We start from the raw sequence: 57671 nt of genomic DNA, 5'->3' as shown, positions 1-57671 counted from the left end.
GACCTCCGAACTTTACGGCCTGGTCCAGGAAATCCCGCAAAAGGAAACCACGCCCTTCTATCCGCGGTCGCCTTACGCGGTGGCCAAGCTTTATTCCTACTGGATCACGGTCAACTATCGCGAAGCCTATGGCATGTATGCCTGCAACGGCATCCTGTTCAATCACGAAAGCCCGCGCCGCGGCGAAACCTTCGTGACCCGCAAGATCACCCGCGGGCTGGCCAATATCGCCCAGGGGCTCGAGACCTGCCTTTACATGGGCAACATGGATGCGCTGCGTGACTGGGGGCATGCCAAGGACTATGTGCGCATGCAGTGGATGATGCTGCAGCAGGACGTGGCCGAGGATTTCGTCATCGCCACCGGCGTGCAGTATTCGGTGCGCGAGTTCATCACCTGGTCGGCGGCCGAGCTGGGCATGACGCTGGAATTTTCGGGCGAAGGCGTGGACGAGATAGCCACCGTTGCCGCCATCGAGGGCGACAAGGCCCCGGCGCTGAAGGTGGGCGATGTGATCGTACGCGTCGATCCGCGGTATTTCCGTCCTGCCGAGGTGGAAACCCTGCTGGGAGATCCGGCCAAGGCCAAGGCCAAGCTGGGCTGGGTGCCCGAAATCACCACCCAGGAAATGTGTGCCGAAATGGTCGCCGAGGATCTGAAAGTGGCCCAGCGTCACGCCCTGCTCAAATTGCATGGCTATGACTTGCCGGTCTCGCTCGAAAACGGCTGAGTGAAAGGCGCCTCCCATGCAGAAAATCTATATCGCAGGTCATCGCGGCATGGTGGGAGGCGCGATCCTGCGCCGCCTGCAGGCCCGCAAGGAAGCCGGTGAAGCGCTGGAGCTGCTCACCCGCACCCATGCCGAGCTGGACCTGACCAACCAGGCCGCCGTGCGCGACTTCATGCAGGCCGAAAAGCCGGATGTGGTGATCCTGGCGGCGGCCAAGGTGGGCGGCATCCACGCCAACAACACCTATCCGGCGGATTTCATCTATGAAAACCTGATGATCGAATGCAACGTGATCCATCAGGCCTTTGCCGCCGGCGTGCAGCGTCTGCTGCAACTGGGGTCCTCCTGCATCTATCCCCGCGCCGTGGCGCAGCCGATGAAGGAAGACGCGCTGCTGACCGGCGTGCTGGAGCCCACCAACGAACCCTATGCGGTGGCCAAGATCGCCGGCATCAAGCTCTGTGAAAGCTACAACCGGCAGCATGGCACCGATTACCGCTCGGTCATGCCGACCAACCTTTATGGCCCCGGAGACAATTTCCACCCCGAGAATTCCCACGTCCTGCCCGCGCTGATCCGCCGCTTCCACGAGGCCGCGCGCGACGGGCTGGAAGAGGTGGTGATCTGGGGCTCGGGCAAGCCGATGCGCGAGTTCCTGCATGTCGACGACATGGCCGAGGCGAGCCTCTTCGTGCTGGAACTGGACAAGGCGACCTACGAGGCCAACACCGAACCGATGCTGAGCCATATCAACGTGGGCACCGGCACCGATATCTCGATCCTGGACCTGGCGCATATGGTGGCGAAGGTGACGGGATTTCAGGGCAAGATCAGCAACGACCCGTCCAAACCCGACGGCACGATGAAGAAGCTGATGGATGTCTCGCGTCTGGCCGACATGGGCTGGAAGGCCCGCGTGGGCCTGCGCGAAGGGATCGAGGAAACCTATGAGTGGTTCAAGAAGTCTGAAGATTTGCGGATGTAACCAATATCCAGGCACCCGCGGGAGAGATGTCGAACGAATTAATTCCGCTTCGTATGGGTTGTGATCTCTGACTGCGCCCAACCTTATAACGAAGCTCTGGAATAAGGTCGGAGTAAACGATTGTGAAGAAAGAAAAATTCAATAACTCCAGCGGCAAGGTATCTGGAGAGAGCATAAAGAATCTACAGCGGCAAACGGTTTCGTCAGCCACAGCCATACGCTCATCCGGGCTTTATACGGTGGATGTTGATGGTATCGATTTTGACTTGGCATTTTTCAAGAAAGATCAAGTCCCGGCCGGAACGCCGCTCTTTGTCTTCTTCTCAGGTTTCGTACATCGGGCGCAAACACCGTTGCCAGCGTTTCAGCGCTGGAGTTGGCACAATAATTTTCCGGGACATACATTATATATCTCTGATCCCCTGTTGAAGAAAACAGAAGACCTTGGGCTTGGCTGGTACATTGGAACCAGGGCCCGAGACATCAACCATGACATCGCCAATATCGTAAGACGTGTCGCGCAAAATCTTGAAACCTCAGTCGAGGATATCGTTTTTTACGGCAGTTCTGGCGGAGGGTTCGCCACCTTGCGCGCCTTGGTAGAGATACCAGAAGCGCAGGCGGTAACGATCAATCCCCAAATTCTTCTGACCAGCTTTGAAGGCAATGCCCTCAAGCGATATCTGGATGTTTTCTTCGACGGAATGACGAAAAAGGAATTTGCCGTCAAGCATTCGTACCGCAACTCCGTTATCGCAAGAAGCAATATCATGAGCGAATCCCGTATCGTTTATGTTCAAAACACATGCGATCCTCATCATATGGATGAACACTTTTCGAAGATTTTCGAGAAGAAAAACGGGAAATGGGAATCTCCATATTTGAAAAATAGCACCCTTATCTTCTTTGAGGATGATCGTGGGCACGCGGTCGGCGAGCCGCCCGAACTGGTGCCGGAAATTCTCGAAAAGCTGACCTTGCTCAAAAATTCTAGAATTGCGCAATGAACACTCCAGTGCCTTTGAAGAAAGTTTTGGTGGTTGGCTTTAGCGTTACCGCTGAAACACCCGGCTTTGTCGGGGCGGCCCAGCATAATCTTGAAAATATCTTTGATATACAAAAGGCTGCAATCGGCGGCATTCACCCGCACGATCTCAGGCATCTCTTCGACTCAATAATGGAGACATATCGGCCTGATATTGTCATTCTGGAGCTGTCAACGGCGGGTTTTCGTCAATTGAAATTCGGAGCCGGCGATCATCTGAAATCCCTCAATGCGCTCCTGGGGTGCTGTGCGCGGCTGAAAGCCAAGGTCGCTTTTTTGGATTTGCCACGGAACGATGTAGATTACAGCAATGATTGGCTGTACGATATGCATGAAAAAATATGCCATGAGCACGATTTCCCAATCGTACAAATCAAGAAAGTAACAGGGCTTCTGCGTGATTTTGTACATCCGTCAGAAGAGGGGATAAAAGTTTACAGCCTTGCCTTGCAAGAGCTGCTCTCCCGCGATTTGCGCGTGCCTTCGCCGAACTTTGAAACTGCAAACCATCATCAGTATGGTGCCCTGTTGGCCCATGACCTCCTGTGTGCTGGAGCTGCGTCCCGACTGTTTCGGCGTTCTGGATACGAAGTCAACTGTGTTGAACTCACCCCCGGCAAACCACTGGAACTAAAACTCGAAACCCCGGAGATCATATCCGGCGCAACTTTTCTGATGGGCCCCCGTTCCGGAATGATCCGTTTGACATATGACGGTGGGGAGCGGATCGCCAATTGCTATGATCAGTTTTGTTACTATGAACGATTTGGTCTGAACAAATTTGAACCATTCACTGCCACGTCCATTTTGCTAGAGCAGCTGCCCGACATACCACAAACGGCACTCCTCAAGGGAGATGTGGACACATCTGAACGCCGTGGATACCTTGCCCATCTTCTCACGACAAAGACATAAATTCCAATGACGGCTCCAATCAAGAAAGTTCTCCGGAAATGATCACCCCCATCCTTCTCTGCGGCGGTTCCGGCACCCGGCTTTGGCCGCTGTCGCGCAAATCCTACCCCAAGCAGTTCGCCAGGCTGATGGGCGAGGAAAGTCTGTTCCAGGCCTCGGCCAAACGGCTCTCGGGCGAGGGCTTCGCGGCCCCCGTGGTGCTGACCGGCGAGCCGTTCCGCTTCATCGTCACCGAACAGCTGGCGCAGGTCGAACAGGCGCCCCAAGGCATCCTGATCGAACCCGAAGGGCGCAATACGGCCCCCGCTGTCCTGGCTGCCGCGCTGTGGCTGGCCGAGCGCGATGCGCAGGCGCTGATGCTGGTCGCGCCGTCAGATCACGTCATCCCCGACCCGGAGGCCTTCCGCGCCGCGGTTGTCGCAGCCGCGCCGCGCGCGCAGGCGGGTGATCTGGTGACCTTCGGCATCACCCCGACGCGGGCCGAAACCGGCTATGGCTATCTGGAACTGGCCGCCGGGGCCGATGCCCAGGCCAACGCCCCGCAAAGCCTGGCCCGGTTCGTCGAAAAACCCGATGCGGCCCGCGCTGCCGAAATGCTCGCCGCCGGCACCTATCTCTGGAACGCCGGCATCTTCCTGTTCACGGCTGAAGCCATCCTGGCCGCCTACCGCGCCCATGCGCCCGCCCTGGTCGAGGCCGTGTCCGCGGCGCTGGAAGGCGCCGGTACGGATCTCGGCTTTACCCGGCTTGCCGCCGCGCCCTGGTCCGGAGCCGAAGACATCTCGATCGACTATGCGATCATGGAAAAGGCCGACAACCTGGCCGTCATGCCCTTTGGCGCCGGCTGGTCCGATCTGGGCGGCTGGGACGCGGTCTGGGCGGTAAGCGGCCCCGACGCGGCGGGCAATGTCTGTTCCGACGAGGCCACCGCGATCGACTGCCGCGATACGCTGCTGCGCTCGGAAACGCCGGGTCAGCAGCTGGTGGGCATCGGCCTCGAGGACATGATGGTCGTATCCATGTCCGACGCCGTGCTGGTGGCGCCGAAGTCCCAGGCGCAGCGCGTCAAGGAAGCCGTGGCCGCGCTCAAGGCCAAGGGCGTCAGCCAGGCGGTGCAGCTGCCGCGCGATTACCGCCCCTGGGGCTGGTACGAAAGCCTGATCATCGGCGGGCGCTTCCAGGTCAAGCGCATCGTCGTGCATCCCGGCGCCTCGCTCAGCCTGCAGAGCCACCACCACCGTTCGGAACACTGGATCGTGGTCGAGGGCACCGCGAAGGTGACGGTGGATGACGAGGTCAGGCTGCTCACCGAAAACCAGTCGGTCTATATCCCGCTGGGCGCGGTGCACCGGATGGAAAACCCCGGCAAGGTGCCGATGGTGCTCATCGAGGTGCAGACCGGCAGTTACCTGGGCGAGGATGACATCATCCGCTACGAAGACATCTACGCCCGCAGCTGAGCCCCCTGTCCCACGACCATCCCCATAGCCGGGGTGACTGTCTTTTCCCGATGATCGCGAAAGCCCGTTTGCCATGTCTGAAATCAAAATCGCCGTTGCCGGTATCGGTTATGTCGGCCTGTCCAACGCCGTGCTTCTGGCCCAGAAGAACCCGGTTGTTGCCCTGGACATCGACCAGGCCCGGGTCGACATGCTCAATGATCGCAAATGTCCCATCGTCGATGCGGATATCGAAAGCTACCTGATCGAAAAGCCGTTGAACCTGACCGCCACCACCGATGCGGCCACCGCGTTCGGCGGGGCGGATTTCGTGATCGTGGCCACACCGACCAATTACGACCCGAACACCAATTTCTTTGACACCTCCTCGGTCGAGGCGGTGGTCAAGACCGTGCTGGCGCTGAACGACACCGCCACCATCATCATCAAGTCGACCATCCCGGTGGGGTATACCGCCAGTCTCCGCGCGGAACTGGGGACCGACCGGATCGTGTTCAGCCCCGAGTTCCTGCGCGAAGGCAAGGCGCTTCACGACAACCTCTACCCCTCGCGGATCATCGTCGGCGCGAAATCCGAACGCGCCCGCCTCTTTGCCGACCTGTTGCGCGATGCCTCGCTCAAGCCGGATGTGCCGGTGCTGTTCACAGACTCGTCCGAGGCCGAGGCGATCAAGCTTTTTGCCAATACCTACCTCGCCATGCGCGTGGCCTATTTCAACGAGCTTGACAGCTATGCGCTGAGCCATGGGCTCGATACCCGCCAGATAATCGAGGGCGTCGCTCTGGATCCGCGGATCGGCACCCATTACAACAACCCGTCCTTCGGCTATGGCGGCTATTGCCTGCCCAAGGATTCCAAACAGCTTCTGGCCAACTATTCCGAGGTGCCCCAGAACCTGATCCGCGCCATCGTCGATGCCAACCGGACCCGCAAGGATTTCATCAGCGACAGCATCCTGGCGCTGCAACCGCGCTGCGTGGGGGTTTACCGCCTGGTGATGAAGGCCGGGTCGGACAATTTCCGCCAAAGCGCCACGCAGGGCATCATGAAGCGGATCAAGGCCAAGGGTATCGAGGTGATCGTCTTTGAACCCCGCTTCGAAGAAGAGCAATTCTTCGGGTCCCGGGTCGTGCGCGACCTGGAAGAGTTCAAGCGCAGCGCCGATGTGATCATCGCGAACCGCCGCACCGAGGATCTGGCGGATGTCTCGGACAAGATCTTCACCCGCGATCTCTTCGGCTCCGACTGAGGCGCTGCGCAAAAGGCTCCCGAGCGTTTCGGACGATACAAGGGGGCCATCCGGCACCGCCTGGCGCGTCGAAATCCCCGATTTCCGGCCGCGGCGGCGGGTCAGGTTTTTCCTGACGGCATTCGGATGTTTCAGAAATCGATGCCGCTGCGTTCGACCGGGACTCTTCCCGCGATCAGCCGGCTTGCGATATCGGAGTATGAACTCCAGGTGCTCGCCAGGAACCGGTCGGAGGCCGTCAGCAACAGCATGTCGGCCAGCGCATATTGCAACTGCCGCTCTGAACGGTCGTAGAGCGCGCGCGGCAATGTCCGCAAGCGCGATCCATAGCGCCCGGCAAACAGCGTGTAGGTTTCGGCAAGGTCCGCCGCGAGGAAAATCGAGGACACTCCACCCTCTTCGATGAGGGCATCGATCCGGGCAATGAAGCGGCTGGAATGGCTCTTGGCGCGCCAATGTGCAATTTCCCGGTGCCGATGCTCGGGCCAATTGTCCGAGGCCTCGTGCGCCAGATGGTCATATCCCGGCCCCGTGGCCATACGGATGTGGGCCGACACGCTATTTGGGTGGGGAACCTCTGCAACCAGTTCCAGAACCGGTTGCGACGGTTTCAGGTCGAACAGGAACCCCTGTTCGACATCCAAACGCCGCCGCGGACTGTTCAATGTATATGCGGAGCGGATATAGACGTCGCCGGATCGGGCCGAACCCGGATCGATCAGGATCGGTTCCTGAAAGCAGGCCCCGGGCTCGACCTCCATATAGTTGAAGACCCGCGCGGCATGGCGCCGGCACAGGTCCGCAAGCCTGTCATCGCCGATCACCGGGCCGGCATAGTCGAACAGATCCGACATCAGGCATCCGCAATGATGATCCGCGCGCCAGATGACCACCAACTCGTACCCGGCCGACATCGCGACAGAGGCCGCCGAGGCAATTGCCCGCAACCGGTTCGCCAGCCCATGCTGCGCATCGATGAAAAGCCGTGGCCTGGCCGCGGCGTTCGGCAGCGCAGGAAACATCATTGCTTTTTAAAGCCATGCCGTGCGGCGCGCATCGCGTTGACCGCCTTCCAGGATTTGGAGTTGTAGATGCGGGTCAGCTCGTCCCGCGCCTGTTCCAGAGAGGCCTGCAGATTTTCCAGCTGCTCGACCAACCTGCCCCGGTCCACGCTCATCTCTTTCACGGAGTTCCGCTCAGCCCTGTTTTGCCGTCCCAGAGCAAGGATCTCGCATCCCAGAACCGCCTCGCGCTGGCGGCCCAGGGCTTTGACATGCTCCAGCGCGCGTTCATGGGCCTGCGCGGCATTTCGCGCCAGATGATGCTCCAGAACATCCCGTTCAACCTGGTTGCGCAATTCCGAAACGCTGGTGCGCAGGCGTTCGCAATCCTCCTCGGCCGCGGCCTGCCCGGCCCGGAATGCGTCTGCCTGCGCAAGGGCCTCTTCAAGCTTCCGGCGCAACGCCGCCCGGTCGGCCTCCAGGCGGGACACTTCCCCGGCGAGGGTCTCTTGCGCCTCGGCCACGGCCTTGCCGGTGTCGGCGGTCTCCGCAACCTGGTTGCGCAATTCCGAAACGCTGGTGCGCAGGCGTTCGCAATCCTCTTCGGCCGCGGCCTGCCCGGCCTGAGCCGTCTCCAACTGTTCCCGCAGCTCCGCAATGGCCCTGTCCCGGGCGGTCAGGGCCTCGCAAATCCGCTCTACCGCCGCAGTATCGGGCCGCGCGAGCCATTCGTGGCCCAGGGTCAGGGAAGCCAACTGTTCCGCGCGCGCGCGCGCGGCGGGATCTTCTTCCAGGACATATCTTGCGAGAATGACGAACAGGCTGTCCCCGGAACCGGGCTTCTCCTCTTTGACCGCGTCTCCCGTGCAGAGGATGCCAAGCCGGGATCCAAGCTCCTGGGCAACCAGATCCGGCGCCTGTCTCAGGGCCTCCTGGTCGATCAGCAGGATCTCCCGCCAGACCGGTTTCAATTCCTCCAGAAAGGCGTCGGTGGTATCGATCCAGTCCGCAATGGCCTGCGTCGCGGGTGTGCCGCCGCCAAGCCCCTGGGCCAGGGTGTCGACAAAGGACGGCACGATCACCAGGGCAGGCCGGTCGGCACGGGCCGCGATTGCGGCGGCGACCGTGTCGGATTTCCCGATCTGCAGCGCGGGCGATCCACTGCGCAAAATGGTCTCCAGGATGCGAAGAGCCGCTTCGTCCCCAAGGGTGACAGCCGACACCGTATCTTTCATTCCTTCACACACCTTTCCCGTATGGGCGATCTTCCGAATTGGCATTCCGATCTTGCCAGGGTCTCAAGCGGCCGCGCTTCTCCCGGGCGCCTGGGACGCGCGTTTTCCTTCGAAAGATCCACCGAACCAAACAGCGACCCTGCACTTGTCCGCCGGATATCACAGCATCCACGCCCCTTGTCAGGTGAAATTTCCAAGTGTCGTCGGCATCACCCCAAGTGCTTTTCCGGATTGCAGAACAAACAGATGCATGTCGTGCAGAACCAGGTCGAAATCATGAAAGGGCAGATCCACGACCAACGTGTGAAAGCCCGGCGCGCCGACAAGCCCTTCGGACGCCGTCAACCGGTGCATGGTGACCTGCACGGTTGCTTCGCGGGAACCGGCAATTTCCTCGCTCAGCGGAGTATCGGTGGTCTCGCCCTCCCGGGACGTTCGAACGAACATCCGAAGGGTCTCGCCCGCACATCCCTGCAAGCCTGCAACCACGCCGAAAACCGCGCCCGGTTCGAATGCGGTCTCGCCAAGCGCGATATTCAGGCACAACCAGCGCGGCTGACCCCCGACCCGGGCGCTGATATGCAACAGGTCGTCCCCGGAAGGCGGCAGCGAAACCTGCACATCTCCTTCCTCCTGATCCCAGCTCAAATAGATGCCATCCACGAGAGGCGCATCGTTCACCGCCATTTCGGGAAGAACAGATTGTGCGAGATTGGCAAAGCCTCGAGAGGAAACTTCTTCGATGATGTGTGGCACGTTTTCCAAAGGCGCTTAGTAACTTGCGATTTTCATCACAAGCTATGCCCAAGAAACTTCTTATTGTCGAGCCTTTCAGGCCCGCCTTTCTTGCGCGTGTCCAGGGATTGTTCGGTGTCGTGACACGTTCCGGGCGCATCCGTCATCGGTCCCGGTGCCCCGGAACCCCGACGATCGGCGGTTGCCGGCCGCCCGAGATGTATCTTGCGCAGCACGCTTTGGTGCCGGCCTGATGCGGGATTGCCTGACAGGGGCCGCTTCGGATGCTAGAACCCGAAGAAACAGTCAGGCACAAAGAGCAGAAGCCATGCAACTAGAGACAACCCCGCTTTCCGGAGTGCTGATCCTCACCCCCGCCCGGTTCGGCGATGAGCGCGGGTTTTTCAGCGAAAGCTGGAACAAGGCGCGGCTGGCCGGGCTCGGGCTGGAGATCGATTTCGTCCAGGACAATCATTCCGTGTCGGCCCGTGCCGGCACGCTGCGCGGGCTGCATTTCCAGGCCCCGCCTCATGCCCAGGGCAAGCTGGTGCGCTGCGGGCGGGGGCGGCTTTTCGACGTGGCGGTCGACATCCGCAAGGGCAGCCCCACCTATGGCCAGTGGTTCGGCACCGAGCTGAGCGCCGGGAATGGCCGCCAGCTCTGGATTCCGGCCGGGTTCCTGCACGGGTTCGTCACCCGCGAGGCGGATACCGAGATCTGCTATAAATGCACGGATTACTACGCGCCCGACTGTGACGGCGCGGTGCGCTGGGACAGCTGCGGCATCGACTGGGGGCTTGCCGGCGATCCGGTGCTGAGCGACAAGGACGCCGCTGCCCCGGCGCTGGCCGAGTTCGACAGCCCCTTCGTCTGCGAGGGCGCGGCATGAAGATCCTTGTCACCGGGGGCGCGGGCTTCATCGGTTCGGCGGTGGTGCGCCGGGCCATTGCCGACGGGCACGCGGTGGTCAATCTCGATGCGCTCACCTATGCCGCCTGTCTCGACAACGTGGCCAGCGTCGCCGACCACCCCGATTATGCCTTTGTAGAGGCTGATATCCGCGACCGGGCGGCGCTGGATGCGGTGTTTGCGGCCCATCAGCCGGATGCGGTGATGCACCTGGCCGCCGAAAGCCATGTGGACCGCTCGATCGACGGGCCGGGCACTTTCATCGAAACCAATGTGACCGGCACGTTCAACATGCTGGAGGCGGCGCGGAAATACTGGGTGCAGGCGGGCAGGCCGGCGGCGTTCCGGTTCCACCATATCTCGACCGACGAGGTCTATGGCAGCCTGCCCGCCGATCCGGAGGCCAGGTTCACCGAAGACACGCCTTACGATCCGCGCTCGCCCTATTCGGCCTCCAAGGCCAGCTCGGACCATCTGGTGCGGGCCTGGCACGAGACCTATGGCCTGCCGGTGGTGCTGAGCAATTGCTCGAACAATTACGGCCCCTATCATTTCCCCGAGAAGCTGATCCCGGTCATCATCCTCAACGCGCTGGCGGGCAGGCCGCTGCCGATCTACGGCGACGGCTCGAACATCCGCGACTGGCTCTATGTCGAGGATCATGCGGAGGCGCTTTTGCTGGTGGTGCAAAAGGGGCGGGTGGGGCGCAGCTACAATATCGGCGGCGAAAACGAACGCAGCAATCTGGAGCTGGTGAAAACCCTCTGCGGCATTCTCGACGCTCTGCATCCGCGCGCCGACGGGGCGCCCCATGCCGATCGGATCACCTTTGTCGCCGACCGTCCGGGGCATGACGCGCGCTATGCCATCGACCCCGGCCGCATCCGCGGGGAACTGGGCTGGCGGCCGAGCGTCACGGTCGAGGAAGGGTTGCGGCGCACCGTGCAATGGTATCTGGACAACGAGAGCTGGTGGCGCGCCCTGCAGGGCCGCGACGGCGTGGGCCAGCGGTTGGGGGTCGGGGCATGAGAGATTTTTCGTCGAAAAATCTCGCCTCCGGCGGGAGTATTTCGGACCAGAAAGAAGCGGGAGGCGCGGCATGAGCGTGCTGGTGTTCGGAGAGACAGGCCAGCTGGGCCGGGAACTGGCGCGGCATCCCGGCACGGTTTGCCTGGGCCGCGACCGGGCCGATTTCACCGATCCCCGTGATCCGGTCACGCGGGTGGAGGATACCGGCGCCCAGGCGGTGATCATCGCGGCCGCCTATACCGCCGTGGACCGGGCAGAAAGCGAGGAGGAGCTTGCCACCACCGTCAATGCGCACACGCCCGGCGCCATCGCGCGGGCCTGTGCGGCGCGCGGGCTGCCGCTGGTCTATCTGTCCACCGACTACGTCTTTGACGGCCGTGGCACGGCGCCCTGGCGGCCGCAGGATCCGGCGGGGCCGGTGAACGCCTATGGCCGCTCCAAGCTGGCCGGCGAGCAGGCGGTGCGGGCGGCGGGCGGGCCGCATGTGATCCTGCGCACCTCCTGGGTGGTTTCCGCGCATGGGTCGAATTTCGTGAAGACCATGTTGCGGCTGGGGCGGGAACGGGACCGGCTCTCGATCGTGGCCGATCAGCTGGGCGGGCCGACCCCGGCCCGCGCCCTCGCGGCGGCCTGCCTGGAGATCGCGCGGCAGCTGGCGGCGGATCCGGGCAAGTCCGGCACCTATCATTTCGCGGGCGCCCCGGATGTCAGCTGGGCCGATTTCGCGCGCGAAACATTCGCGCAGGCGGGGATCGCCTGCGAGGTGGCCGATATTCCCGGCAGCGCATATCCGACGCCCGCGCGCCGGCCGCTCAATTCCCGCCTCGATTGCGCCGCACTGGAGGCGGCTTTCGGCATTAGGCGTCCCGACTGGCGGCAGGGGCTGCACGAGATACTGGACGATCTGGGAGCATTGGCATGAGCGGGCGCAAGGGCATCATTCTGGCGGGCGGCAGCGGCACCCGGCTCTATCCGATCACCATGGCCGTCTCGAAACAGCTGCTGCCGCTTTATGACAAGCCGATGATCTATTACCCGCTCAGCGTGCTGATGCTGGCGGGCATCCGCGAGATCTGCGTCATCACCACGCCGCAGGACCGGGAGCAGTTCATCCGCACCCTGGGCGATGGCAGCCAGTGGGGCATCGCGCTGAGCTACGTGGTCCAGCCCAGCCCCGACGGGCTGGCGCAGGCCTATATCCTGGCCGAGGAATTCCTGGCCGGCGCCCCGAGCGCGCTGGTGCTGGGCGACAATATCTTCTTCGGCCATGGCCTGCCGAAACTGCTGGCGCAGGCCGGTGCGCAAACGGTCGGCGGGACCGTCTTCGGCTATCACGTGGCCGATCCCGAGCGCTATGGCGTGGTGGAATTCGAGGCGGGCATCGCCCGCCGGATCGTCGAGAAACCGAAGGTGCCGCCATCGAATTATGCGGTGACCGGGCTCTATTTCCTCGATGGCAGCGCGCCCGAGAAGGCGCGGGAGGTGCGGCCCTCGGCGCGGGGCGAGCTCGAGATCACCGACCTGTTGCAGATGTATCTCGAACAGGGTCGGCTCAGGGTCGAGACCATGGGCCGCGGCTATGCCTGGCTCGACACCGGCACCCATGCCAGCCTGCTCGATGCCGGCAATTTCGTGCGCACCCTGGAAGAGCGGCAGGGGTTGCAGACCGGCTGTCTCGAAGAGATCGCCTATGAGGCGGGCTGGATCGACGCGGCCCAGGTGCGCGCCCGCGCGGCGCTGTTTGCCAAGAACGCCTATGGCGCCTATCTGGAAAGGCTGATCCGTTGAAAATTCTCTTTGTCCATCAGAACATGCCGGGCCAGTACCGTGAACTGGTGCAATGGCTGGCGGCGCGGGGCGGCAACGAACTGGTGTTCCTGACCCAGCGCAACCCGGCCCCCAGGATCCCCGGGGTCAAGTCGGTGGTCTACAAGCCCCATCACAAACCCGCCGAGAACGCCTATGGCCTGTCCAAGACCTGGGAAGAGGCGGCCGGCGCCGGATTCGGCGCCGCGATGGCCATCCGCCAGCTCGACCGCGAGGAAGGGTTCCGCCCCGACCTCGTCGTCGGTCATACCGGCTGGGGCGAATTGCTGTTCATCAAGGACGTGCTGCCCGATGTGCCGGTGCTGGGGTTCTTCGAATATTTCTATCTCAACCGGGGCGGGCCGGTGGGGTTCGACCCCGAGGACCCGCCCAGCGAACACAGCCCCTTTCTGCTCAGGGCGCGCAACACGGTGCCCTTTTCCAGCATCGAGGAGGTGGATCTGGGCCATGTGCCCACCGCCTGGCAGCGCGATACCTTTCCGGCGCGGTTTCACGAGAAATTCTATACCTGCCACGACGGTATCCGCACCGACCGGCTGCGCGCGGATCCCGGCATCAGCCTCGGCCTCGGCCGGCTGGAGCGGCCGCTGACCCGCGACGACGAGGTGTTCACCTACCTGGCGCGCAATCTCGAACATACGCGCGGCTTTCACATCTTCATGCGGGCGCTGCCCAAGATCCTGCGCGAACGCCCCAGGGCGCGGGTGATCGTGCTGGGGGGCAACTCGGTCTCCTACGGGCGCAAGAGCAAGCACCCCGGCGGTCTCAGGGCCGAGATGGAGGCCGAGGTCGGCGCCGAGGTGGACTGGAGCCGCACCCATTTCCTTGGCCAGGTGCCCTATCCGAAATTCTGCGAGATCGTGCAGCTGTCGCGCTGCCACATCTACCTGACCATGCCCTTCGTGCTCAGCTGGTCGCTGCTCGAGGCGATGTCGATGCAGGCCACGGTGGTGGCCTCGGACGTGGCCCCCGTGCGCGAGGCCATCGCCCATGGCGAAACCGGGCTGCTGGTCGATTTCTTCGACCCGGGCGCCCTGGCCGACCAGGTGATCGACGTGCTGGCCAACCCCGGCGCCTATGCCCATCTGGGTCCGGCCGCGCGGGCGCATGTGGTGGAGAAATACGATTTCCTCACCCGCTGCCTGCCCGAGCACATCCGGCAGATGAACGGGCTGGTGCCGGCAGCCAGGCGGATCCCGCTGCCGGGCTGATCCGGGATCTCCCGGATCAGTTGCCGATTCTTGCGGTGGCGTTGAAGACACCGACGAAGTTGCCGATGATGTTCGACACGGTCAGCACGTCGTTGATCGGCGATTCAGTGGCCATCACCAGGTCGTCGGGGTTGATCTGGAACCTGCGGGCCGAGAACAGCCCGTCCGCGGTCGTCAGGTCCAGCGAGAAGACGACGCGGGGGTGGCGCGGGCCGCGGTTGCCGGCCGCCACGGCCTCGGCCGGGTATTCGCGCAGCACCAGGATGCCCTTGGGGTCGGCCTTGTTGTCCTGCAACCCGCCCGAGATCGACACCGCGTCCATGGCCGAGAGCCGGTCCTTGGTGAAGATGTGCAGCGCCTCGCGGCCGGTGGCGCCGAAGGACAGGAAATAGCGTTCGTCCTCTTCGACGAAGACCCGGTCGCCGCCCCGGAGCAGGGTGTCGTAACCGGGGTTGTTCAGCAGCGCATCGACCGAGGTGCCATAGATGGCGCCGCCGCGCACCAGCCGGATCTGCGGGTTGTTCAGCGTCGGGCTGAGGCCGCCGCCGGCCGAGATCAGCCCCATCACAGTATAGTTGCGGTCGGGCATCGGATAGGTGCCGGGCTGGGCCACGCCGCTGACCAGGTCGACCGAGTTGTTGCGCCCTTCCAGCATCGACAGCTGCACCTGCGCCGAGGGCACGATGGTCTCGAGCATGGCCTGCAATTCCTCGCGGGCCAGGTCCGGGGTCAGGCCGATGACACTGATATTGCCCACATAGGGCATGAAGATCGTCCCGTTGGCGGCGACGGTGACATCCTGCAGCTGGACGCTTTTCTCTTCGAGCCCGGTCAGCAGCGAATTGGCGTTGCTGTCCCAGATCCGCAGCGTCAGCTTGTCGCCGGGCTGGATGATCTGGGTCTTGGCCCCCTGGCTGGAGCCGATCCAGTGCAGGCTTTCCTGCGTTCCTGTCGCGGGCCATTGCGCGACGGTGGGCAGGAAGGCGCGGGTGACCCGGTAGAGGGCGAATTCGGCGTTTTCCGCATCGGCCTGCTTCAGGATCTCCTCGCTGACCGGAGCGCCGCCGGGAAGGCGGCTGCGGGAACAGGCGGCGGGCAGCAGGCCGATGCTGGCCAGCAGGAGAAATATCAGAATGTGCCGCATGAAGACCGCCTGTGGGAAAACGCCTTGATTTTTGGTGCCCGCAAGATACTGGCGTAGGACTACCCGTCAACCTGAACAAAGAGCGTCATGCCATTTCCCGCCCTTCTGGTCCTCGGAGCGACCGGCCGCATCGGCCGCGTGCTGCGCCATTTCTGGGCCGGGCAGGGGGACAGGGTGCTGTGGCAGGGCCGGTCCCGTCCGCCCGGGGCCGAGGGAGACTGGGCGGTCTTCGACCCGCTGCGCGATATCGCCGCAGCCGCGTCGGCCGCGCGGGACCGGGCGGCGATCCTGTGCCTTGCGGGCGTGACCCATGCGCAGGCGGCGCGCGGGGCCGATCTCGCGGACAATCTGCGGCTGGCCGAGGCGGCGATTCGTCTCGGCGCGGTCTCGGGCGCGCGGGTTCTGCTGGCCTCCTCGGCGGCGGTCTACGGCAACCGGCCCGGCCTTCTCGAGGAGGACCGGCCGTCCGCGCCGCAATCGGCCTATGGCGCGGCCAAGGCCCGGATGGAGGCGCAGGGCGCCGAACTCGGGGCCCGGCTGGGGGTCGCGGTCACCTCGCTGCGCATCGGCAATATCGCCGGGCTCGACGCCATCCTGGGCGGCTGGCGGCCCGGGTTCGAGCTGGACCGGTTCGCGGATGGCAGCACCCCCCGGCGCAGCTATATCGGGCCCGCGACACTGGCGCGGGTGCTGGCGGAACTGATGCAGGCGCCCGGCCTGCCGCCGGTTCTGAACCTGGCCGCGCCCGGCACCGTCGAAATGGGGGCGCTGCTGGATGCGGCGGGCTTGGCCTGGACCCCGCGCCCGGCGCAGGACGGCACCATCCCCGAGGTGCATCTGGCGACGGCGCGGCTGGCGGCCTTCACCTCGTTCGACGCGGCGGATAGCCTGCCGCAGACCCTGGTGCGGCAATGGCGGGAGAGTTCTGCATGACCTGGAGCAAACGGCTGTTCGACCTGTTCTTCGCGTCCCTGCTCGTGGTGGTGCTGGGCCCGGTCCTGCTGGGCCTGCTGCTCTGGCTGCTGCTGCGCGAGGGGCGCCCGGTCTTCTACGTGGCCGAGCGGATGAAGGGGGTGGACCGCCCCTTCATGCTGTGGAAGCTCCGGACCATGAGCGTGGTCGGGGAAGACAGCGGCGTTTCGGGCGGCGACAAGCGCGCCCGCATCACCCCCACCGGCGCCTGGCTGCGGTCGAAGCGGCTCGACGAGTTTCCGCAGCTGTGGAACATCCTCAGGGGCGACCTGAGCTTCGTCGGTCCGCGCCCGCCGCTCCGGGAATATGTCGAACGCTACCCCGAGATCTATGGCAAGGTGCTGCAATCGCGGCCCGGCGTCACCGGACTCGCCTCGATCGTCTATCACAGGCACGAGGCGGCGCTCCTGGCGCGCTGCGCCACGCCCGAGGAGACGGACGCGGTCTATTCCCGCATCTGCGTGCCGGCCAAGGCGCGGCTCGACCTCATCTACCAGCGTCGTCGCAACATGTGCTACGATTTCGACCTCGTGTTCCAGACAATCGGAAACCTGTTTCGCCGGGGTCGCGGATAGCCGCGCGGTTTGGCCGCCGGGCGGCCATTGACATTGCGCTGGTACGGCTTTCGGGATTAAGAAGGGGCAAGCGACCCCTCGGGGGTAAACAGCTGATTTTTATGTTTTGAGGATAGATCATGACGCGCAAGGTCACCAAAGCGATTTTCCCGGTTGCCGGGCTGGGGACCCGTTTCCTGCCGGCCACCAAATCGGTTCCCAAGGAAATCATGACCCTGGTCGACCGGCCGCTGGTGCAATATGCCATCGACGAGGCGCGGGCCGCCGGGATCAAGGAATTCATCTTCGTCACCTCGCGCGGGAAATCCGCGCTCGAGGACTATTTCGACCACAACCCGATTCTCGAGCAGGAATTGCGCAAGAAGGGCAAGACCGACCTGCTCGACATCCTCAAGACCACCAACATGGACAGCGGCGCCATCGCCTATATCCGCCAGCACAAGGCGCTGGGGCTGGGCCACGCGGTCTGGTGCGCGCGCCGGCTGATCGGCAACGAACCCTTCGCGGTGATGCTGCCCGATGACGTGATCGCCGCCGAACGGCCCTGTCTGCAGCAGATGGTCGAGGCCTATGCCGAGACCGGCGGCAACATGGTCGCCGCGATGGAGGTGCCGCCGGAGAAGGCCAGCGCCTATGGCGTGCTCGACGTGGCCGAGGACATGGGCTCGGTCGTCTCCGCCCGCGGCATGGTGGAAAAGCCCGCGCCCGGCACCGCGCCGTCGAACCTGGCGGTGATCGGCCGCTATATCCTCGGCCCTTCGGTGCTGCGGAACCTCAACAAGATGAAACAGGGCGCCGGCGGCGAGATCCAGCTGACCGACGCCATCGCCGAGGATATCGAGGCCGGCACCCCGGTCTATGGCTACCGGTTCCGCGGCCAGCGCTTCGATTGCGGGTCCAAGGCGGGATTCCTGCAGGCGACGGTGGCCTTCGCGCTGGCGCGCGACGATCTGCGCGACGACCTCAGCCGGTATCTGGGCGAGGTGATGCAGACCTCGAAAGCGGCGGAATAAGCGGGGTCCAGAGACAATGGCCCATGTACTGGTGACCGGCGGTGCCGGTTATATCGGTTCGCATGCCTGCAAGGTCCTGGCCGGCGCGGGCTATGTCCCGGTCACCTACGACAGCCTTGTCACCGGCTGGCGCGACGCGGTGAAATTCGGCCCCTTCGAACAGGGTGACCTGATGGACCGGGCGCGGCTGGACGAGGTCTTTGCCGCCTACCGGCCCGTTGCCGTGATGCATTTCGCGGCCCTGAGCCAGGTGGGCGAGGCGATGACCGAGCCGGGCCGCTACTGGTCGAACAACGTGACCGGCTCGCTCAACCTGATCCAGGCGGCGGTGGATGCGGGCTGTTCCGACTTCGTCTTCTCCTCGACCTGCGCCACCTATGGCGAGCATGACAACGTGGTGCTGGACGAGAACACGCCGCAGCTGCCGCTCAATGCCTATGGCGCCAGCAAGCGCGCGATCGAGGACATGCTGCGCGATTTCGAGGCCGCGCACGGGCTGCGCCACGTGATCTTCCGCTATTTCAACGTGGCCGGCGCCGACCCCGAGGGCGAGGTCGGCGAGTTCCACCGCCCCGAGACGCACCTGATCCCGCTGATCCTCGACGCGATCGACGGCAAGCGCGACGCGCTGACCATCCACGGCACCGATTACGATACGCCCGACGGCACCTGCATCCGCGACTACGTGCATGTGATGGATCTGGTCGACGCCCATGTGCTGGGGCTGAAATGGCTGGAGAGCGGCAAGCCCAGCCGGGCGTTCAACCTCGGCACCGGCACCGGCTTCTCTGTGCGCGAGGTGCTGGACCATGCCGGGGTGGTGACGAATCGCCCGGTGCCGATGCGCGAGGGGCCCCGGCGGGCGGGGGACGCCACCAAGCTGGTGTCGGGCTCGGTGCGCGCCCTGACCGAACTGGGCTGGAGGCCCGCGCGCTCGGACATGGCCAGCATGATCGCCGACGCCTGGCGCTGGCATCAGAACGGCGCATACCAGAGCTGAGGACAGGTTCGCGGCGCCGCCGACGCGGCAGAGTGGCGCATCTATCGGCGAAATCCCGCAAGCCGGCGGCGCAAGACGGTTTTTCGCCATTCGGCGTTTTGCAAATCCGAACAATTGGGATAGGGATGAGGACAGGGTTTCTGAGGCAGCGTTCCGGCCGCACGGTTTTTACGCCTTTTACACTGCGCCCGGGCAGGGCCGGCACCGGTGATTTGGGTTGCGCCCCGCGCGGCCCGGGAAATGCATTTGAGCAAGGGGGTTGGCCCGGATGTTCAGACTGATCAGCGCGCTGACCCGCAAGCAGAAAGCCTATGTGTTCCTGGCCATCGACCTGGCGCTGATCCCGGTTGCCCTGCTGTTCACCTATACCGTGCAGGCCCTGCCGACCATGCCGCTCGAAACGCTGGTCCTGACCCTGCCGGTGCTGCCCTATCTGATGGCGATCGCCGCCGGGCTGGCGCTCTGGCTGGGCCTGCCGCATATCCAGCTCAATGCCTATGAGGGGCATGCGGTCGGGTTGACCGCGGTGCTGGCGTTGCTGGTGGCGGGCGCCTCGGCGCTGCTGACCGGGGTCAGTGGGCTGGACCTGCCGCCGGGCACCCATGTGATGTTCGGGATCAGCTATTTCCTGTTCCTGGTCGCGGCCCGGGTGGTGCTCTACCAGATCGTGGTGGCGATCTACCGGCGGGCGCAGCCGCGGCGCCGGGTGCTGATCTACGGGGCCGGCACCACCGGCACCCAGCTGGCGCAGGCGCTGAAATCGCACGAACGCATCGACCCGGTCGCTTTCGTCGACGACAATACCTCGCTGCAGGGGGTGATGCTGATGGGCCTGCCGGTGTTCCCGCCGGCCCGCATCGCCGAGATCGTCAAGGCCCGCGGCATTGGCCGGGTGCTGCTGGCGATGCCCTCGCAGAGCCAGCCGAAACAGGCCCAGATCATCAAGCGGCTGCAGCAGATGGGGCTCGAGGTGCAGGCGCTGCCCTCCTTCGCGCAGCTGATCGGTGAAGAGGCGCTGGTGGACAAGCTGACCCCGGTGGCGCCGCAGAATTTCCTGGGCCGGGCGGCGCACCAGGTCGCCCTGGAGGCGGATTGCGACAGCTATGCCGGGCGCGTGGTGCTGGTTTCGGGGGCGGGCGGCTCGATCGGGTCGGAACTCTGCCGGCAGGTGCTGACCTGCCGTCCGGCCAAGCTGGTGCTCTACGAGCTGAGCGAACTGGCGCTTTATACCGTGCATCAGGAGCTTGAACAGCTGGCCGAGGACAGCGGCATCGAGGTGGTGCCGGTGCTGGGCTCGGTCACCGACCCGCGCCAGGTGCGCAAGGTGCTGACCGAGCATGGCGTGCAGGTGGTGCTGCACGCGGCGGCCTACAAGCATGTGCCGCTGGTCGAGGCCAATCCGCTGGCGGGGCTGGCCAACAACGTGTTCGGCACCCAGACGCTGGCGCGCGAGGCGGCGGCGCTGGGGGTGGAGCGGTTCATCCTGATCTCGTCCGACAAGGCGGTGCGCCCGACCAACGTGATGGGGGCCAGCAAGCGGCTGGCCGAGCTGGTGGTGCAGGACCTCGCCACCCGCCACACGGGCACGATCTTTGCCATGGTGCGCTTCGGCAACGTGCTGGGCTCGTCGGGCTCGGTGGTGCCGCTGTTCCAGGACCAGATCAGCCGCGGCGGGCCGGTCACCGTGACCGATCCGCGGGTGAAGCGCTTTTTCATGACCATCCAGGAAGCGGTGCAACTGGTGCTCAGGGCCGGGGCCGAGGCCCGCGGCGGCGAGGTCTTCGTGCTCGACATGGGCGCGCCGGTGCCGATCATGCAACTGGCCCGCCAGGTGATCCAGCGCGCCGGTTACACGGTGCGCGACGCGGACAATCCCGAGGGCGATATCGAGATCGAGATCATCGGCCTGCGCCCCGGCGAGAAGCTGGAGGAAGAGCTGACGCTGAGCCGGAACCTGATAGGCACCCGGCACCAGAAGATCTTCTGCGCGCAGGAGGAGAGGCTGTCGGAAATCGAGGTGGCCGCGGTGATGCGCGGACTGCGCGAGGCGCTGGCGGCCAGCGATGCGGTGGCGGCCAGGCAGGTGATCCTGCGCTGGGTCGAGGGCTACAGAATCTGGGAAGACAGCCGCAAGACCTCCTGAACCCGGGGCTTTCGGGTCACGCATGGCGGCCCGGTCAGCCGCGACCATTGCCAATACGATTGATCGCCGCCCCGGCTTCGTGATCTAAGGGCGGCAAGGAACGACAGGCAGGGGCGCCGGGGTGAAGAACAGGATGACAGGCAGGATGCTGGCGGCGGCAGCCGCGATCTGCATGGCCGCGCTGCCGGGGACAGCCCAGGATGCCCCGCAGGGGCAGGACGGGCCCACGACCCCGCATTTCCGGACCCTGCCGCAGCCCAGCCTGAACTTCTACGGGGTGCCGGGGGTGATCGACATGCCCTCGGGCGAGATGCTGCCCGACGGGCAGTTCACCACCACGGTCAGCTATTTCGGCGGCCAGGGGCGCTATACGCTGACCTTCCAGCCGACGCCCTGGATGTCGGCGAGCTTCCGCTACAACTCGATCAGCAACTGGAACCTGAACGGTTTTCCCACCTATTACGACCGCGGTTTCGACGTGCGCTTCCGGCTGGCGCAGGAAGGCCGCTACCGGCCGCAGATCACCCTTGGCCTGCAGGATTTCGCCGGCACCGGCATCTATGCGGCCGAATATCTGGTCGCGACAAAGACATTCCAGACCCCGCCCATGGGGGCCTCGCGCCTGCCCGGACGGCTGAAGCTCAGCGCCGGCCTGGGATGGGGGCGGCTGGGGTCCTTCGGGTCCTTCGGCGGTTTCGGCAACCGGCCGCCCTATGACCCGGCCAATACAGGCGGCCAGCTGTCCTATGACCAGTGGTTCCGCGGTCCGATGGCGCTGTTCGGCGGTCTCGAATGGCAGGTGGACGAGAAATGGGCGCTGAAGCTGGAATATTCCTCGGACGATTACGTGACCGAGACCCGGACCACCTCGGTGTTCCGGAAGAAATCGCCGGTGAACTTCGGTGTCGAGTGGCAGGCCAGCCCGCGGACCCGGCTGGGCGCCTATTACCTTTACGGCTCCGAGTTCGGCCTCAGCGCCCAGATCCAGCTGAACCCGAAACAGCCGCCGATGCCGATGACGGTGCCCGCGCCGCAGCCGGTCGCGGTGCGGCCCGACCGGGCCACCAACCCCGAGGCCTGGAACACCAGCTGGGCGGAGGCGAAACCGGCGCCGCTCTTGCGCTCGCTGCTGGGACCGATCCTGAAGGATGACGGGCTGGTGCTGGAAAGCCTCGATGTCAGCGCCGCCCGGGCCGAGCTGCGGTTCCGCAACACGCGCTACATGTCGAATGCGATTGCCATCGGCCGGGCGGCGCGCGCCCTGGCGCGGGTGATGCCGCCCTCGGTCGAGACCTTCGACCTGGTGCTGGTGTCGCGCGGGCTGAGCCTGTCGCGGGTCACCCTCCGGCGCTCGGATCTGGAGGCGCTGGAGTTCGACCCCGAGGCGCCGGAGGCGATCCTGGCCGTGGCCGGCATCGGGGCGGCGGGACCGCCCGCGGAGACGGCCGTGTTCGGGCGTGAGCTCTATCCCGATTTCAGCTGGTCGGTGGCGCCCTATTTCGCGCCGGCCTATTTCGACCCGCAGCAGCCGGTGCGCATCGACGTCGGTCTCGATTTCGGCGCCACCTACCAGCCGGCGCCGGGCTGGGTGATCTCGGGAAGGGTCTTCCAGCGTCTCGCCGGCAATCTCAAGGACGGGCGGGTGTCGACCTCGGCACTGCCGCCGGTGCGCACCGATCAGGCGCTTTACGCACAATACGGCACCACGCTGAACAATCTCTACGTGGCGCGCTACTGGCAGCCGGGCGAGGATCTCTATGCGCGGGTGACGGCGGGCTATTTCGAATATGGCTACGGCGGGCTTTCCACCGAGCTCCTGTGGAAGCCGGTGAACAGCCTGCTGGGGCTGGGGGTCGAGCTGAACTATGCGCTCAAGCGCGATTACAACCAGCGGCTGGGCTTCCGGGATTACCGGGTCTTCACCGGCCATGCCTCGGCCTACATGGATTTCGGCAACGGGCTGCACGGGCAGGTCGACGTGGGCCGTTACCTTGCCGGCGATGTGGGGGCGACCTTTGCGATGGACCGGATCTTTGCCAACGGCTGGTCGGTGGGGGCCTTCTTTACCCTGACCAATGTCTCGGCCGCCGAATTCGGCGAGGGCTCCTTTGACAAGGGCATCCGCTTCTCGATGCCGCTCGGCTGGTTCCTGGGCAAGCCGAGCCGCAAGAGCATGGGCACGGTGATCCGTCCGATCCAGCGCGACGGCGGCGCGCGGCTAACGGTGCCGGGGCGGCTTTACGGCGAGGTGCGCAAGGCGCATCAAAAGGCGCTGACCGATCAATGGGCGGGGTTCTGGGAATGAAGCGGCTGGCCTCTTTCGGATTGCTCCTATTGCTGGCGGCCTGCTCCAGCGGCACCGAGGAAGCGCCGCTGCAGGTGCAGGTGCTGAACAACACGGCCGGGCTGATCCGGCAGCGGCTCGGGCCTCCCGATGCCGGCCTGCCGCCGGTGACCCGGGCCCAGCTCGACGCGCTGGAGGGTGCGGCGCTGGAGGTGACGGTCGAGGCGCGCGACGCGGCGGCCTATCTCTATGTCAACGCCGAACGCGACGACGGCGCGGCCGGACAGGTTACCGTCTGGCGCACCGGAGACAATTCCACCATCGCCCTGCGCAACGGGGTGCTGGTGGCCACCCGGGGCCTGGGCGGCGATGTCCTGTCGAGCGAGGTGCGCGTCGGCGGCGGGCCGGGTCCCTCGGGGGGCGGCGCGCATGTGATGCTGATTCGCGGTGGCGACGAAGAGGCGCAGCGCATGGCGCTGGTCTGCGAGCTGGCCGACCTGGGGACCGAGACGATCGAAATCGTCGAACGCCGCTATCCGACTCGCCACCTGCAGCAGACCTGCAGCGGTTCGGGAGGCGAAGCAATCAACGATTATTGGGTCGACGAACGCGCCGGCCTGGTGCGGCAATCCCGGCAATGGGCGGGCCCCTATCTGGGGTATCTGCGGCTGAGACAGCTTGCGCCATAGGCAATTCGGAAACAACCCGGGGACAAAGCGCGAAAAAGTGCCGCTTTTCAGTGGACAGGCGCGCAGGGCGCGTTGAAAAGGTACATGATCTGGTCTACAACGAGGCCAAGTTCAGCCAAAAGGGGTTTGATTATGAAAAAGATGATTGTCGCTCTTGCCGCTTGCGCAATGACGATTCCCGCAATGGTCTCGGCCGATGCACTTTCCGATGCGCGCGCTGCCAATATCTGCGACGTCACTCGCGCGGAATATCTGGAAGATGGCCGCCTGAAGGTCTGGTGCACTCCGGGAACCGTGAACCCGGCCTATGCCGGCGCCGTGCAGGGTGGAGCCACTGGCGGCGGCCTGGTCGGCGGTACGCTGGGCGCAGGCGCTGCGGCAGGCATCATCGCCGGTGTGGTCATCATCGCGGCGGTTGCCAGCGACGACGAGACCACCACGACCACGACCACCACCAGCGGGTCCTGATCTCCATCGGTTCCGATGGATTGAAACACCAGGGAACAGGCCGTTTCGGCCTGTTCTTTTTTTGTGCATTTCTTGCGGCAAGGAACACCGCCCCCGGGCTGGTACGAAAGCCTGATCATCGGCGCGGTGCACCGGATGGAAAACCCCGGCAAGGTGCCGATGGTTCCGATCGAAGTGCAGACCGGCCGCTATCTGGGCGAGGATGTCTGCGCCCGCGCCTGAGCGGGCAGCCGGCGGCAGGCGGGGCCGCGCAGGCCCCAACCGCCGCCGTCGCGGTTACTGGAACAGGAAATCCTCGGCCCCGAGGGCGGCGGCGGCGATCCCGTCCAGCCTCAGCGCATTGCCCAGCCCGTCGGTGATCACCGCGCTGCCGTTGACCTCGGCCAGGTGGTTGGCGGTCAGGTCGGCGAAACCGGTGATCGCGGCCACGCCGGACAGGTCCACCCGGTCCTCGGTGGCGGAAAAGAAGAATACCGTGTCCTGCCCGGCCGAGAAGATGATCCGGTCGGTGCCCGGCCCGGCATACATCTCGTCGCTGCCCAGCCCCCCGTCGATCACGTCGTCGCCCGCCGCACCGTACAACGTGTCGTTGCCGTCATTGCCGAACACCGTGTCATTGCCCAGCCCGCCAAACACCTGGTCGTTGCCGGCGCCGCCCGAAACGCGGTCGTCATCGACCCCCGCGCCGACGCGGTCGTCGTCGTCGCCGCCGTCGAGCGTGTCGTTGCCTCCCGCGCCCCAGAGCTCATCATTGCCGGCGCCGCCGCTCAGCGAATCCGTGCCCCAGAAGCCGCCCAGCGTGTCCGCCCCGGCGCCGCCTTCGATGGTGTCGTCCCCGAACGAGCCCCAGAGCCCGTCGTTGCCGTCGTCGCCATGGATCTGGTCATTGCCGGCCGAGCCGCCCAGGGTGTCGCTGCCGCCACCGCCCCGGATCGTGTCGTCGCCCGCCGCGCCATAGGCCTGGTCGTTGCCCCAGCCGCCCAGCAGCAGGTCGTTTTCCGTGGTCCCGCCAAGCAGGTCGTTGCCCGCGCCACCGTCGAGCGTGTCCCCCCCCGGACCACCATAGAGCGTGTCGTTGCCGCCCAGCCCCAGGATCGAATCATTGCCCGCAAACCCCGAGATCAGATCGTCGCCTTCGGTGCCGGTCAGGGTGTCGTTGCCGCCGGTGGGTTCGGTGGTGCTGCCGATGAGCGCCAGGGTCTGATCGGAGAAAACCAGGTATTCGATGCCGGTCAGCGTGTCGGTCCCCAGCGCCGAGGACACGACGGTCGCGTCGCCCTGCCGGGTGACCGTGGCCTGGGCCATGGCCAGGGCATAGACCGCCCGGTCGCCGGTTCCGCCACCGCCCTGGATCAGGTCGTTGCCCGCCCCGCCGGTCAGCCGGTTGTCGGCGGCATTGCCGGTCAGCGTATCGTTGCCGGACCCGCCCACCGCGTTCTCGATCACGGTGCCGAAGGCGATGCCCATGTTGCCGATCAGCCCGTCCACATCCGAGAAATGCCCCGCGCGCAGGTCGATGCGCTGCGCCGCGGTGACAAAGCTCATATCCACGGTGTCGGTGCCGCCGCTGTCGACCAGGGTAAAGGCGAAGGGATTGTCGCGGAACAGCGCCGGGTCGGCCGCCGCCTCGCCCGACCAGAGCCGGAACAGATCGCCGAGATAGCCGGTCAGGTTGGTGCCCGCCCCATAGACGGTATCGCCGCTGCGCAGGGTCGTCGGGGTGCCATAGATCTGCTGGATGGCCAGGACATCGGCCAGCATCGGGGTGACCGCCACCGCCCGGCTGGCAATGATCGAGGTGTTTTCGGTCTGGTTGAAATAGGACATCGCCGACATCTGCCAGCTGTCATTGGCAAAGACCTCGTCCTGCCCATAGACGGCGTCGGCGTTGTAGAGACCCGGATGCCCCAGACCCAGTGCATGACCGATCTCGTGGATATAGGTCATGAAGGTGTAGTTGTCGTAGCTCAGGATGCCGTTGCCCCAGTTCTGGGTGATGTTCACCTCGGCCGACAGCTGGGTCTGGCCGGAGACGCTGGCATTGGTGATCGAGCCGGGCATGTCGGAGCGGAAAGTGATCTGCGCGCCACTACCGCCGGTGCCGCTGACCACGTCCAGCGCATAACTGCCGCCACCGCCATCCGCGGCCTGCACGTCGAGCAAGAAATACCCGTCGCCGGTGGCGGTGAAGCTCATCACCGGATCCGGATTGCCGGGGGCCACGTCATCGACGGTGAGCAAGGCAGCACCGTTGACGTCCCGCAGCACCAGCAGCGGGTCGGACAGGCTGATGCCGGTCAGGGTGATGGTATAGTTCGTGCCATTCGTCACGTCGAGGCGCACCCAGTCGCTGTTGTCCGCCCCGCCCAGCGTGCCGTTGAACCGCTCTCCCGGCGCGACCTGCGCGGTGGTGGAGACCCCGGCGGCGGCATCCCCGTTCTCGCTCACCTGCGCCAGCGGCTGGGGAACGAAATCCACGAAGGTGATGCCGGTCACATCCGACCAGGCCTCGAGCGCGGCCCGGGCAACCGCCTGCCGGGCGGCATCGAGCCCGCCGAGATCGACGGTCAGGCTGTTGCCGCTTCCCAGCTCCGGCGCGCGCGGCCCCTGACCGAGACCTGCCCAGTACCCGTTCACCATGTAATCGGCGATCTCCGCCGGGGTCCCCTCCACGCTCTGGCTGATCGAGACCGACACCGCGGGCACGGCGTTCAGCGGCTCGGCGGACAGCGCGGCATAGCCGCATGCGGGATCGAATGGTCGGAACGAAGTACAGATCTGGCACATGGAACGAGGCTCCCGGTCTTTGATATTCCGCAGACGGCTATCACAGAGACCTGTAAAATCCCCTTACGACCATCCCTTGTTTCGAAAGGGCTGACCCGCACCCGCTTCTGCTTGAGTCTTTTCGACGCCTATCTTTCCCGATGAATCCGACATGGGCAAGACCGCGGCGGGCGACATGGGAGCGCAAGGCGGGGGCGCAGGGTTTGACATGCGAGGGCATTTATGTGTTTTGCCTCTCATGCAGTCCACCGTTCCAGCCGCCCCCTCTTCCGCTCTCCCGCCGCGCCGTCTTGTCGCGGTGGTGGTCACCTACAACCGGCTCGAGAAGCTGCGCGCAACCGTGGCCCGGCTGCTGGAGGCCGCGCCCGGACATCTGGCGGCGCTGGTGGTGGTCGACAATGCCTCGACCGATGGCACCGCCGACTGGCTGGCAGGGCAGGACGACCCCCGGCTCGACGTGCTGCGGAACGAGATCAATACCGGCGGGGCCGGCGGGTTCGAACGGGGCATGCGCCACGCGGTCGCAGCCCATGCGCCCGACTGGCTGTTGCTGACCGATGACGACGGCCGTCCCGCGCCCGGCGGGCTGGCGGCCTTTCACGCCCTGCCCGGGGACCGCTGGGATGCGGTGGCGGCGGCGGTCTATTTTCCCGGCGGCGAGATCTGCGAGATGAACCGCCCGTCGCGCAACCCGTTCTGGCACCGGCGCGAGTTCCTGCGCACGCTGCTGGGCGGCGGCCGGTCGGGGTTTCACGTCCAGCCCGCCGATTACGACGGGCCCGGGATGCAGATCGACGTGACCTCGTTTGTCGGCTTCTTCATCTCGCGCCAGGCGATCGCGCGGATCGGCTATCCCGATCCGCAGCTTTTCATCTATGGCGATGACGGGCTCTATACGCTGGGGCTGACCCGGGCCGGCGGGCGGATCGGGTTCGAGCCTTCGGTGCGGTTCGAACACGATCTGAGCACGTTCGAAGGTCAGCGCGGGCGCTTCCTGCCGCTGTGGAAGGCCTATTACTATCACCGCAACCTGCTGATGCTCTACCGGATGGCGGCGGGCTGGCTGTTCCTGCCCGCCTGTCTTGCCATCCTGCCGAAATGGCTGCTCAAGACGCGCCATCACAGGGGCGAGCGCCGCGCCTTCCTGCGGCTGATGGGCCGGGCGATCGCCGACGGGATGCGCCGGCGCACCGATCTGCCGCATGCGGCGGTGCTGGCGCTGGCGGGCCCGGCGGGGCCGGTCAGGCGTTCAGGATATCCCGGTGATAGCGGCTCAGAAGCAGAAGCCCCAGGACCAGGGGTATCAGGCTGAAGAAGAGCACATAGGGCACCGAAACATACTGCGGTGAATACATCGGGTAGAAGCCGGACCGCGACAGCGCGGAGATGTGGATCAACGGATTGAACCACAGGATATCCTGGGCAAACTGCGGCAGGTCCTCGTAGAGGAAGAAGATGCCCGAGGCCAGGAACAGCGGCCGGGTGGCCATCGACCAGACCAGATCCCAGACATGGATCATGCCGATCAGCAGGCAGTTGAGAACCCCAAGCCCCAGCCCCAGCAGGGCCGCCAGCGCCATCGCCTCGACAACGGGGCCCAGTTCGATCACGGTCCGGGTGTCGCTGACCGCCAGGATTCCGGTCAGCAGCAGATAGGTCACCAGCACCCCGGTCAGCAGGTTCAGCAGGAACCGGGCCAGGATCGCGTCAACCCAGGTGACGGCAGGATATTTCAGCAGCGGCTTGGAAAAGGTGATCGAGCGCGCCACCAGCAGCGACAGGCTCTGGTACAGGTTGAAGGGCAGATAGGCCGTTGCATAGAACAGGATGAAACTGTTGCCCAGCTGCGGGGTGCGCATGATCAGGGAAAAGGCCAGCCCCAGGATCAGGATCGCGCCCAGCGGCTCCAGCACCGCCCAGAGATAGCCGCCGGGCGAGCGGCCGTAGCGGGTCGACATCTCGCGCAGCATCAACGCCATCACCGTCCGCACCGTGGCAAAGCGGCGGTTGGGCCGGACCCGGCCCCGGGGAAGGTCCGAGGGCAGATCGGGCGTCATGGACGGGGCCTTGTCATGCTGTTATTACCCTTCGCAATTCTGTACGAGTTCCAACAAGATTTATGACGGCCTTATACCGAGACGGGTTTCCATGACAAAGACTATTCAGGCTGTACCTTCCGCGGAGCCGGGTGCCACCGGGCAGAAGGACGCCCCGGCACAGGCGGCCCAGGCAGCACAACCGAAGCCGGATCAGAAACCCGCGGCCGCCCCCGGCGCGCAAGCGCCAAATAGTCCAGCCGCGCAAGCGCCAAAGCCCCAGGGCGCGCAAACGCCAAATCCGCAAGGCCCCGGCGCGCAAGCGCCAAATAATCCAGCCGCGCAAGCGCCAAAGCCTCAAGGCGCACAAGCACCGAAGCCCCAGGGTCAGGGCCAGGGCCAGTGGCAGCAGCCCACGGTAGTGGTGCGCCCCGTCGCCAGCCCCGCCACCGTGAAGCGGCGGCACTGGGGCCTGATGGCAAGCTTTGGCCTGCTTGTCCTGATGCCGCTGCTGGCGCTTGCCTTCTATCTGTGGGTCGTCGCCGACGACCAGTACAGTTCGACCACCGGCTTCATCGTGCGCTCCGACGAGGGCGAGGCGGCCTCGGAAATGCTGGGCGGGCTGGCCCAGCTGGCCGGCGCCAATACCGCCTCGGACAGCGACATCCTCTACGAATTCATCCAGAGCCAGGAAATCGTCGAGGAGATCGACTCCATGGTCGATCTCAGGGCGCATTATTCCGCCGGCTGGCCGCGCGACTTCCTGTTCACCATCTGGCCCGATGCCACGCTCGAGGATCTGGTCTGGTACTGGCAGCGGGTCGTGCGGATTTCCTATGATCGCTCCAGCGGGCTGACCGAGGTGCGGGTGCTGGCCTTCGACCGCGAGACCGCCCGGACCATCGCCGCCGAGATCGTGCGGCTGAGCCAGGAGCTGATCAACGACCTGAACGTCCAGGCGCGCGAGGACGCGCTGCGCTATGCCCGGGCCGATCTGGACGATGCGATCGCCCGGCTCAAGCTGGCCCGCGAGGAGATGACCCGGTTCCGGACCCGGACCCGGATCGTCGATCCGGTCGCCGATCTGCAGGGGCGCATGGGGGTGATGAACAACCTGCAGCAGCAGCTGGCCACGGCGCTGATCGAATACGATCTGCTGCGCGACACGGTCAGCGCCAGCGACCCGCGGGTGACCAATGCCGAACGGATGATCGAGGTGATCCGCGAGCGCATCGCCATCGAACGGCAGACCTTTGCCAGCAGCAGCACCGAGACCGGCGCGGTGGGCGAGGACTATCCCTCGCTGCTGGCCGAATTCGAAAGCCTGACGGTGGACATGAAATTCGCCGAGGAGACCTATCGCGCGGCGCTGACCGCGCTTGACCTGGCGCGCGCCAATGCCGCCCGGCAAAGCCGCTACCTGGCCACCTATATCGACCCGACGCTGGCCGACGACTCCGAGTTTCCGCGCCGCTTCGTGCTGATCGGCCTGGCGGGGCTGTTCTTCGTGATGCTCTGGTCGATCCTGGCGCTGGTCTATTACAGTATCCGCGATCGTGGCTGAGCCGCCGGGATAACCGCGATGATCCGTTTCGAGCATCTCACCAAGAGCTTCCGCGTGCGGGGCGAGCGCAAGATCGTGCTGGATGCGATCGACATGACCCTGCCCTCCGGCAAATCGGTGGCGCTCTTGGGGCGCAACGGGGCGGGCAAGTCGACGCTGTTGCAGATCGTCGCGGGCACCATGCGCGCCGACAGCGGCCGGGTCTCCAGCAACGGGTCGATCTCCTGGCCGGTGGGGTTCGGCGGCTCGTTCCACGGCGAGCTGACAGGGGCGCAGAACGTGCGCTTCCTGGCCCGGATCTATGGGGTCGATACCGAGGGGCTCCTGGCCTTTGTCGAGGATTTCGCCGAACTGGGAAAACATTTCCACATGCCGGTGCGCAGCTATTCGGCGGGCATGCGCTCGCGGCTGACCTTCGGCGCTTCGATGGGCATCCCCTTCGACACCTACCTTGTGGACGAGGTGACCGCGGTGGGCGATGCCGCCTTCAAGCGCAAGAGCCAGGCGGTGTTCCGCGAGCGGATGAAAAGCGCGGGCGCGCTGATGGTGAGCCATGCCATGGCCGAGTTGCGGCAGTTTTGCGAGGCGGGCGCGGTTCTGGTCGAGGGCAAGCTCTATTATTTCGACGACCTCGAAGAGGCGATTGCACTGCACCTCGAGGTGATGCAATGACCCCCGAAGAGATATGATACCGAGTGACATGACAGAAAAGACAGGCGCAGACAGGCAGACACGGTTCCTGATCATCGGGCTTCCCCGCAGCGGGACGACCTACCTGATGACCCTGCTCAATTCCCACCCGCGCATCACCTGCGCCGGCGAGCAGTTCAACCCCTATGCGATCATCGGTGCGAGGGAGGAAGACCGGACCCGGCCCGCCCTGCTGGCCCGCGACAGGGCGCCGCGCTATTTCGCGCGGCAGTTCTTCAAGGAACATGCCGGCGGGCCGCATGCGGCGGTCGGCTACAAATACATGATCGGACACAATATCCGCATTCTCAGCGAATTGCCGGATCAGGAGGATCTGAAGCTGATCTATGTGCACCGGCAGAACAAGCTGGCGCAGGTCGCCTCGCTGATCAAGGCCGACAAGAGCAAACGCTGGGCCCAGGTCGAGGCCGACACGCATGTCAGCGAACGGATCAAGGCCGGCACCTTTCAGATCAGCCAGTACTGGCACGAGTTCGAGACCTATGACTATCTGTTCTCGCAATGGTTCGAACAGCTGCCGCATCACCGCATGGCGGTGGAGTACCGCGAGATGTTCGAACCGGACTTCAACGCCCGGCTGTGCGGATTCCTCGGCCTGGACGAAGATGCGGACATGGCAAGCCCGCTGGTGAAACAGGGCAGCGACACCATTCTCGACCGGTTCGAGGACCCCGAGCCGATCCGGGCCTATTTCACCGCGCTCGGCCGCAAGGGCTGGCTGGGGCGGGAGATCGGGGCATGACAGGCGGCGCGACGGAGCCGCCCCGGCGCATCCTCTATTACAACTGGGTCGATTACCTGGACGACGAGCGCCGCGGCGGCGGGGTCACGGTCTATCAGCGCAACCTGATGGCGGCGCTGGCCGCCGAAGGGGCCGATGCGGTCTTCCTGTCCTCGGGCATCTCCTATGATCTCGGACGGCGGGGGCTGCGCTGGGAACGGGTGCGCCACGGCCCCGAACAGGACCGCGACCGGCGCTACGAGATCGTCAATTCCGGTGTGCTGTCGCCGGCGCATCATTCCTTCGGCAACCCCGCACAGCTGGAGGAGCCCGCCACCCAGGCCGCGTTCTTCGATTTCATCGAACGCACCGGCCCCTATGACGTGATCCATTTCAACAATCTCGAAGGGCTGCCCGCCGATGTGCTGACGCTCAAGACGCGCTGGCCGCGGACCCGGGTGATCCTGTCGCTGCACAATTATTACCCGGTCTGCCCGCAGGTGAACCTGTGGCACCAGGAGCGCGCCGCCTGCACCGATTTCGAAGGCGGCGCCAAATGCGGCGCCTGCCTGCCGCACAAGCCGGACGAACGCCTGGTCCGGCTTGCCAACGGGCTGGCCTATCACCTGAAATGTGCCGGGATCAGGCCGGGCACGCGAGCCTTCGACCTGATCTTCCGCCAGGCCATGCGGGTGGGCGGGCGCGGCGCCCGGGCGGCGGGCTGGCTCGGCCGGCGGCTGCGGGGCGCACCTGTTCCGGCGGCGGTGCGGCCCGATCCGGGCGGATTCGCCGCCCGCCGGGCCGGCATGACCGAGCGGATCAATGCGCATTGCGACCTGGTCCTGTGCGTCTCGGACCGGGTGCGGCAGATCGCCGAATCCTATGGCATCTCCTCCGCGATCCTGCGCACCAGCTATATCGGCGCGCGCGACGCGGCCCTTTACGACCAGACCCGGCCAAAGCCGATGCCATCAGGTGAAAACCAGACCCTAACACTGGGGTTTCTGGGGTACATGCGCCGGGACAAGGGGTTCTTCTTCCTGCTCGACGCGCTCGAATCCATGCCCGATGATCTGGTGGCGCGCCTGCGCCTGACGATCGCCGCCCTGCCCGGACCGCCTGCCGCGCTGGCCCGGCTCGAGGCGCTGCGGCCCAGGCTGGCGGGGCTGCGCCATGTCAACGGCTACAGCCACGACCAGCTGGACGCTTTGCTGGCGGATGTGGATGTGGGCCTGATCCCCGCCCTGTGGGAGGACAACCTGCCCCAGGTCGCGATCGAGATGCATGCCCGCCACATCCCGCTGCTGACCAGCGACATGGGCGGCGCGCGCGAACTGGCGAACTGTCCCGCGATGGTCTTTGCCGCCGGCGACACGGCGGCCTTCAGCGACCGGATCCGGGCGCTTCTGGCCGGCGAGGTGGATTGGCACGCCTATTGGCAGGGCGCCCGGCCGCCGCGGCGGATGGACCTGCATCTGGACGAGCTGAACAGGCTCTACAAAGGCGAAACCGCCCCTGAACTCAGCCCAGCCGCGCCTTGACGAAGGCACAATCCTGCCAGGGGACCGAGACATCGGCATCGAAGATCACATCGCGCCCCTCGGAAACGAGGGCGAGGTATTTCCGGTATTCCTCGGCATCGTTGAAATGCTGGCCGCGCGCCACCTCGGCCTGGGCCTTGCGGCGGAAATCGGCATTGTACTTGAAATGGCCGAAGATCAGCTCGCGCGCGGCGGGCCGGGTGCCGGAGACATAGTGCAGCCCCGCCGACAGCCGCATGAAGGGGCTGTATTTCAGCAGCGCCATCTTCTGCGCGACGAACAGTTCCGCCCGCGATCCGGGGATCAGCCGGTGCCGCACGGCGCTGGTCCAGGTCGGGCTGTCGGAATAGGGGCCGCGCCCGTATGATGTCTCTAAAAAGGGCATTCTGTCGGTATGACCGGTTTCGGAGAACGGATCGCCGCTGGCGAATGTCGCCTCGGAGAGCGAGCCTTCGGGATAGAGGTCGAGCATGAAGACCCGCACGGCATCGGCCGCGGCAAAAGCGTCCTGCCCCAGCAGACCGGGCAGGGTCTGGCGCGGCTCGCGCTCCCAGACCAGCAACTCGTCGGCATCGGCCACCAGCGACCAGCGGTTCGGGCGCAGGTTGGCCATCAGCGCCTGCTGCCAGGCCACGCCATAGCGCGACTTGCTGTAGGCGGTATCGACCGAGAACAGCGCCACATCGGGCTGCTCGGCCAGGTATTCCAGGGTGCCGTCGTCGGAACAGTTGTCGGCGATCAGAAAGCTTTCGACCCCCAGCCGGCGGTAATGCGCCAGGAAGGAGGGCAGCATGAACATCTCGTTGCGCATGCAGGCGACCACCGCCACCGGCGCCTCGCGGGCCGCCACCAGCCGTTCGGGCCCCGTGATCATCTCCAGCGCGTTGCTGTCCGCCCCCAGCCGCGCGGGCTGGTAGCTGGGCCAGATCTTGTTCGGGATCAGCGCATCGGAGGCCAGCGCCGCGGCGGCGGTGGCCTGGTCGGCGGCGTCGTCCAGGTGGATCAGCGCGACCGGATTGGCCCGGCTGGGGTAGAAACCGTTTTCCCAGCGCGCCACCGTGCGCCCGCCCGGCGCCTCGCGGCGGCGGACGGCGATGCGGTAATCGGTGTTTTCCGGGCGGATCCCCGCCAGCGACAGAAGATCGCCCAGCAGCTTGTCTTCCATGAACGAGGCGCCGATCAGCGCCTGTCCCTCGGGGCTGGCCGCGGCGGCGAGCGCGGCCTCCATCGCGGTGCGGCTGAGCGCATAGCCCGAACCGCCATCGCAATAGGCCGAAGGTTCGGGCGACTTGTCCAGTTCGAACCGGCCCCGGTCCGAGCCGGATTTCAACGTATGCCAGGCGCGGTCCATCTGGCCGACGCCCCGGGTCAGGGTGCGGCCGTAATAATCGGCCTTCCGGTAGCTCAGCCCGTGAAAGAAGGCATCGGCGTTCAGGAAACAGTCGTCGTCGATCTTGAACATATGGGCAAAGCCGGTGTTGGCCCGGACCCAGGCGATGGTGGCCAGCGTCTTTTGCGGCAGGCCCTCGTAATCGTCCGGCGCATCCAGCGCCAGCACATCGCCCGACAGCGTGCCGTCGCCGTCGCCGGTGACGATCACGTAGGGCACGCCCAGTTCCGCCAGCCGCGCCAGCCATGCCGCGCGCAGCGCCGGTATGCGGGTGGCGAGATTGGGCTTGCACGAGAACACCGTCACCAGCGTGTCGAACAGGGGATTGTCCTCGGGCAGGGCAGGATGCGGTGCGGGCAGCGCGGCGGACCGGGCCGCCGCCGCCAGCCCCGCCAGCGGGCTGTCCGGGGCCGGATGCAGCCGCCGCAGCGGCTGCGCCACGGCCGGGGCGCGCGCCAGATCGGTCAGCGAGGGGACCGGTTCGAGATCGAGTTCCGGCGCCTCTTCCCCGGGACGCAGACGCCGGGGCTGGCCGGTGACCGGATCGAGCTCCAGCCGAGGGGCGGCGCTGGTGACCCTGGCGTTCGTGGTCAGCTCGCGCAGCATGTCGGCCAGGGCCCATTCCAGCCAGTCGGCAGCTCCGGTGGCCCCGGTCTGGCGCAGCCCGGCCAGCAGGGCCACCCCCAGGCCAAGGCCAAGCTGCTGCGACCGGCGGCCGCTCAGCACCATCAGGTCGGGCAGCAGCGGGGCCAGCCCGTCGACCGGATCCGTTCCCGTCCGGGCCTGCGCCAGCAGGACGGCGGCGGTGCGGGCGGCGCGCTCCTGCACGCCGGCATAGGGTGCGCGGGGCACCCGGGTATAGCAGCCGGGCAGGGCCAGGCGGGCGGCGTCGGCCAGCACCGGGGGCAGGGCGCCGCCCGGCGCGGCCAGGTGCCTGAGCGCGGCCTCGCCGATATCGAGCCCGGTCCGGGCCAGGGCCGCCGCATCCGGCGCCCCTCCCGCCTCTCCGGCCACCCCGGAGGGGCCGAACAGGTCGCGGCGGATCCGCGGCGCCTCGGCGCAGTCGGCCTGGTCGAACAGGCGCAGGGCCGCCTCCCGTACCGCCGGGGTCGCCGCCCCGTCGTCCAGCGCGGCAAACCCGTCCCGCGCTGCCGCCAGGGCGGGGGGCAGGGCGATATCCCGGGCCGCGACCATATCCCAGAACGGGCGCGACAGGCCGTAGACCTGCAGCAGGATCCGTTCCAGATCCTTGCGCATGTAATCCGACAGGCTGTCCCGGGCCTCCAGCAGGTCGAGCGCGGTGCCGATCAGCGCCACGCAGGAGGTGCGCTCCCAATAGCGGGCGCCGCGTTTGCGCAGGAAATGCAGGAAGCTGTACAGGATCTCCTCGCGGGTCTTCTCGTTGAGCGTGCGCGCCGCCAGCGTCTGCGCCACGGCCCAGGCCAGCGGTGGCGTCATGATCCAGCCCTTGCGCGCGTTCTCCAGCCGCCACATCACGTCACGCAGGGTTTCGGCCCGGTCCGCCCGCAACAGCCAGGGCAGCAGCCCGGAATTGAACCAGGCGTCGTCGGGCGAGGGCTCCAGCCCCTCCAGCCCCCCGCCGGCCTCGCCGGTCGCTCCCGTGGCCAGCGCGTGGTCGCGCAGGGCGTCGAAACAGCCCTTGAGACAGAAGGGTTCGGTCAACGCGATGTAGAAATAGAGCCGTCCCTTGCCCGGAGGCGGCGCCAGCGCGGCCAGCGCCCGTGCCGGATCGCCGCCGGGTTCAAGCGCACGCAGGGCCGGGGCCGCGGCCGCCAGCGCGGTGGTCAGGGCCGCCTCGGCTTCCGCCTCGGCCTTGGCCGCGGTCAGGGCCGCCTCGGCTTCTGCCTCGGCCTTGGCCGCGATCAGGGCCACCTCGGCCCCGGCATTGTCCGGAACCGGGGCCGGGGCCGGCGCGGTTGCCGCCCCCCCGCCGGACTGCAGGAAACGCGCGAATCCCAGCGCGCCGCCCAGACGCGCCAACCCCGATCGGGCCAGCGGGTCGAACCGCGCCTCCAGCCCGGCGAAGCGGAGATGTTCAGCCACCAGCGCCGCCAGCCCCGGATCCCCCGCCAGCCCCGGCCGCGACAGCAGCGGCACAACCCGGGCCAGCAGGTCCTCGGGTGTCAGCACGATCTCGTCCACGGCCCGCCCGTCGGCCAGCAGCCGGACCCGCAAGGGCACCCCGGCGTCCAGGCCGGCCCAGATCCGCCCCGGCAGCGCGGCGCGCAGACCGGTGCCGGGCAGGTCGGGGAAGATCGGAAAATCAGACCCTGTTTCGGGGATTTCCAGCCGGAACCCCGTGGCCCCGGCGGGCCGGGGCGCACGCAGTTCCAACCGCCCGTTCAGGTGCAGCCGGCCCCGGTCGACCCCTGGATGGCTGACATCCATGTCAAGGCTTGCCGGAATCAGCCCGCCCTGGAAATCCACCTGCGCAATCCCGGCCAGATCGGGGAACCGGCCCCGCCGCAGCGGCCCGCCAAAGGTGAAGATCTCCTGCCCGTCGAGCCGCACCGCCAGCCGTGGCACGGCAAAGGCGATCTCGACCAGCGCCTGCCGACCCAGCCGCACCCGCCGCGGAATCTCGCGGTGCCAGTCCGCCAGCGCGGCGCCGCGCCGGTTGCAGACCGCAAGCCCCTCCTCGGCGCGCAGCGAGAGATGAAACAGGATCTCTTCGCGCGCGGCGTCGAAAAAGGAGATATTGGCGAAAGGGTCGTGCGAGAAATCGGCGCGATAGGCGAAGCGCGCGGGCGTCAGGGCGGAAAAGGTCAGCATTATGAAACGGGGTCCTCAGCGATGGCCGGCGCGTATCCGTGGTTATTGCCCGGCCCGGCCCCGGGATGCAACCGGCTGACCCGGGCTGCGCCACAGCCGCATCAGCCCCTCGATCCGGGGCGAGACATAGGGATCGAGCGGCCCCTGCATCCGGTGCAGGCCGCGGCGGCGGATCTGGTGCGCGGCCGAGAGCAGAAACCGCATCCGCGCCACCCGGTCCCGGTGGCCGAAGGTCAGCGCCTCCCACAGCGCCCGCGCCCAGAGCCGCCGCTGCCAGCCCGGCGGCAGCGGCGCATCGCCCAGCCGGGGCCAGAGCGCGGCGCAGGCATCCAGCGTCTCGCCCAGGGCGGTGGCGGGCACCGGGCTGCGCCACAGGCTGCGCCCGGCATCGTCCTCGGCACTTTCGCATCCCGGCCAGGGGAAATAGAGCACCCGCCCCGCGGCCAGCGCCGCGCCATGCACCAGCGGCCAGCACTCCAGGGCGCCGGCGCCGAATTGCAGGTCCCGTTCCAGCAGGAAGGCGCGGCGGAAGATCTTGGCGCTGGGGTGGCAATGCAGCGCCAGCGCCCGGGCCGGAGTCATTTCCAGCGGGCCGGTCGCGGCCGGCAGTTCCGCAAACAGCTCCGCGTCATGCACCCCGGAATGGACATGCCCCTCGCGCAGGCCGATGCGGAATTGCGACAGGCCCATGTCGGCCTCGGCGCGCAGCATGGCCTCGCACCATTGCGCCAGCACCCCCGGCATCAGCCGGTCACCGGCATCGACAAAGACCACCAGCGCCCCCGCCGCCGCCGCCAGCCCGGCGTTGCGGGCCGGCCCCGGCCCCCGGCCCGGTTCCGCTGCGACCAACCCGCGCACGCCGTCAACCCCCGCGGCGCGGGCCATCCCGACCCCGGCCTGGGCGGTGGCGGCGTCATCGGCCACGATCAGCAATTCGCTGCCCGGCGGCAGGTCGCTTGTCAGGGTGTCGGCCAGCGGCTCCGCCTGACCATCCCAGGGCAGGACCAGGCTCAGGGCCACGCCGCCCGCCAGTTCCAGCGCCCAGTCCCGCGGCAGGGCCATGTCGGGTGCGGATGGCAGGCCACGCGCCGCCAGCCAGTCCCGGGCGGTGGCGAGGAACCGGGCGCGGCGCTCCGGGTCGCGCACCTGGGTCGACCGTTCCCAGATCAGCCGGTGCGCCAACCGCGCCAGCGCCGCATCGCCGCCGGGCTTCTCCGGCCCGGCCATGATCCCGGCGGCCCGGTCGAGCACCGGAAACTGTTCGAAGATGCGCTCGCTGTCGCTGCCGGTGATCTGCCCCGCCCGCCCGCGCGTCTGCCAGTAGAGCGGTTCGGGCAGATGCAGCAGCGCCCGCGTGCGCGCCGCCGCCCGCAGGTAAAAGGCGTGGTCCTCGAACCAGGTGCCCTCGTCGAACCGCAGCCCCGCGATCAGGTCGCGCCGGTAGAGCTTGTTCCAGGCCGAGGGGAAATGCGCGATCACCTGCTCCCAGTCCTCGAGCGGCCAGAGCCGGGGGGTGTCCCCGGCGGCCAGGGCGGGCGCATCATGCAGGGCGGAATGGCTGTCGCAGTGGCCATCGGAGTGGATGTTGCGCAGGCCGCAGGCGACCCAGTCGGCGCCGCTCTCCTCCAGCGCCGCCATCATCCGCGACAGGAACTCGGGCGCGAACCGGTCATCGCCGTCGAGAAAGCCGATCACCGCGCCCCGGGCCAGGTCGAGCCCCGTGTTGCGCGCGCCCGACAGGCCCCGGTTTTCCTGGCGCACGACCCGGAACCGGGGATCTCCGCCGATGGCGGCGCGCAGGCGCGCGGGGCTGTCATCGGTCGAACCGTCATCAACCACGATCGCCTCGAAATCGGTCAGGGTCTGGGCCTTCAGGCTCTCCAGGCAGGAACCGATATGATCCTGCACATCATGGACCGGCACGATGACCGATAGCGTGGGCGGGGACATGTCAGGTCTGCTCATCGGGACCGGCCGCTCCTGCAACGGTCCGTTCTGGAGAGTGGCATCCCATCGTTTGAACAGTTCCCGTGTAGTTTCAAGCGCCTCTCCCCTGCCGGCCGGTTTCCAACCCGTCAAGCCAGAGCATGGGCAGCAACTCGCGCATCCTGTTCCTTCTGCACTGCGGCTTGCGCAGGAGTCCAGTCTTGTCAACGTCGGACCCCGCTTCGCCCAAGCCCTCCGGCACCATTTGCACCGGGGTCGGCGGGTTTGTACTCAATGCGGAAAACCCCGTGCCCCGCGATCTGCGGGGCCTGGTCGGGAAAGGCGCACTCGGCCGAACCGGCGCGCCACAACAATCCAGGCGCCTCGCCTTCCGGGTTCGGAAACTTGACAGGTGCACCCGGCCCCGCAGGTCCGAAAGTGATTGTTCCCTGCCGGCAGAAATGATTAGAAGGCTACCGGACAAAGACCCCATATGTCGGATTGGCAGAGGCAGATTACATGCAGATTGGTTTTGGAAAGAAATTCATCTTCGTCGCCAATACCAAGACGGCCTCGACCTCGATCGAAGCCGCGCTCATGCGCTATTCCGACATCGTCCGCGCCGGCGACCCGCGCCGCAAGCATACCTCGCTTTACGAGGGGATCCGCACCTATCCGGTGGTGTTCCGCAACCCGCATCACCGGCCCGAAAGCTACTTCAAGTTCGGGGTGATGCGCGACCCGATCGAGTGGATCGGTTCCTGGTACCGTTACCGGTCGGGAAACAAGGTCGAAAGCCCGCTGCCTGCCGACATGAGCTTTGCCGATTTCTGGGCCCGCGCGGATTGGAACATCCGCTTCGGCAACGGCCAGAAGCACCTGCAGCGCAACATGTTCACCACCCCCGACGGCGACCTGCTGGCGGATGTGATCATCCCCTATCACAAGGTCAGCGAGATGTTCGCCGAGATCTGCACTCTGCTCAAGATCGACGATCCCCTGCCCCGCAAGAATGTCAGCCAGCGCACCGACACCGGCTGGATTCCCCAGGATCTGCTGGAGGAAATGCGCACCTTCTATGCCGAGGATTATGCGCTCTACAACCGGCTCGACGAGGTCAATGCCGAAGGCATGGCCAGGCTGCGGGCGGGTCAGGGCGGTTTTCGCCCCTTCCCCGAACCCGCGGTCCAGCGCCAGGCCTGACCCGGTTCAACCGGCCCGAAAGCGGACCTCCGGTACCTCGTTGCGGACGAGATGGTTCCGCCCTGCGCGAACGCCGCCGGGGCAGGCCGGGTATCGGGCGTGAAAGGCCCCGTCGGGAAAGGCTTCGCGGCGAAACGGCCCGCCCCGGATGAAGGCGGCCCTACCACCGCGTACGGTGGCGCAAGCTCCTGTTAACCAACACATTTCGCATTCGAGACAAGCGCCCAGATTTTGCCCGGTTTCCGACCGCTCCAGGACGGCACGGACAGGCAGACCGGGTTCCGGTGAGTGATATCGGAGGGTGCGGGCCATGGTGCCTGAACTACGGGGGCGGCTGTCCACGGGGGTGGCGGTGCTGGATGCGGACCTGCGCGACCTGGCCATCGTCGAGGGGCCCGGAGGTCCGGTTCTCTATGCCCTGACCGGCCCCCATGGCGGCATCAGCGCCCATCGGCTGGCGCCGGATGGCGGCAGTCCGGCGCCGCTCGGCTCGGTGATCTTCGCGGCCACCACCGCCGGGGCAGGCTCCGGCCGGTTGCTCGCCTTCGATGGTGCGGACGGGCCCCGGCTCTATCTGGCCTCGGGCACCACCGGACGGCTGGCCGGCGTCACCCTCGATGGCGCCGGGGCGCCCGAGGCGTTGACCCAGATCGGCCTGCCCGGCACCGGCAGCACGGTCAGCGCCCTGGCGATGGTCCCGATCGGCGCGGGCGGCACCGCCTGGTACACGGTCGATGCCGGCGCCGGGCTGCTCCGCGGCTTTGCCGGCACCGGAGCGCTTGCCCCCATTCCGGGCCTGGCCGGGATGGCAGTCGATGCCGGCAACGGCGTCTGCCTGGCCAGCGTGCAGGCCGGCGGCGGCAGGTTCCTGCTGCTGGCCGCGGGCGGCCAGGGCCCGGCCGCCGTCACCAGCTACCGGATCGACCCGGTCAGCGGCGCGCTGCAGCAGCGCGACAGTTCCGGCGCGGTCGACGGGCTGGGCATGACCGCGCCCTCGGCGCTGGCGGTGATCGAGGCGCATGGCGGCACCTTCGTCATCGTCGCGGCCGCGGGCAGCCAGTCGCTCAGCGTGCTCCGGCTCGCGGCCGATGGCGGGCTGACCGCCACCGACCATCTGATCGATACCGCCGCAACCCGCTTCGGGGCGGTCCAGGCGCTGGCCGCGATCGAGACCGGCGGCCATGCCTTCGTGATCGCCGGCGGCGGCGACGACGGCCTCAGCCTGTTCGCCCTGCTGCCCGGCGGGCGGCTGGTCCATGCGGCCACGCTGGTGCACGACACCGGACTGGGGCTTGCGGATATCACCGCCATCGAAACCCTGCGCCTGGGCGACACGCTGCACATCTTCGTCACCGGCGAGGTCTCGGCAGGGATCTCCCGCCTCGCCATAGACCTCGGCAGGCTCGGCCCGGTGATCCGCGACACCGCCACCACCGGCGCCGATCATGCGGGCACCGCCGGGGACGACCTGATCCTGGCCTCGGCAACTGGCGCGCGCGACCGGCTGATCGGCCAGGCCGGCGACGACACCCTGGTCTCGGGCCAGTCGGGCACCGACATGTGGGGCGGCGAAGGGGCCGATCTGTTCGTGCTGGGCGAAAGCCTCGACCTGCACCGGATCTTCGATTTCGAACCGGGCCTCGACCGGCTCGACCTGAGCGCCCTGCCCTTCCTGCGCAGCCCCGCCCAGCTGCGTTTCGAGACCCGTCCCGAAGGCGCGCGGATCTTCCACGGCCAGACCGAGATCCGGCTGGACGCTGGCCGCCCGCTCGAGCCGGGCGATGTCTGGCCCGGCGGCAGGTTCGGCGGCGCCGATCACTTTCCCGTCGGCCTGCATGCCCCCGGACGACCCGAAACCCTGACCGGCGGCGCCGGCGACGACCGGATCGCCGGTACCTATCTCAACGAAGAGATCAGCGGCGGCGCGGGCGCCGATACATTCGTGATCGCCACCGGCGGCGGCGCCGACACGATCACCGATTTCGACCCGTCCGAGGACCGGCTCGATTTCTCGCCCCTGACAGCGGCGGAACAGGCACAGATCACCTCGTATCAGCAGGGAGCGGACCGGGTGATCGCCCTGGGGGACGGCACCACCGTCACCCTGCTGGGAATCAGCACCAACACGCTGCCCCAGGGCGGTCTGCGGATCGAGGGCTGGCTGGGCCAGGGCCAGAGGCTCTGGGTCCGCACCGACGGGCTCAGCGACGCCGACGGCCTGGGCGTCTTCAGCTACCAGTGGCTGCGCGACGGGGTGGCGATCGCCGGCGCCACCGGCGCCAGCTACGGGCTGTCGGCGATGGATGTCGGCGCGCGGATTTCGGTGCGGTTGCGCTATGTGGACCGGCTGGGCAGCCAGGAGACCCTGAACGCCGCCGGATCGGGCGACGTGGTCATCCCCGAAACCACGCCCGCCGGCAACCGGCGGATCGACGGCAGCCCGGGGCGCGATTTCCTGCTGTCCGGCGACGGGCTCGACACGGTCCGGGGCTGGGGCGGCGACGACACCCTGTTCGGCGGCAGCGATCCCGACCTGCTGCTGGGCGGCGCGGGAAATGACGCGCTGCTGGGATTCGGCGGCCGCGATACGCTCTATGGCGGCGACGGCGACGACACCCTGCTGGGCGGCGGCTGGGCCGACCTGCTGGGCGGCGGCGACGGCAACGACAGTCTCGGCGGCGATGGCGGCGCCGACACGATCTATACCGCCCGCGGCGACGACACTGCCGAAGGCGGCGACGGCAACGACACGCTGGGCGGTTCCTGGGGCAACGACAGTCTCTCGGGCGGCGCGGGCGAGGATCAGCTCTGGGGTTCCTACGATCACGACAGGCTGGACGGCGGCGACGGCAACGACACGCTGGGCGGCTTCTGGGGCGATGACCACCTCTCGGGCGGCGCGGGCCGCGACGAATTGTGGGGGGCCGCAGGCAACGACACGCTGCTGGGCGGCGCGGATGACGACCACCTCGGCGGCGGCGCGGGTGACGACCTGGCCGATGGCGGCGCCGGCGACGACCTGATCTTTGGCGGCACCGGGCAGGATACGCTGCGGGGCGGCGCGGGCCAGGATACGATCCATGGCGCCGAGGGCGACGACCTGATCGATGGCGGCGCCGGCGACGACCTGATCCTTGGCGGCGACGGGGCCGACGAGATCGTGTTTTCCACAGGCCGCGACCGGGTCACGGGCTTTGCCCCCGGTGTCGACAGGATCGATCTGCGCGGGCAGGGCTGGGCTGCGGATTTCGCCGACCTGCGGGCACATCACCTGGCCCCTGTCGCCGATGGGACCGCGCTGACGGACGAGGCGGGCAACCTGCTGATCCTCGAGGGGATCATGCTGGCCCAGCTGGCCGCGGGCGACTTCCTGTTTGATTGAAGGACAGAATTTATCCTTTCGATACAGGAATGAAACGGCCTTGTGAGCAATATGGGGACATTCCGATCATTACCTGGTCTCACCCGGTTTTCGCAAATTACCATTGATAATTTTCTATTATCAAATCAGTTTCCCGGCCTCATCCAACCGGCAAAATGATTTGCGGCAAGGCGCGCAAATGGCTAGGCACACCGCATGCGCACTGCTCTCGTCACCGGCTCGGCCGGCTTCATCGGATACCATCTGAGCCTCGGCCTGCTGCGGGCAGGTTGGCGCGTGGTAGGGCTCGATTCCCTCAATGCCTATTACGACCCTGCCCTCAAGCGGGCGCGTCTGGCAGAGTTGGAACCCTGGCCGCAGTTCACGCCCGTGACCGGCAAGCTCGAACAGCCCGGCCTGCTGGCCGAGCTGTTCGCCACCCACCGCCCCGAGCGGGTGCTCCACCTGGCCGCCCAGGCCGGCGTGCGCCATTCCATCGAAGCGCCGCGCGACTATGTCGAGGCCAATATGCTGGGCACCTACGAGCTGCTTGAAGCCGCCCGCGCCCACCCGCCCGCGCATATGCTGCTGGCCTCGACCAGCTCGGTCTACGGGGCCAACGCGGACATGCCCTATGCCGAGACCGACCGGGCCGATACCCAGATGTCCTTCTATGCCGCCACCAAGAAGGCAAACGAGGCAATGGCGCATTCCTATGCCCATCTCTACGGCCTGCCGGTGACCATGTTCCGCTTCTTCACCGTCTACGGGCCCTGGGGCAGGCCCGACATGGCCTATTTCAAATTCACCCGCGCCATCCTGCGGGACGAGCCGATCGAGGTCTACAACCACGGGCGGATGCGGCGCGACTTCACCTATATCGACGATCTGGTGGCCGCGATCCTCGGCCTGGCCGAGGCGGTGCCGGGCTCCGCGCCGGTGGGCGACCACGACAGTCTCAGCCCCGTCGCCCCGTTCCGGGTGGTCAATATCGGCGCCAGCCAGCCCATCGAGCTGATGGATTTCATCCGCGCCATCGAGACCGCCTGCGGGTGCGCGGCCCGGATGCGCATGCTGCCGATGCAGCCCGGCGACGTGCCCGCCACCTGGGCCGAAACGCGGCTCTTGCGGGACCTGACAGGGGCGTTGGCGCACACCCCCCTCGCCAGCGGGATGCAACGGTTCGTCGACTGGTATCGCGACTATTACGGGATCTGACCGGCCCCGGTCCGGCGGCCATTGCAACGCGGACGGGATCGAATGAATGTAACCACACCGGGAAGAGCAGCCCGGCACGGCAAATGAGGTCGGCTCTGCGATTGACAGGACGACCCCGCAGGCGGAATTCGATGTCGCCTCGCCCCCGAGTTCCTGCGCGAAGTCCCGGTCCTCGCGGCTGGCCGGTTCGTTAATGAAATGTTTCGCGCGCGAAACATTGATGGCGAGGCGGGATGCGGATATCTTGGAGAATTTGCGGCCCGGCAAAGACCCTGACAAAGCGGATCAGAGGGATTTCAGCCAGTCCTCCAGCATCTCGGCCAGACGATCCGAGACCCCTTCGCCCACCAGTTCGATGCGGCGCTGATCGGGGGTGAAGCGCATTTCGATACCTTTGGTGATCCGGGTAACGATCCGTTCGCCCGAGGCCGGGTTCTGCGCGGTCGAGCGCAGCCGGGGCCGTTCCGGCAGGACCGGATCAGGCACCGGCGCCGGCGGCATCTGCCGCTCGGCCAGCGCCCGCGACAGGATCTGCATCTCGGCCCCGGCGCTGTCGCGCGGACTGGACACAAGACGCTCCTTCAGCGCATCGGCAAAGCCCGGATCCCGCACCATCTCGCGCGCCAGCGCCAGGCCCAGCTTCTCGGAAATCGCCGAGGGGAAATAGAGCACCGCGTCGAACGCCTCGACCAGCAGGATGAAGGTGCCGATCTTGGACCGGCGCGAGCGGGTGGTATTGCCGAAAAGCCCCTGCAAGGCGGCGCGCTGGCTGGGATAGACCCCTTCCTTCATCGCCCGCACCGCGATCCTGGCGCGTTCGTAATGGCTGAGGTTCACCCGGATCTCGTTTTCCTCGACCATTGCCACATAGGCGTCCTGGGCAGTTTCCGGCGCGATCACCATGGCGCGGATGGTTGCGAACTTAGGGTCTGAAGTCTCCTTGTAGAGTCTGCGCAGCGCAGTCAGGCGCCGCCAGCCCGAAATCAGGCCATGGGTGCGCCCGCCGGCGGGATCGGGCAGGGGGACCACCTCGACCGGCATCTGCTGGCCGCGCGCCCGCAGACTGTCGACCAGCGCCGCCATCTCTTCCTCGTTCTGCTCCAGCCGGTCGCGGACCAGATGGCGTTCGTCGATGACATCGAGCGGCAAAAGCTCGATCATCCGGCCCTGCGCCCGCGCCGCGGCCATGGCCTGGCTCATCTCGTCCAGCGCGGCCCGGGCCGAGGCATCGCCCGCCACCTGCGCGATGGGCGCGGTCGAGAGCGGCATCGACTTGGTTTCAGGCGCCCGCTGACCGGGGACCGGACCATCCAGAAACACCGGTTGTGCCGGGCTCAGTCGCTTGCGTTTTGCCATCTCTGCTCCTCCGGTTTGCCCTTGTCAGGCCCTGTCATTCCGCCGCCGCCTGCGCCGCCAGCTCGTCGCGCCGCCAGACCCCCAGCAGGAGCCGCTTGAACGCCGCATAGGTGGCGTCGAAGGTCTCGCGGCCGCGGGCATAGGTTTCGCGGTTGAAATCGCGGTAATCGGCCTCGTAGATGCCATGCACCCGCTCGCCCGCCTGGCCGATCAGCGCGGTGAAATCCTGCCGGTGCGGGCTGAGCGTCTTGCCCAAATAAGCCTGCATCAGAGCCGAAAGTTCGCCCTGCTGCGCCCCGTCGAACCGGGTCACCACCGCGCGCACCGCATCCCATTCAAAGGCCATCTCGGGCCGCCCCAGGGCGCGTGCGGCGGTATTCTCGCCCTCCTCGATGCTGGCGAAGGTGGAATGCAGCATGTCGAAGAAGCGCCCGGTGGAATCGAATTCCAGGAACGAGGCCCCCAGCGGCACCAGCAGGATATCCGCCGCCGCCAGCCCGTTGATGGTGAGATATCCCAGCGCCGGCGGCGTATCGATGAACACCAGGTCATAGTCGTCCAGCACCCCGTCGGCCGCCAGCCGGTCGGTCAGCGCGTCCCACAGTTTCCAGCCGCGCGCGGCCATGCGCCAGACCGGGATCTGGAACTCGGCCCAGTAAAGGTTCAGCTGCGCGCCGATGAGGTCGATATTGGGCCAGTGGGTCGACTGGATCACATCCCGCGCGGTCATCTTCATCGCCGCGTTCAGCGCCTCGTCCAGGGGCTGCGGGGCATCGCCGCGGTCCAGCCGCCGCTGGTTCTCCAGCCGCAGGTATTCGCCGTAATGGCGCGCCAGCAGCGGAAAGGCGGTCTGCCATTCATCCTCGACCCGGCCACCGAAGATCGAAGTCATCGAGCCCTGGCTGTCGAGGTCGATCACCAGCACCCGGTAGCCATCCAGCGCTGCCGACATGGCCAGATGCGCTGCCGTGCTGGTCTTGCCCACGCCGCCCTTGAAATTGGCCACCGCCACCAGTTTCGCGGGCTGGCCCGCGGGCCGGTAGGGCAGGTAGTTCTTGGCCTTCGATCCCTGCGCCCCGAAATGCGCCCTGAGCCGCAGCACCTCGTCGAGCGTGAACCACTTGGCGCCGCCCTCGGTTTCCGAGCGGCCCTGCGGCAGGTCGGGGTTCTGCTTGAGCACGCGGCGGAAATGGGCCTGGGCCACGGGGATCAGGTAACGGGTGATCTCCCAGGTCGAAAACAGACGCAGCGTCTTGCGGCCTTCCTCGTTCATGCCCCGGCTGGCCAGGTCGGCGCGGCCGCGGGTGCAGGCTTCGGCGATGGTGGCAAAGCCCTGGGTGTCTGTGGGCAAGTCCAGTTCGGCCAGCGCCGCATCCGGATCGATGTTGAAATAGGGGGGCAGGGGGGCGCCGTCCTTGGACATGGGAAATTGCTCGATGTGCTGTGTTTTCGTCATGATACGCAAAAACACATGACATGGAAGAAAAAGGCGCATGTCACGCGGATTTTCCAAGCAAATTAAGGGGCTGATGGTGCCCTTTTAGCGCAATTTCCGGGCGGGGACGATTTTTTATCTAGTTAGATTTGTGTTATTCATAAGTTACAGGACTGGGCTGGAGAGAGAAAAGGACCATTTTTCAAGGTGTTTTGGCTGATTTTCGCAGGCTCTCCGACTCTGAAACCCCGATAATCCGACTCCGAACCCCCGATCGCGCGATTCCGAACCCCCGTTGTGCGGGCTTGTGGATAACTCTAGGCTGGGTGTCACCAAAACCACGAAAGAAACGAGTCGGATACCGACCGCGAGCAGGACGTCCGCAAGGGCGGCAGACAGGCGATGAGCAGGGCAGGGACACAGGCCGCAATCGGGGCCGCGATGGGTGCGGGGGGGCTTTTGCCCGACCGGATGCGGCAGGGCGATTTCTTTGTCTGCGACATTTTCGATGCGATCCCCAAGGATGACATCGCCAGCATGGAGCACCCGATCTTCTCGCTGGCGACCCGGCCCGACCCGCGCATCCTGGATTACGAGCACAACGGCGCCCGCATCACGGTGACCCCTTCGGTCCGGGGGCTGGCCACGATCCATGACAAGGACATCCTGATCTTCTGCATCAGCCAGCTGATGGCGGCGCTGAACGCCGGCCGCCAGGTCAGCCGCACGGTGCATCTGAAGGCGCATGACCTGCTGACCGCCACCAACCGCGAGACCAGCGGCGACGCCTATCGCCGCCTGCGCGAGGCGTTCGAGCGGCTTGCGGGCACCCGCATCACCACCAATATCGTCACCGGCGAGACCGAGACCACCACCGGCTTCGGCCTGATCGAAGGCTGGGAGATCGTGCGCAAGACCCGTGGCGGGCGCATGGTCAGCGTCGCGGTGACCCTGTCGGACTGGCTGTATCGCGCGGTGCTGTCGAAATCGGTGCTGACGCTTTCCCGCGATTACTTCCGCCTGCGCAAGCCGCTCGAGCGGCGCATCTACGAACTGGCGCGCAAGCATTGCGGGCGGCAGCCGTCCTGGACCGTCTCGGTCGAGACGCTGCTGAAGAAATCCGGCTCGGCCTCACCCCGGCGGGTGTTCCGCAAGATGCTGCGCGACATGATCGAGGCCGGCCACCTGCCCGATTACGAGATGGTCGAGGAGCCGGGCGACCTGATCCGCTTCGCGCCCCGCGGCGGCCTGGTCGAGAGCGCCGCCCGCCCGCCGGTGCTGAGCAAGCAGGCGCTGGACGAGGCGCGCCGGCTGATGCCGGGGCGGGATGTCTATGCGCTCGAGGCCGACTGGCGCGGCGTCTGGGCGCGCTCGGGCGCGCCGCGGCTCAGGAAACCCGATGCCGCCTTCCTGGGATGGGTGCGCAAACGGGCGGAATAAGGTCCGGCCCCGTGTCGGAGGCAGTGCGGCGTTTGCAGCCCGCCGGCCTGTCCCTGGACAGGGTGCGCTCGATGCGCCCCATTTTACGCCCTGTCCCCGAACACGCACCGATCCTGCGATACTGTCCGGAAAACAGAGCCGATCCACCTCGAGCGGGGCGAGAAATGAACCTTTGCGCCGGGGTTCATTCAAAGTCTTCCCGATGCTTCCTGCGCTGGTTGTCTCTCCGGGGTCCTGGTCCTAGGATGCCGCAAAGCGCCAGCAAGAACGGAACACCATGCACATACTCATCGTCGGAGCCGGCCTCTCGGGCGCGGTCACCGGACGCGCCCTCGCGGAAGCCGGTCACAGGGTCACCATCCTTGACAGTCGTGCCCACGCAGGAGGGAACTGCCACACCGAACGCTGCCCTGAAACCGGGGTGATGGTGCATGTCTACGGGCCGCATATCTTTCACACCGATGACGCGCAGGTCTGGGACTATGTGAACCGGTTTGCCCGCTTCCGGCCCTATCGCAACCGGGTCAAGACAACGGCCCGGGGCGCGGTCTATTCGCTGCCGGTCAACCTGCATACGATCAACCAGTTCTTTGGCCGCACCTTCCGCCCCGACGAGGCCCGCGCCTTCATCGAGGAAACCCAGGCCGACCGCACGATCACCGATCCGCAAAGCTTCGAGGAACAGGCCTTGCGCTTTGTCGGGCGTGATCTCTACGAGGCGTTCTTCAAGGGCTACACCGAAAAACAATGGGGCTGTTCGCCCACCGAACTGCCGGCCTCCATTCTCAAGCGCCTGCCGCTGCGGTTCAATTACGACGACAATTATTTCGCGCACCGTTTCCAGGGCATGCCCGAAGACGGGTACACCGCCATGATCACGGGCATTCTCGATCACCCGGGCATCGACCTGCACCTGGACACGGCCTACACGCCCGGGCACGCCAGCCGCGCCGATCACCTGTTCTGGTCGGGGCCTCTGGACGGCTATTTCGGGGCGCGGCTGGGCCGGCTGGGCTATCGCACGCTGGATTTCGAGCGCTTCACCGCCTCGGGCGACTGGCAGGGTTGCGCCGTCATGAATTACGGCGACCCCGACGTGCCCTGGACCCGGATCACCGAGCACAAGCATTTCGCCCCCTGGGAAAGCCATGAGGGCACGGTCTGCTATCGTGAATACTCCCGTGCCTGCGGGGACGAGGACATTCCCTATTATCCGATCCGCCTGGTTCGGGAAAAGGCGCTGCTGGCCGAATACGAGACGCTGGCCGCGACCGAAGAGGGGGTCACCTTCCTCGGGCGGCTGGGGACCTATCGCTATCTCGACATGGATGTGACGATCCGCGAGGCCCTGGATACGTCAGCCGCGTTCCTGGCAGGGTCCGCAAAGGGCGCCTGAGCGGGTGTTGCAACGCACCGTGCGGCGCATTCCGAAGATGGCAAGGAAATCCGCTGAAAGTCGCGGGCGATCCCTTTGCCATCCGGAGACCCGCACATGTCCGATTTTTCCGCCAGGCTGGGCCTGCCTTACCTGATGCCTTCGCAGGCCCAGAAACATGTCACCCATAACGAAGCGTTGCAGATGCTGGACCTCCTGGTGCAACTGGCCGTCGAGGAATTCGATGCCGCGGCGCCGCCGGCCCTGCCTTCCGAAGGGCAGGTCTGGGCCTTGGGGGCGGTGCCGACCGGAGCCTGGGCGGGGCAGCCGCACAGCCTGGCCGCCTGGGTCGGCGGCACCTGGCGGTTCGAGACCCTGACCGAAGGCCGGCTGGCGGTCGGCAAGGCGCAGGGCGATCTGCGGATTTGGAACGGTGCGGCCTGGCAGGCGCCGGCCCTGCCTGTCCTGACCGGGCTTGAAGGGGTCGGGATCAATACCGGATTCGACACCAGCAACCGCCTGTCGGTTTCGGCCCCGTCGACGCTTCTGACCCATGACGGCGGCGGCCATCAGCTCAAGGTCAACAAATCCTCCGACGCCGACACGGCCAGCCTCCTGTTCCAGACCGGGTGGTCGGGCCGCGCCGAGATGGGCACCAACGGGGCGGATGATTTCTCGATCAAGGTCAGCGCCGACGGCAGCACCTGGACCGAAGCCCTGACAGTGGACCGGACCAGCGGGCAGGTCGCCGGCGCGGCGGTGCAATCCACCGCCACCGATGCCTCCGCGGGGCGGCTGATGGCGGTCGGGGCCTTCGGCCTGGGCGCATCGCAGCTTCTGACGGGCACGACGGCGCTGGCGGCGCGCAATCTGCAACCCGGGTTTTACAGCTATGTGGCCAACGCCCCTTCAGATGCGCCCGAAAGCGCGGCATGGGTCCATAATTTGCTGGTGCTGCGCGGCAATCCCGGTCTTGGCTCCCAACGCATGGCGGCTTTGTCGGTACGGACCACGGGCAGCAGTTCGATCCGCCTCTGGGCAGGGGCCCAAAGCGGCAGCGGCGGCAGCGGCAACCCCCTGTTCTGGACCGAAATCCTGCACCACAACAATCTCGTGGGCACGGTTTCGCAAACCGCCGGCTCGCCCACGGGCGCGGTCATCGAGAGCGGCTCCAATGCCAATGGATCCTATACCCGTTGGGCAGATGGCACCCAGATCTGCACCAATAGCAATGCCGCGATCATCACGTCGCCCGCCGCTTTTGCAGGCACCATCACCAAGATCGACGGTGACAAGATGTGGATCGGGCGCTGGTTCTAGATCTGCCGAGGAGAGAGGCAATGCTGATTATTTTTTCCCCAATGCGCCAGGATGCGGAACTCGCTCTGGAACGCCAGGGCGATACCCTGCATGTCAACGATACCGCCTTTGACTTTTCCGGTCTGGCAGAGGGCGAAAGCCACGTCCCATCCGGCCCCGGAAGCGACTGGTTCGTTGCCCCCGTTACCCGTGTCGAAGGCGTATTGCATATATCCCTGATCCTGCCGCATGGGGCTGATGCGCCACGGGAAACCCTGTTTCCCGCTCCGCTGGAGGCCCCTCTCGACGGTCCGCTGCCCGTGCCGCTCTGGAGCCTCCCGCAGGGGGAAGGCGACTGAATTTCCCCGGCGTTGTACAAAACGTCACACATGCCAAGACCTGCAGAGACGGTGCCTGCTTCCGGGTGCCGTCCTTTCATGTTCAGCCCTCCGGGGGATCATGAATGCGCCCGATCCGCACCCATTCCCGCGCACGGAAAACGATTGTCCTTTACCATCGACTCCACTAGTAGAACCCTTGCCCACCCGTCCTGAAAACATCCGGGAATTGCTAATTTTTAGCCGATCCATTACTTACTCGATTGGGACTTTTCATGCCCGAAAGCACTCTTCATGTTCTCACCCCCTGTCTGAACGCGCGCGCAACGATCGACAGAACGGTTCTGAGTATCGTCACGCAATCCGGCGATTTCGCGATCCGCTATCATATCCAGGACGGGGGCTCGACGGACGGCACGCTTGAACGCCTGGCCTGGTGGCGCCGGCGCCTGAACTCCAGGGGGTTTCCCTTGTGCTGTCTCTCACTGGATTTCACCTTCTCCTCAACGCCCGATGCGGGGCTTTACGACACCATCTGCAAGGGGTTTGATGCGCTCAATCCGCCATCCAACGCCTTCATGACCTGGGTCACCACCGATGACGTCCTGATGCCCGGTGCGCTGGCCTTTATCGACAACGTGGCCGGCCAGTTCACCCCGGAGCAGATATCATGGGTGGGGGGCGCAAGCGCTGTCATGCGCGGTGACATCCCGACGATGCAGTCATCGACGCCCATGCCCAAAGAGGTGCTTCGCGCCGGGCTTTGCGATGGCGTGCATTGGGACCGCCCCCAGCGCGGCGGCACGTTCTTCCGGAAATGGATGTGGTCCTCGATCAATCCCAAGGAAAGGATCGCCCCGATGAAACTGGCCGGGGACTGGAACCTGTGGCGCCTGTTCGCGGGCAAGGCCTCCCTTACCCAGGCCCGGTTTCCCCTTGCCGCCTCGTATCTTTCCGAAGACCGGCCGCCCGGTGACGCGCAAGAGGCGTATCTGCAGGAAATCGGCATGATCGTCCCCGAAGACACCCGCCGGCAGGCGCTGGGGAAGCTGGGGCATGCGAAAGCCGACATTCGGTATCGTTTCGTCACGACCGATGACGACGATCCCCGCCTCAGGATCATGGATGCCGGTGGGAACGCCTTCGTGTCCGCGGCCATCCGCAAGGTCCTGGACGATGCCGCCGACACGCTGCCCTCGAACGAAAACACGTCCCGGCAATACGCCCGGGGAAACATCCCCGATCCCTCCGAGAATTTCGATCTGGGGGACATCATCTGGCACCGCGACAATATCGTTGCCTATGACAAGGATTGGCAATTCCCGGCCATCACCGAGCAACACGCCTTTCACCAGATGCGCGATGTGGCCAGCGTCCCGGACGGTGTCACCTATGTCGCCTATCCCTGGGCCAACCTGATCGACAAGCTGCAGACCGGCGCAATGGACGCCAGCCTGCACATGAGAAAATTCCAGGAGTTCATCGGACAGCTCCCCAAGGGCACCCTGCGCGTCACGACCTGCCAGCATATCAAGATGCGCGAGTTCCTGCATTTGTTCGAACAGGCCGGGATCAGCCACATCTTCTGGAGCCATGCCACCCATCGCGAGACGGTCACGCATGACACGGGCGGTTTCGCGATCCACCCCTTCCCGCTCTATCCGGTCCAGGTCCCCGAAGCCGACTCGATCCCGTCCGTCACCGAACGGCCCTATCTGTTCTCCTTCATCGGTGCCAAGTCGAACCAATATTACATGACCCGCGCCAGGGAATGGATTCTCGACCTGCTGAAGGATCACCCCAAGGGGCTGATCATCGGTCGAGACAACTGGCACTATAACAAGGTGGTATACGAACATCAGATCAAGCCCAAGGGCACCGGCGGCAATGCCGATGACCTGATCGACAAGCCCGCCTCCGAGCAGTTCAAGATCTCCATGGCGAAAAGCATCTTCTCGCTTTGCCCGTCGGGGACCGGCCCCAATTCGATCCGGCTTTGGGAAACCCTTGGGGCCGGTGCGATTCCGGTCATCCTGGCCGATACCTACGCTCCTCCGGGCAACCCGGATCTGTGGCAGGCCGGCGCCGTGATCTGCAAGGAGGATGCCGAGGCCATCGCCGCCCTGCCCGCGCGTCTCGAAGAGATTGCGGCCGATCCCGCCAGGCTGGAAAAGATGCGCAAGGTCGGTCAACAGCTCTGGCTCATCTACGGCCCCCATGCCTTTGTCTACGACATCCAGAAGCTGATGCTGCGGCTGGCACAGGATGTGACCGATACCGGCGACATTGCCGGCCCGCAGACCTCCGGCACATTCCGCGAAATGCTGGCCGCCGATATGGCGGACAGGCCCGAGGTTGTCGTGAAAGATGCGGTCATGCTTCTGCGGGTCTGTGCGGGCGATCTTCTTCTGGAAGGGCCCGACCTGCTGAAAACGCTGCATGACGACAGTACGCTCCTGGGCCAGATGGTCCAGTTGTCACAAGACGCGCTGGCGGCGGAACATCCGACCCTGAAGCATTTCCGGAATGTCGTTTCCCATGCCGAAACCCAGGCGCAGCAAACCCGCAAGGCCGCGCCGCGCCGCATGAGGAAGGCGGGTCTCGGACTCTGCTTCGTCGGTCGCCATTCCAACCGCACACCCCTGAGCTACGAGGGCTTCCAGCAGGTTCTCGGCGGACGTATCCGGGTGGAACAAGACCCGTTCAAGGCGGATGTCGTCATGACGGGCTTCAACCTCGATCTCAAGGAGAACCCCGAGCTCTTCGGAAAGCTCGTCCGGGAACGCCCGGAGACCAGGATCATGGTCATATCCGAGGAACCGCTGTGGGACAGCCTGTGGAGCGGTGGCTTTGCCTCGACATCCCGCAAGATCAAATGCGGAGACACGGACGTCGCCTATACCTTCCTCAACCATTCAAATTCGGCCATCTACGATTTCGACCGGATTCCCTACTTCCTGCTGACCGACAACGATCTGCTGGCCCGCTATGGCTTGCTGATCAAGCAGAACAGCGCCCTGTCGTCCCGCGACCTGCTGGCCCGCTGGAACAATGCCCCGATCTCTGCCGCCTTCATCGCGGAAAAGAGGGAAGGCGACAAATATGAAAAATCCTTCCCCGATCATGCCCTGTACGGCCTGAGCAGCTATCGTTCCGAGGTCGCGGCAAAAACCAGGGGCAAGGGCGTTCTGCGCGAAGGCAAGGGGTGGCACAGCGACAAACCCCGCCAGGATCTTCCCGATTGGCATCTGGACAAGCTTGCGGCCCTGACCGGTCGCGTCCGTGTCATGTCGAGCTTCGAGAATACGCATCAGCATCACTACATCTCGGAGAAGATCATCGATGCGTTCGTTGTCGGCGGCATCCCGACCTATTACGCCGATGAGAACCACGGCATCTACAAGCTGGTTTCCCCGGCCTGCATGATCAACACCTTCGGACAATCGGCCAGCGCAGCGGCGAAATCCATCTCCGAGACGACGCCAAATCCGGAGATGGCCGAGGCCTGGCTGGAGACCGCGCAAAATCTGCAGAGCCTCCTTGTCGATCACAAGGCCATCCTGGCCGAACGCCACCGCATTGCCGAAGCTGTGCTCAAGGCCATCGAAACGTCTTGAGATTGCGGGGGTGCCAGATGGCCAGCCCGTCGTTGCAATGACCGGTCAACCCGGTATAGCAAGGCAAGGCAGACAGGCCCAAGGCACAGATGAAAACGCAACAAACCAATAGCCCATGGCACCCCGCGCCGGACACCGTCATTTGCATCGGCGCGGGCCGCGGAGAGGCACTCGACGCGTACTTCCCGCTGCCGGTGGCCCGGTTTCTTCTGGTGGAGCCCAGCCCCGCGAACCTTCCCGCCCTGCGGCGCCTCGCCCGGCAAGACAAACGCATCGAGGTCCTGCCCTACGCGATTTCCGGTGCCGCCACGCCCCCGGCCCACGGGATGCTGCATATCCTGAACAACACCACGTTCAACAGCCTGCAAAGTTCCGGGCAGCTGCATGAGCTGCTGCCTGGCCTGCGTGAAACCGGCATGACCGAAGTGGCCCTGCTCGGGATCGAAGCGCTGATCGAAAAGGCGGCGCTTCCCGCGAAGGGGGACCATGTCCTCATGCTCGAGGCCCTGGGAGACAGCGCCGCGATCCTGCGGCGGCTGATCGACAGCGCCCTGATCGACCATTTCCGGCATGTGACCCTGCGCGCCTCCCCGGACCTCCTGTTCAGAAACGACGAAACCGCCGAGACCTGCCTGCAGTTTCTGCAAGAGGCCGGTTACGAGCTGCGCGGCCAGGAAGATACCGACATTTGTCTGACCCGCTACTATCTGACGCAGAGTGGCCTGATCAAGGAGTTCCGGGCCATGCGGGCGCGGGCCGACGAGACGGACCGTCGGCTGGCGGAACAGACCGCGGCGCTGGACCGGGCACAAGCAGAGATTGCCCGGTTGCAATCGGCCTCCGCCACCGAGCTCGAGGCGCTGCAGGCCCGCCTGGCCGATATGGAGGTCCGGGCGAAACGTGCCGAGGGCGCCTTCAAGGACCGGGATGTCCGGATGCAG

At 65.9% G+C, this 57671-nt stretch carries 43 protein-coding genes and 1 pseudogene (1 of these 44 running past the window's edge); 34 read left to right on the top strand and 10 right to left on the bottom strand.

Annotation, left to right across the window (positions count from 1 at the left end; all coding sequences use genetic code 11):
* From gmd to BLT75_RS22080, 6 genes are all read left to right on the top strand, one after another.
* Nucleotides 1-730, top strand: partial view of a GDP-mannose 4,6-dehydratase gene (gene gmd / locus BLT75_RS22105; RefSeq protein WP_093037399.1) — the 3' portion only. It extends 395 nt beyond the left edge of the window; 730 of the gene's 1125 nt are visible here — the last part of the coding sequence; the start codon falls outside the window, past its left edge; the stop codon is at nucleotides 728-730.
* Between the two features lie 16 nt (nucleotides 731-746).
* Nucleotides 747-1715, top strand: coding sequence for a GDP-L-fucose synthase (gene fcl / locus BLT75_RS22100; RefSeq protein ID WP_093037396.1), 969 nt, complete (start codon nucleotides 747-749; stop codon nucleotides 1713-1715).
* A 122-nt stretch (nucleotides 1716-1837) separates the two neighbouring features.
* Nucleotides 1838-2722: a hypothetical protein gene (locus BLT75_RS22095; RefSeq protein ID WP_143028635.1), complete on the top strand. Its 885-nt coding sequence runs from the start codon at nucleotides 1838-1840 to the stop codon at nucleotides 2720-2722.
* Nucleotides 2719-3675 carry an SGNH/GDSL hydrolase family protein gene (locus BLT75_RS24215; protein WP_143028634.1) on the top strand — a complete coding sequence of 319 codons (957 nt, stop codon included), beginning with the start codon at nucleotides 2719-2721 and terminating at the stop codon, nucleotides 3673-3675. Before BLT75_RS22095 ends, BLT75_RS24215 begins: the two co-directional genes overlap by 4 nt.
* Nucleotides 3676-3713: 38 nt before the next feature.
* Nucleotides 3714-5135 carry a mannose-1-phosphate guanylyltransferase/mannose-6-phosphate isomerase gene (locus BLT75_RS22085; RefSeq protein ID WP_093037388.1) on the top strand — a complete coding sequence of 474 codons (1422 nt, stop codon included), beginning with the start codon at nucleotides 3714-3716 and terminating at the stop codon, nucleotides 5133-5135.
* An 82-nt stretch (nucleotides 5136-5217) separates the two neighbouring features.
* Nucleotides 5218-6384, top strand: a complete 1167-nt coding sequence (locus tag BLT75_RS22080) for a nucleotide sugar dehydrogenase (RefSeq protein ID WP_093037414.1) — start codon at nucleotides 5218-5220, stop codon at nucleotides 6382-6384.
* 131 nt (nucleotides 6385-6515) lie between these two features.
* On the opposite strand, the gene BLT75_RS22075 is transcribed toward BLT75_RS22080, so the two are convergent.
* From BLT75_RS22075 to BLT75_RS22065, 3 genes are all read right to left on the bottom strand, one after another.
* Complete coding sequence (locus tag BLT75_RS22075) at nucleotides 6516-7406, bottom strand: O-fucosyltransferase family protein (RefSeq protein WP_143028633.1); 891 nt, start codon at nucleotides 7404-7406, stop codon at nucleotides 6516-6518.
* A complete protein-coding gene (locus BLT75_RS22070; protein WP_093037384.1) occupies nucleotides 7406-8620 on the bottom strand; it encodes a hypothetical protein in 1215 nt (404 codons plus the stop codon). The genes BLT75_RS22075 and BLT75_RS22070 overlap by 1 nt, the downstream gene beginning before the upstream one ends.
* Nucleotides 8621-8800: 180 nt before the next feature.
* Entirely contained in the window at nucleotides 8801-9301 is a 501-nt protein-coding gene (locus tag BLT75_RS22065; RefSeq protein ID WP_218128998.1) for a hypothetical protein, read from the bottom strand.
* 382 nt (nucleotides 9302-9683) lie between these two features.
* Here BLT75_RS22065 and rfbC point away from each other — a divergent pair, with 382 nt between their 5' ends.
* The 5 genes from rfbC to BLT75_RS22040 all read left to right on the top strand — a co-directional run bounded on the left by rfbC (nucleotide 9684) and on the right by BLT75_RS22040 (nucleotide 14331).
* Nucleotides 9684-10244, top strand: coding sequence for a dTDP-4-dehydrorhamnose 3,5-epimerase (gene rfbC / locus BLT75_RS22060; protein WP_093037378.1), 561 nt, complete (start codon nucleotides 9684-9686; stop codon nucleotides 10242-10244).
* Entirely contained in the window at nucleotides 10241-11293 is a 1053-nt protein-coding gene (gene rfbB / locus BLT75_RS22055; protein WP_093037375.1) for a dTDP-glucose 4,6-dehydratase, read from the top strand. The genes rfbC and rfbB overlap by 4 nt, the downstream gene beginning before the upstream one ends.
* 70 nt (nucleotides 11294-11363) lie before the next feature.
* Entirely contained in the window at nucleotides 11364-12215 is an 852-nt protein-coding gene (rfbD, locus tag BLT75_RS22050) for a dTDP-4-dehydrorhamnose reductase (protein ID WP_093037372.1), read from the top strand.
* A complete protein-coding gene (gene rfbA / locus BLT75_RS22045; protein WP_093037369.1) occupies nucleotides 12212-13081 on the top strand; it encodes a glucose-1-phosphate thymidylyltransferase RfbA in 870 nt (289 codons plus the stop codon). Before rfbD ends, rfbA begins: the two co-directional genes overlap by 4 nt.
* A complete protein-coding gene (locus tag BLT75_RS22040; RefSeq protein ID WP_093037367.1) occupies nucleotides 13078-14331 on the top strand; it encodes a glycosyltransferase family 4 protein in 1254 nt (417 codons plus the stop codon). Before rfbA ends, BLT75_RS22040 begins: the two co-directional genes overlap by 4 nt.
* 16 nt (nucleotides 14332-14347) lie before the next feature.
* Here BLT75_RS22040 and BLT75_RS22035 read toward each other — a convergent pair whose 3' ends face one another.
* Entirely contained in the window at nucleotides 14348-15475 is a 1128-nt protein-coding gene (locus tag BLT75_RS22035; protein WP_093037364.1) for a polysaccharide biosynthesis/export family protein, read from the bottom strand.
* Between the two features lie 87 nt (nucleotides 15476-15562).
* On the opposite strand from BLT75_RS22035, the gene BLT75_RS22030 reads away from it, so the two are divergent.
* The 9 genes and pseudogenes from BLT75_RS22030 to BLT75_RS21990 form a co-directional block, all read left to right on the top strand.
* Nucleotides 15563-16408 (top strand): NAD-dependent epimerase/dehydratase family protein, encoded by an 846-nt coding sequence (locus BLT75_RS22030; RefSeq protein WP_093037361.1) that lies wholly within the window; start codon nucleotides 15563-15565, stop codon nucleotides 16406-16408.
* Nucleotides 16405-17022 (top strand): sugar transferase, encoded by a 618-nt coding sequence (locus BLT75_RS22025; RefSeq protein WP_093037358.1) that lies wholly within the window; start codon nucleotides 16405-16407, stop codon nucleotides 17020-17022. Before BLT75_RS22030 ends, BLT75_RS22025 begins: the two co-directional genes overlap by 4 nt.
* Nucleotides 17023-17141: 119 nt before the next feature.
* Nucleotides 17142-18035: a UTP--glucose-1-phosphate uridylyltransferase GalU gene (gene galU, locus BLT75_RS22020; RefSeq protein WP_093037356.1), complete on the top strand. Its 894-nt coding sequence runs from the start codon at nucleotides 17142-17144 to the stop codon at nucleotides 18033-18035.
* A gap of 16 nt (nucleotides 18036-18051) precedes the next feature.
* Nucleotides 18052-19035 carry a UDP-glucose 4-epimerase GalE gene (gene galE, locus BLT75_RS22015; RefSeq protein ID WP_093037353.1) on the top strand — a complete coding sequence of 328 codons (984 nt, stop codon included), beginning with the start codon at nucleotides 18052-18054 and terminating at the stop codon, nucleotides 19033-19035.
* A gap of 268 nt (nucleotides 19036-19303) precedes the next feature.
* Complete coding sequence (locus BLT75_RS22010) at nucleotides 19304-21178, top strand: polysaccharide biosynthesis protein (RefSeq protein WP_093037350.1); 1875 nt, start codon at nucleotides 19304-19306, stop codon at nucleotides 21176-21178.
* Nucleotides 21179-21311: 133 nt separating this feature from the next.
* Nucleotides 21312-23483, top strand: a complete 2172-nt coding sequence (locus BLT75_RS22005) for a YjbH domain-containing protein (protein ID WP_093037347.1) — start codon at nucleotides 21312-21314, stop codon at nucleotides 23481-23483.
* Complete coding sequence (locus BLT75_RS22000) at nucleotides 23480-24151, top strand: YjbF family lipoprotein (protein ID WP_245706623.1); 672 nt, start codon at nucleotides 23480-23482, stop codon at nucleotides 24149-24151. Before BLT75_RS22005 ends, BLT75_RS22000 begins: the two co-directional genes overlap by 4 nt.
* A gap of 132 nt (nucleotides 24152-24283) precedes the next feature.
* Nucleotides 24284-24619 carry a hypothetical protein gene (locus tag BLT75_RS21995; protein WP_093037340.1) on the top strand — a complete coding sequence of 112 codons (336 nt, stop codon included), beginning with the start codon at nucleotides 24284-24286 and terminating at the stop codon, nucleotides 24617-24619.
* Between the two features lie 117 nt (nucleotides 24620-24736).
* Nucleotides 24737-24841, top strand: a pseudogene (locus tag BLT75_RS21990) (hypothetical protein); the annotation flags it as partial.
* A 54-nt stretch (nucleotides 24842-24895) separates the two neighbouring features.
* Here the strand turns inward: BLT75_RS21990 and BLT75_RS21985 are convergent.
* The gene (locus BLT75_RS21985; protein WP_093037337.1) at nucleotides 24896-27406 is read right to left on the bottom strand and encodes a M10 family metallopeptidase C-terminal domain-containing protein; all 2511 of its coding nucleotides are present in this window, start codon (nucleotides 27404-27406) and stop codon (nucleotides 24896-24898) included.
* A 151-nt stretch (nucleotides 27407-27557) separates the two neighbouring features.
* Between BLT75_RS21985 and BLT75_RS21980 the strand changes: the two genes are divergently transcribed.
* A complete protein-coding gene (locus BLT75_RS21980) occupies nucleotides 27558-28718 on the top strand; it encodes a glycosyltransferase (protein WP_342728136.1) in 1161 nt (386 codons plus the stop codon).
* Here BLT75_RS21980 and BLT75_RS21975 read toward each other — a convergent pair.
* Nucleotides 28648-29463, bottom strand: a complete 816-nt coding sequence (locus BLT75_RS21975) for an ABC transporter permease (protein WP_093037334.1) — start codon at nucleotides 29461-29463, stop codon at nucleotides 28648-28650. The two genes, BLT75_RS21980 and BLT75_RS21975, sit on opposite strands and share 71 nt — an antisense overlap.
* Nucleotides 29464-29863: 400 nt before the next feature.
* Between BLT75_RS21975 and BLT75_RS21970 the strand changes: the two genes are divergently transcribed.
* From BLT75_RS21970 to BLT75_RS21955, 4 genes are read left to right on the top strand one after another with little or no spacing between them, the layout of a single operon-like run.
* Nucleotides 29864-31006 (top strand): KpsE/RkpR family capsule polysaccharide export protein, encoded by a 1143-nt coding sequence (locus BLT75_RS21970; protein WP_245706621.1) that lies wholly within the window; start codon nucleotides 29864-29866, stop codon nucleotides 31004-31006.
* 18 nt (nucleotides 31007-31024) lie between these two features.
* A complete protein-coding gene (locus tag BLT75_RS21965; protein ID WP_093037328.1) occupies nucleotides 31025-31678 on the top strand; it encodes an ABC transporter ATP-binding protein in 654 nt (217 codons plus the stop codon).
* Between the two features lie 28 nt (nucleotides 31679-31706).
* On the top strand, nucleotides 31707-32459 hold the full coding sequence (locus BLT75_RS21960; protein WP_176828188.1) for a sulfotransferase family protein: 753 nt from the start codon (nucleotides 31707-31709) through the stop codon (nucleotides 32457-32459).
* Complete coding sequence (locus BLT75_RS21955) at nucleotides 32456-33979, top strand: glycosyltransferase (RefSeq protein ID WP_093037321.1); 1524 nt, start codon at nucleotides 32456-32458, stop codon at nucleotides 33977-33979. Before BLT75_RS21960 ends, BLT75_RS21955 begins: the two co-directional genes overlap by 4 nt.
* On the opposite strand, the gene BLT75_RS25130 is transcribed toward BLT75_RS21955, so the two are convergent.
* Both BLT75_RS25130 and BLT75_RS21945 read right to left on the bottom strand, forming a co-directional pair.
* Nucleotides 33960-38162 (bottom strand): glycosyltransferase family 2 protein, encoded by a 4203-nt coding sequence (locus tag BLT75_RS25130; RefSeq protein ID WP_093037318.1) that lies wholly within the window; start codon nucleotides 38160-38162, stop codon nucleotides 33960-33962. The two genes, BLT75_RS21955 and BLT75_RS25130, sit on opposite strands and share 20 nt — an antisense overlap.
* A 42-nt stretch (nucleotides 38163-38204) precedes the next feature.
* Nucleotides 38205-40112 (bottom strand): glycosyltransferase family 2 protein, encoded by a 1908-nt coding sequence (locus BLT75_RS21945; protein ID WP_176828186.1) that lies wholly within the window; start codon nucleotides 40110-40112, stop codon nucleotides 38205-38207.
* Nucleotides 40113-40607: 495 nt separating this feature from the next.
* Here BLT75_RS21945 and BLT75_RS21940 point away from each other — a divergent pair, with 495 nt between their 5' ends.
* The 3 genes from BLT75_RS21940 (at nucleotide 40608) to BLT75_RS21930 (ending at nucleotide 45870) form a co-directional block, all read left to right on the top strand.
* Nucleotides 40608-41291, top strand: coding sequence for a sulfotransferase family protein (locus tag BLT75_RS21940; RefSeq protein ID WP_093037312.1), 684 nt, complete (start codon nucleotides 40608-40610; stop codon nucleotides 41289-41291).
* A gap of 310 nt (nucleotides 41292-41601) precedes the next feature.
* Nucleotides 41602-44673, top strand: a complete 3072-nt coding sequence (locus BLT75_RS21935) for a hypothetical protein (protein WP_093037309.1) — start codon at nucleotides 41602-41604, stop codon at nucleotides 44671-44673.
* Nucleotides 44674-44868: 195 nt separating this feature from the next.
* A complete protein-coding gene (locus BLT75_RS21930; RefSeq protein WP_093037305.1) occupies nucleotides 44869-45870 on the top strand; it encodes an NAD-dependent epimerase/dehydratase family protein in 1002 nt (333 codons plus the stop codon).
* 285 nt (nucleotides 45871-46155) lie between these two features.
* Here the strand turns inward: BLT75_RS21930 and BLT75_RS21925 are convergent, their stop codons facing one another.
* A complete protein-coding gene (locus tag BLT75_RS21925) occupies nucleotides 46156-47226 on the bottom strand; it encodes a ParB/RepB/Spo0J family partition protein (RefSeq protein WP_093037302.1) in 1071 nt (356 codons plus the stop codon).
* A 34-nt stretch (nucleotides 47227-47260) separates the two neighbouring features.
* Entirely contained in the window at nucleotides 47261-48649 is a 1389-nt protein-coding gene (locus BLT75_RS21920) for an AAA family ATPase (protein WP_176828184.1), read from the bottom strand.
* Nucleotides 48650-49102: 453 nt separating this feature from the next.
* Between BLT75_RS21920 and BLT75_RS21915 the strand changes: the two genes are divergently transcribed.
* The 6 genes from BLT75_RS21915 to BLT75_RS21890 form a co-directional block, all read left to right on the top strand.
* The gene (locus BLT75_RS21915) at nucleotides 49103-50101 is read left to right on the top strand and encodes a replication initiator protein A (protein WP_093037299.1); all 999 of its coding nucleotides are present in this window, start codon (nucleotides 49103-49105) and stop codon (nucleotides 50099-50101) included.
* A 277-nt stretch (nucleotides 50102-50378) separates the two neighbouring features.
* Nucleotides 50379-51497 (top strand): UDP-galactopyranose mutase, encoded by a 1119-nt coding sequence (gene glf / locus BLT75_RS21910; protein ID WP_093037296.1) that lies wholly within the window; start codon nucleotides 50379-50381, stop codon nucleotides 51495-51497.
* Between the two features lie 96 nt (nucleotides 51498-51593).
* Nucleotides 51594-52796, top strand: coding sequence for a DUF2793 domain-containing protein (locus tag BLT75_RS21905; protein WP_093037292.1), 1203 nt, complete (start codon nucleotides 51594-51596; stop codon nucleotides 52794-52796).
* 20 nt (nucleotides 52797-52816) lie between these two features.
* Complete coding sequence (locus BLT75_RS21900; RefSeq protein ID WP_093037289.1) at nucleotides 52817-53134, top strand: hypothetical protein; 318 nt, start codon at nucleotides 52817-52819, stop codon at nucleotides 53132-53134.
* Between the two features lie 254 nt (nucleotides 53135-53388).
* Entirely contained in the window at nucleotides 53389-56730 is a 3342-nt protein-coding gene (locus BLT75_RS21895) for an exostosin domain-containing protein (RefSeq protein WP_093037286.1), read from the top strand.
* A gap of 89 nt (nucleotides 56731-56819) precedes the next feature.
* Nucleotides 56820-57671, top strand: an 852-nt coding sequence (locus BLT75_RS21890; protein ID WP_143028631.1) for a hypothetical protein, incomplete at its 3' end; no start/stop codon positions are given.

The organism is Ruegeria marina (assembly GCF_900101475.1).
GTDB lineage: Bacteria > Pseudomonadota > Alphaproteobacteria > Rhodobacterales > Rhodobacteraceae > Ruegeria_B > Ruegeria_B marina.
Note: the sequence above shows the minus strand (reverse complement) of the source record. Positions and strands in the feature narration are given on the sequence as shown.

Bases quoted from the DNA above. Each gene is read 5' to 3' on its own strand.
- fcl (WP_093037396.1), top strand. From the start codon at position 747: ATGCAGAAAATCTATATCGCAGGTCATCGCGGCATGGTGGGAGGCGCG.
- BLT75_RS24215 (WP_143028634.1), top strand. From the start codon at position 2,719: ATGAACACTCCAGTGCCTTTGAAGAAAGTTTTGGTGGTTGGCTTTAGC.
- BLT75_RS22085 (WP_093037388.1), top strand. From the start codon at position 3,714: ATGATCACCCCCATCCTTCTCTGCGGCGGTTCCGGCACCCGGCTTTGG.
- BLT75_RS22075 (WP_143028633.1), bottom strand. From the start codon at position 7,406: ATGTTTCCTGCGCTGCCGAACGCCGCGGCCAGGCCACGGCTTTTCATC.
- BLT75_RS22070 (WP_093037384.1), bottom strand. From the start codon at position 8,620: ATGAAAGATACGGTGTCGGCTGTCACCCTTGGGGACGAAGCGGCTCTT.
- rfbC (WP_093037378.1), top strand. From the start codon at position 9,684: ATGCAACTAGAGACAACCCCGCTTTCCGGAGTGCTGATCCTCACCCCC.
- rfbB (WP_093037375.1), top strand. From the start codon at position 10,241: ATGAAGATCCTTGTCACCGGGGGCGCGGGCTTCATCGGTTCGGCGGTG.
- rfbD (WP_093037372.1), top strand. From the start codon at position 11,364: ATGAGCGTGCTGGTGTTCGGAGAGACAGGCCAGCTGGGCCGGGAACTG.
- rfbA (WP_093037369.1), top strand. From the start codon at position 12,212: ATGAGCGGGCGCAAGGGCATCATTCTGGCGGGCGGCAGCGGCACCCGG.
- BLT75_RS22035 (WP_093037364.1), bottom strand. From the start codon at position 15,475: ATGCGGCACATTCTGATATTTCTCCTGCTGGCCAGCATCGGCCTGCTG.
- BLT75_RS22030 (WP_093037361.1), top strand. From the start codon at position 15,563: ATGCCATTTCCCGCCCTTCTGGTCCTCGGAGCGACCGGCCGCATCGGC.
- BLT75_RS22025 (WP_093037358.1), top strand. From the start codon at position 16,405: ATGACCTGGAGCAAACGGCTGTTCGACCTGTTCTTCGCGTCCCTGCTC.
- galU (WP_093037356.1), top strand. From the start codon at position 17,142: ATGACGCGCAAGGTCACCAAAGCGATTTTCCCGGTTGCCGGGCTGGGG.
- galE (WP_093037353.1), top strand. From the start codon at position 18,052: ATGGCCCATGTACTGGTGACCGGCGGTGCCGGTTATATCGGTTCGCAT.
- BLT75_RS22010 (WP_093037350.1), top strand. From the start codon at position 19,304: ATGTTCAGACTGATCAGCGCGCTGACCCGCAAGCAGAAAGCCTATGTG.
- BLT75_RS22005 (WP_093037347.1), top strand. From the start codon at position 21,312: ATGACAGGCAGGATGCTGGCGGCGGCAGCCGCGATCTGCATGGCCGCG.
- BLT75_RS22000 (WP_245706623.1), top strand. From the start codon at position 23,480: ATGAAGCGGCTGGCCTCTTTCGGATTGCTCCTATTGCTGGCGGCCTGC.
- BLT75_RS21995 (WP_093037340.1), top strand. From the start codon at position 24,284: ATGAAAAAGATGATTGTCGCTCTTGCCGCTTGCGCAATGACGATTCCC.
- BLT75_RS21985 (WP_093037337.1), bottom strand. From the start codon at position 27,406: ATGTGCCAGATCTGTACTTCGTTCCGACCATTCGATCCCGCATGCGGC.
- BLT75_RS21980 (WP_342728136.1), top strand. From the start codon at position 27,558: ATGGGCAAGACCGCGGCGGGCGACATGGGAGCGCAAGGCGGGGGCGCA.
- BLT75_RS21975 (WP_093037334.1), bottom strand. From the start codon at position 29,463: ATGACGCCCGATCTGCCCTCGGACCTTCCCCGGGGCCGGGTCCGGCCC.
- BLT75_RS21965 (WP_093037328.1), top strand. From the start codon at position 31,025: ATGATCCGTTTCGAGCATCTCACCAAGAGCTTCCGCGTGCGGGGCGAG.
- BLT75_RS21960 (WP_176828188.1), top strand. From the start codon at position 31,707: ATGACAGAAAAGACAGGCGCAGACAGGCAGACACGGTTCCTGATCATC.
- BLT75_RS21955 (WP_093037321.1), top strand. From the start codon at position 32,456: ATGACAGGCGGCGCGACGGAGCCGCCCCGGCGCATCCTCTATTACAAC.
- BLT75_RS25130 (WP_093037318.1), bottom strand. From the start codon at position 38,162: ATGCTGACCTTTTCCGCCCTGACGCCCGCGCGCTTCGCCTATCGCGCC.
- BLT75_RS21945 (WP_176828186.1), bottom strand. From the start codon at position 40,112: ATGTCCCCGCCCACGCTATCGGTCATCGTGCCGGTCCATGATGTGCAG.
- BLT75_RS21940 (WP_093037312.1), top strand. From the start codon at position 40,608: ATGCAGATTGGTTTTGGAAAGAAATTCATCTTCGTCGCCAATACCAAG.
- BLT75_RS21935 (WP_093037309.1), top strand. From the start codon at position 41,602: ATGGTGCCTGAACTACGGGGGCGGCTGTCCACGGGGGTGGCGGTGCTG.
- BLT75_RS21930 (WP_093037305.1), top strand. From the start codon at position 44,869: ATGCGCACTGCTCTCGTCACCGGCTCGGCCGGCTTCATCGGATACCAT.
- BLT75_RS21925 (WP_093037302.1), bottom strand. From the start codon at position 47,226: ATGGCAAAACGCAAGCGACTGAGCCCGGCACAACCGGTGTTTCTGGAT.
- BLT75_RS21920 (WP_176828184.1), bottom strand. From the start codon at position 48,649: ATGTCCAAGGACGGCGCCCCCCTGCCCCCCTATTTCAACATCGATCCG.
- BLT75_RS21915 (WP_093037299.1), top strand. From the start codon at position 49,103: ATGGGTGCGGGGGGGCTTTTGCCCGACCGGATGCGGCAGGGCGATTTC.
- glf (WP_093037296.1), top strand. From the start codon at position 50,379: ATGCACATACTCATCGTCGGAGCCGGCCTCTCGGGCGCGGTCACCGGA.
- BLT75_RS21905 (WP_093037292.1), top strand. From the start codon at position 51,594: ATGTCCGATTTTTCCGCCAGGCTGGGCCTGCCTTACCTGATGCCTTCG.
- BLT75_RS21900 (WP_093037289.1), top strand. From the start codon at position 52,817: ATGCTGATTATTTTTTCCCCAATGCGCCAGGATGCGGAACTCGCTCTG.
- BLT75_RS21895 (WP_093037286.1), top strand. From the start codon at position 53,389: ATGCCCGAAAGCACTCTTCATGTTCTCACCCCCTGTCTGAACGCGCGC.